This is a genomic window from Halomonas ventosae (assembly GCF_004363555.1).
In the GTDB taxonomy this organism is placed as follows: Bacteria; Pseudomonadota; Gammaproteobacteria; order Pseudomonadales; family Halomonadaceae; genus Halomonas; species Halomonas ventosae.
The window spans coordinates 170,091-226,275 of the sequence record NZ_SNZJ01000004.1; the positions used below are offsets into that span (position 1 = coordinate 170,091).

At 68.1% G+C, this 56,185-nt stretch carries 49 protein-coding genes and 2 tRNA genes (2 of these 51 only partly in view); 22 read left to right on the plus strand and 29 right to left on the minus strand.

What is annotated here, in order from left to right; genetic code table 11:
* On the plus strand, positions 1-549 hold the 3' portion of the coding sequence (locus DFP85_RS04870; protein WP_133635180.1) for a TIGR01620 family protein. Its footprint begins 522 nt before the window's first position; 549 of the gene's 1,071 nt are visible here — the last part of the coding sequence; its start codon lies beyond the left edge, outside the window; it ends in the stop codon at positions 547-549.
* 80 nt (positions 550-629) lie between these two features.
* On the plus strand, positions 630-1,070 hold the full coding sequence (locus tag DFP85_RS04875) for a universal stress protein (RefSeq protein ID WP_133635181.1): 441 nt from the start codon (positions 630-632) through the stop codon (positions 1,068-1,070).
* 49 nt (positions 1,071-1,119) lie between these two features.
* Here DFP85_RS04875 and DFP85_RS04880 read toward each other — a convergent pair whose 3' ends face one another.
* Positions 1,120-1,920 (minus strand): Cof-type HAD-IIB family hydrolase, encoded by an 801-nt coding sequence (locus DFP85_RS04880; protein ID WP_133635182.1) that lies wholly within the window; start codon positions 1,918-1,920, stop codon positions 1,120-1,122.
* Between the two features lie 231 nt (positions 1,921-2,151).
* On the opposite strand from DFP85_RS04880, the gene DFP85_RS04885 reads away from it, so the two are divergent.
* The 3 genes from DFP85_RS04885 (at position 2,152) to gpgF (ending at position 6,351) form a co-directional block, all read left to right on the plus strand.
* The gene (locus DFP85_RS04885; protein WP_133635183.1) at positions 2,152-4,092 is read left to right on the plus strand and encodes an exoribonuclease II; all 1,941 of its coding nucleotides are present in this window, start codon (positions 2,152-2,154) and stop codon (positions 4,090-4,092) included.
* 125 nt (positions 4,093-4,217) lie between these two features.
* Positions 4,218-5,336 (plus strand): N-acetylglucosaminyl phosphatidylglycerol synthase, encoded by a 1,119-nt coding sequence (gene gpgS / locus DFP85_RS04890; protein WP_133635184.1) that lies wholly within the window; start codon positions 4,218-4,220, stop codon positions 5,334-5,336.
* Positions 5,314-6,351 carry a glucosaminyl phosphatidylglycerol flippase gene (gene gpgF / locus DFP85_RS04895; RefSeq protein WP_133635185.1) on the plus strand — a complete coding sequence of 346 codons (1,038 nt, stop codon included), beginning with the start codon at positions 5,314-5,316 and terminating at the stop codon, positions 6,349-6,351. The genes gpgS and gpgF overlap by 23 nt, the downstream gene beginning before the upstream one ends.
* A 103-nt stretch (positions 6,352-6,454) precedes the next feature.
* Here the strand turns inward: gpgF and DFP85_RS04900 are convergent, their stop codons facing one another.
* Positions 6,455-7,777, minus strand: coding sequence for an HlyD family type I secretion periplasmic adaptor subunit (locus DFP85_RS04900; RefSeq protein WP_133635186.1), 1,323 nt, complete (start codon positions 7,775-7,777; stop codon positions 6,455-6,457).
* Entirely contained in the window at positions 7,774-9,477 is a 1,704-nt protein-coding gene (locus DFP85_RS04905; RefSeq protein WP_133635187.1) for a type I secretion system permease/ATPase, read from the minus strand. Before DFP85_RS04905 ends, DFP85_RS04900 begins: the two co-directional genes overlap by 4 nt.
* A 230-nt stretch (positions 9,478-9,707) precedes the next feature.
* Between DFP85_RS04905 and DFP85_RS19190 the strand changes: the two genes are divergently transcribed.
* Positions 9,708-11,576, plus strand: coding sequence for a cellulose binding domain-containing protein (locus tag DFP85_RS19190; RefSeq protein WP_133635188.1), 1,869 nt, complete (start codon positions 9,708-9,710; stop codon positions 11,574-11,576).
* 82 nt (positions 11,577-11,658) lie between these two features.
* On the opposite strand, the gene sucD is transcribed toward DFP85_RS19190, so the two are convergent.
* The 9 genes from sucD to sdhC all read right to left on the minus strand — a co-directional run bounded on the left by sucD (position 11,659) and on the right by sdhC (position 23,186).
* On the minus strand, positions 11,659-12,531 hold the full coding sequence (gene sucD, locus DFP85_RS04915) for a succinate--CoA ligase subunit alpha (protein ID WP_133635189.1): 873 nt from the start codon (positions 12,529-12,531) through the stop codon (positions 11,659-11,661).
* A complete protein-coding gene (gene sucC, locus DFP85_RS04920; protein WP_106230157.1) occupies positions 12,531-13,697 on the minus strand; it encodes an ADP-forming succinate--CoA ligase subunit beta in 1,167 nt (388 codons plus the stop codon). The genes sucD and sucC overlap by 1 nt, the downstream gene beginning before the upstream one ends.
* A 139-nt stretch (positions 13,698-13,836) precedes the next feature.
* The gene (gene lpdA / locus DFP85_RS04925) at positions 13,837-15,276 is read right to left on the minus strand and encodes a dihydrolipoyl dehydrogenase (RefSeq protein ID WP_133635190.1); all 1,440 of its coding nucleotides are present in this window, start codon (positions 15,274-15,276) and stop codon (positions 13,837-13,839) included.
* Positions 15,277-15,325: 49 nt separating this feature from the next.
* Positions 15,326-16,876 carry a 2-oxoglutarate dehydrogenase complex dihydrolipoyllysine-residue succinyltransferase gene (gene odhB / locus DFP85_RS04930; RefSeq protein WP_133635191.1) on the minus strand — a complete coding sequence of 517 codons (1,551 nt, stop codon included), beginning with the start codon at positions 16,874-16,876 and terminating at the stop codon, positions 15,326-15,328.
* Between the two features lie 41 nt (positions 16,877-16,917).
* On the minus strand, positions 16,918-19,746 hold the full coding sequence (locus DFP85_RS04935; protein ID WP_133635192.1) for a 2-oxoglutarate dehydrogenase E1 component: 2,829 nt from the start codon (positions 19,744-19,746) through the stop codon (positions 16,918-16,920).
* A 222-nt stretch (positions 19,747-19,968) separates the two neighbouring features.
* Positions 19,969-20,679 (minus strand): succinate dehydrogenase iron-sulfur subunit, encoded by a 711-nt coding sequence (locus tag DFP85_RS04940; RefSeq protein WP_106230153.1) that lies wholly within the window; start codon positions 20,677-20,679, stop codon positions 19,969-19,971.
* A 12-nt stretch (positions 20,680-20,691) separates the two neighbouring features.
* Positions 20,692-22,464 carry a succinate dehydrogenase flavoprotein subunit gene (gene sdhA / locus DFP85_RS04945; protein ID WP_133635193.1) on the minus strand — a complete coding sequence of 591 codons (1,773 nt, stop codon included), beginning with the start codon at positions 22,462-22,464 and terminating at the stop codon, positions 20,692-20,694.
* Positions 22,465-22,467: 3 nt separating this feature from the next.
* Positions 22,468-22,815, minus strand: coding sequence for a succinate dehydrogenase, hydrophobic membrane anchor protein (sdhD, locus tag DFP85_RS04950; RefSeq protein ID WP_106230151.1), 348 nt, complete (start codon positions 22,813-22,815; stop codon positions 22,468-22,470).
* Entirely contained in the window at positions 22,809-23,186 is a 378-nt protein-coding gene (gene sdhC / locus DFP85_RS04955) for a succinate dehydrogenase, cytochrome b556 subunit (protein ID WP_208108449.1), read from the minus strand. The genes sdhD and sdhC overlap by 7 nt, the downstream gene beginning before the upstream one ends.
* 445 nt (positions 23,187-23,631) lie before the next feature.
* Between sdhC and gltA the strand changes: the two genes are divergently transcribed.
* Positions 23,632-24,918: a citrate synthase gene (gene gltA / locus DFP85_RS04960; protein ID WP_133635194.1), complete on the plus strand. Its 1,287-nt coding sequence runs from the start codon at positions 23,632-23,634 to the stop codon at positions 24,916-24,918.
* Positions 24,919-25,456: 538 nt separating this feature from the next.
* Here the strand turns inward: gltA and DFP85_RS04965 are convergent.
* From DFP85_RS04965 to gltX, 3 genes are all read right to left on the minus strand, one after another.
* Positions 25,457-25,532: transfer RNA gene (locus tag DFP85_RS04965), tRNA-Glu, on the minus strand.
* Between the two features lie 23 nt (positions 25,533-25,555).
* Positions 25,556-25,631: transfer RNA gene (locus DFP85_RS04970), tRNA-Ala, on the minus strand.
* A 58-nt stretch (positions 25,632-25,689) separates the two neighbouring features.
* Positions 25,690-27,171: a glutamate--tRNA ligase gene (gene gltX / locus DFP85_RS04975; protein WP_133635195.1), complete on the minus strand. Its 1,482-nt coding sequence runs from the start codon at positions 27,169-27,171 to the stop codon at positions 25,690-25,692.
* 159 nt (positions 27,172-27,330) lie between these two features.
* Here gltX and DFP85_RS04980 point away from each other — a divergent pair, with 159 nt between their 5' ends.
* Positions 27,331-28,071 (plus strand): SDR family NAD(P)-dependent oxidoreductase, encoded by a 741-nt coding sequence (locus tag DFP85_RS04980; protein WP_133635196.1) that lies wholly within the window; start codon positions 27,331-27,333, stop codon positions 28,069-28,071.
* Between the two features lie 121 nt (positions 28,072-28,192).
* Positions 28,193-28,780: a helix-turn-helix domain-containing protein gene (locus DFP85_RS04985; RefSeq protein WP_133635197.1), complete on the plus strand. Its 588-nt coding sequence runs from the start codon at positions 28,193-28,195 to the stop codon at positions 28,778-28,780.
* A 4-nt stretch (positions 28,781-28,784) separates the two neighbouring features.
* Here the strand turns inward: DFP85_RS04985 and DFP85_RS04990 are convergent, their stop codons facing one another.
* The 3 genes from DFP85_RS04990 to DFP85_RS05000 all read right to left on the minus strand — a co-directional run bounded on the left by DFP85_RS04990 (position 28,785) and on the right by DFP85_RS05000 (position 30,173).
* A complete protein-coding gene (locus DFP85_RS04990) occupies positions 28,785-29,378 on the minus strand; it encodes a hypothetical protein (protein ID WP_166644601.1) in 594 nt (197 codons plus the stop codon).
* Positions 29,379-29,442: 64 nt separating this feature from the next.
* Positions 29,443-29,766 (minus strand): TraR/DksA C4-type zinc finger protein, encoded by a 324-nt coding sequence (locus DFP85_RS04995; RefSeq protein WP_133635198.1) that lies wholly within the window; start codon positions 29,764-29,766, stop codon positions 29,443-29,445.
* Positions 29,767-29,933: 167 nt separating this feature from the next.
* Positions 29,934-30,173: a hypothetical protein gene (locus DFP85_RS05000; RefSeq protein ID WP_133635199.1), complete on the minus strand. Its 240-nt coding sequence runs from the start codon at positions 30,171-30,173 to the stop codon at positions 29,934-29,936.
* Between the two features lie 281 nt (positions 30,174-30,454).
* Between DFP85_RS05000 and DFP85_RS05005 the strand changes: the two genes are divergently transcribed.
* Together DFP85_RS05005 and dusA are read left to right on the plus strand one after the other, a co-directional pair.
* Positions 30,455-30,658 carry a cold-shock protein gene (locus tag DFP85_RS05005; protein ID WP_089714596.1) on the plus strand — a complete coding sequence of 68 codons (204 nt, stop codon included), beginning with the start codon at positions 30,455-30,457 and terminating at the stop codon, positions 30,656-30,658.
* Between the two features lie 205 nt (positions 30,659-30,863).
* A complete protein-coding gene (dusA, locus tag DFP85_RS05010; protein ID WP_133635200.1) occupies positions 30,864-31,859 on the plus strand; it encodes a tRNA dihydrouridine(20/20a) synthase DusA in 996 nt (331 codons plus the stop codon).
* A gap of 65 nt (positions 31,860-31,924) precedes the next feature.
* Here the strand turns inward: dusA and DFP85_RS05020 are convergent, their stop codons facing one another.
* Positions 31,925-32,956, minus strand: coding sequence for a succinylglutamate desuccinylase/aspartoacylase family protein (locus tag DFP85_RS05020; RefSeq protein WP_133635201.1), 1,032 nt, complete (start codon positions 32,954-32,956; stop codon positions 31,925-31,927).
* A 180-nt stretch (positions 32,957-33,136) separates the two neighbouring features.
* On the opposite strand from DFP85_RS05020, the gene DFP85_RS05025 reads away from it, so the two are divergent.
* Positions 33,137-33,760 (plus strand): TetR family transcriptional regulator, encoded by a 624-nt coding sequence (locus DFP85_RS05025; protein WP_133635202.1) that lies wholly within the window; start codon positions 33,137-33,139, stop codon positions 33,758-33,760.
* On the opposite strand, the gene DFP85_RS05030 is transcribed toward DFP85_RS05025, so the two are convergent.
* The 4 genes from DFP85_RS05030 to DFP85_RS05045 all read right to left on the minus strand — a co-directional run bounded on the left by DFP85_RS05030 (position 33,752) and on the right by DFP85_RS05045 (position 40,629).
* Entirely contained in the window at positions 33,752-34,429 is a 678-nt protein-coding gene (locus DFP85_RS05030; RefSeq protein WP_133635203.1) for a hypothetical protein, read from the minus strand. The two genes, DFP85_RS05025 and DFP85_RS05030, sit on opposite strands and share 9 nt — an antisense overlap.
* A 228-nt stretch (positions 34,430-34,657) precedes the next feature.
* Positions 34,658-37,840: an efflux RND transporter permease subunit gene (locus DFP85_RS05035; RefSeq protein WP_133635204.1), complete on the minus strand. Its 3,183-nt coding sequence runs from the start codon at positions 37,838-37,840 to the stop codon at positions 34,658-34,660.
* Positions 37,837-39,117 (minus strand): efflux RND transporter periplasmic adaptor subunit, encoded by a 1,281-nt coding sequence (locus DFP85_RS05040; protein ID WP_133635205.1) that lies wholly within the window; start codon positions 39,115-39,117, stop codon positions 37,837-37,839. The genes DFP85_RS05035 and DFP85_RS05040 overlap by 4 nt, the downstream gene beginning before the upstream one ends.
* A gap of 87 nt (positions 39,118-39,204) precedes the next feature.
* Entirely contained in the window at positions 39,205-40,629 is a 1,425-nt protein-coding gene (locus tag DFP85_RS05045) for a TolC family outer membrane protein (RefSeq protein WP_133635206.1), read from the minus strand.
* 161 nt (positions 40,630-40,790) lie between these two features.
* Between DFP85_RS05045 and DFP85_RS05050 the strand changes: the two genes are divergently transcribed.
* The 5 genes from DFP85_RS05050 (at position 40,791) to DFP85_RS05070 (ending at position 45,274) form a co-directional block, all read left to right on the plus strand.
* On the plus strand, positions 40,791-41,714 hold the full coding sequence (locus DFP85_RS05050; protein WP_133635207.1) for an alpha/beta fold hydrolase: 924 nt from the start codon (positions 40,791-40,793) through the stop codon (positions 41,712-41,714).
* 65 nt (positions 41,715-41,779) lie between these two features.
* Positions 41,780-42,904, plus strand: coding sequence for an ABC transporter permease (locus tag DFP85_RS05055; RefSeq protein ID WP_243737205.1), 1,125 nt, complete (start codon positions 41,780-41,782; stop codon positions 42,902-42,904).
* A complete protein-coding gene (locus DFP85_RS05060; RefSeq protein WP_424955078.1) occupies positions 42,898-43,707 on the plus strand; it encodes an ABC transporter ATP-binding protein in 810 nt (269 codons plus the stop codon). Before DFP85_RS05055 ends, DFP85_RS05060 begins: the two co-directional genes overlap by 7 nt.
* Before the next feature lie 2 nt (positions 43,708-43,709).
* A complete protein-coding gene (locus tag DFP85_RS05065; protein WP_133635209.1) occupies positions 43,710-44,648 on the plus strand; it encodes an MlaD family protein in 939 nt (312 codons plus the stop codon).
* On the plus strand, positions 44,645-45,274 hold the full coding sequence (locus tag DFP85_RS05070; protein WP_133635210.1) for an ABC-type transport auxiliary lipoprotein family protein: 630 nt from the start codon (positions 44,645-44,647) through the stop codon (positions 45,272-45,274). The genes DFP85_RS05065 and DFP85_RS05070 overlap by 4 nt, the downstream gene beginning before the upstream one ends.
* Before the next feature lie 13 nt (positions 45,275-45,287).
* Here DFP85_RS05070 and DFP85_RS05075 read toward each other — a convergent pair whose 3' ends face one another.
* Positions 45,288-47,210 (minus strand): sigma 54-interacting transcriptional regulator, encoded by a 1,923-nt coding sequence (locus DFP85_RS05075; RefSeq protein WP_133635211.1) that lies wholly within the window; start codon positions 47,208-47,210, stop codon positions 45,288-45,290.
* A 286-nt stretch (positions 47,211-47,496) separates the two neighbouring features.
* On the opposite strand from DFP85_RS05075, the gene DFP85_RS05080 reads away from it, so the two are divergent.
* Genes DFP85_RS05080 through cynS form a run of 4 tightly spaced genes read left to right on the plus strand, consistent with a single transcriptional unit; the run spans position 47,497 to position 51,185 of the window.
* Positions 47,497-48,936 (plus strand): CmpA/NrtA family ABC transporter substrate-binding protein, encoded by a 1,440-nt coding sequence (locus DFP85_RS05080; protein ID WP_133635212.1) that lies wholly within the window; start codon positions 47,497-47,499, stop codon positions 48,934-48,936.
* A 1-nt stretch (position 48,937) separates the two neighbouring features.
* Entirely contained in the window at positions 48,938-49,795 is an 858-nt protein-coding gene (gene ntrB / locus DFP85_RS05085; protein ID WP_133635213.1) for a nitrate ABC transporter permease, read from the plus strand.
* A gap of 18 nt (positions 49,796-49,813) precedes the next feature.
* On the plus strand, positions 49,814-50,752 hold the full coding sequence (locus DFP85_RS05090) for an ABC transporter ATP-binding protein (RefSeq protein ID WP_133635214.1): 939 nt from the start codon (positions 49,814-49,816) through the stop codon (positions 50,750-50,752).
* Positions 50,745-51,185: a cyanase gene (gene cynS, locus DFP85_RS05095; protein ID WP_133635215.1), complete on the plus strand. Its 441-nt coding sequence runs from the start codon at positions 50,745-50,747 to the stop codon at positions 51,183-51,185. The genes DFP85_RS05090 and cynS overlap by 8 nt, the downstream gene beginning before the upstream one ends.
* A gap of 1 nt (position 51,186) precedes the next feature.
* Here the strand turns inward: cynS and DFP85_RS05100 are convergent, their stop codons facing one another.
* Both DFP85_RS05100 and DFP85_RS05105 read right to left on the minus strand, forming a co-directional pair.
* Complete coding sequence (locus tag DFP85_RS05100) at positions 51,187-52,029, minus strand: fructosamine kinase family protein (RefSeq protein WP_133635266.1); 843 nt, start codon at positions 52,027-52,029, stop codon at positions 51,187-51,189.
* A gap of 154 nt (positions 52,030-52,183) precedes the next feature.
* Complete coding sequence (locus tag DFP85_RS05105; protein ID WP_133635216.1) at positions 52,184-52,690, minus strand: fasciclin domain-containing protein; 507 nt, start codon at positions 52,688-52,690, stop codon at positions 52,184-52,186.
* Between the two features lie 263 nt (positions 52,691-52,953).
* On the opposite strand from DFP85_RS05105, the gene DFP85_RS05110 reads away from it, so the two are divergent.
* Entirely contained in the window at positions 52,954-53,265 is a 312-nt protein-coding gene (locus tag DFP85_RS05110) for a YqfO family protein (protein WP_133635217.1), read from the plus strand.
* Here the strand turns inward: DFP85_RS05110 and DFP85_RS05115 are convergent.
* The 3 genes from DFP85_RS05115 to xylB all read right to left on the minus strand — a co-directional run.
* The gene (locus tag DFP85_RS05115; RefSeq protein ID WP_133635218.1) at positions 53,220-54,737 is read right to left on the minus strand and encodes a mannitol dehydrogenase family protein; all 1,518 of its coding nucleotides are present in this window, start codon (positions 54,735-54,737) and stop codon (positions 53,220-53,222) included. The two genes, DFP85_RS05110 and DFP85_RS05115, sit on opposite strands and share 46 nt — an antisense overlap.
* Before the next feature lie 105 nt (positions 54,738-54,842).
* The gene (gene tal, locus DFP85_RS05120) at positions 54,843-55,793 is read right to left on the minus strand and encodes a transaldolase (protein ID WP_133635219.1); all 951 of its coding nucleotides are present in this window, start codon (positions 55,791-55,793) and stop codon (positions 54,843-54,845) included.
* A gap of 42 nt (positions 55,794-55,835) precedes the next feature.
* On the minus strand, positions 55,836-56,185 hold the 3' portion of the coding sequence (xylB, locus tag DFP85_RS05125; protein WP_133635220.1) for a xylulokinase. Its footprint extends 1,141 nt past the window's final position; the window shows 350 of its 1,491 coding nt (coding positions 1,142-1,491); the start codon falls outside the window, past its right edge — the gene reads right to left on this strand; it ends in the stop codon at positions 55,836-55,838.

Here is a 56,185-nt window from a genome sequence, read left to right on the forward strand (position 1 = left end):
TTCCTGGCCGCCCGCGAGCCCCACCATGACGGGCGCGACACCCGGGCGCTGCTCACCCATCACCTGCTCGCCCCCCGCGACCGGGAGGCCCGCCGGCTGATCTCGCGGATGTCCGGCGAGACGGCGGTGATGGTGGCGGTGAGCCCCTTGACCCTGGTCGACATGGCGCTGGTCGCCTGGCGCCACCTGGCGATGGTCGACCGCCTGTGCCGCCTCTACGGGCTGGAACTGGGCTATGCGGCACGCCTGCGGCTGCTGCGCAGCGTGCTCTACCAGATGGCCTTCGCCGGGGCCAGCGAGATCGCCAGCGAGGCGAGCATGCAGATGCTGTCGATGGACCTGGCCGGCAAGCTCTCGACGCGTGCCGCCCAGGGCCTCGGCGTCGGGCTGCTGGGGGCGCGGCTGGGACTGCGCACCCAGCGCCTGGCCCGGCCGCTGGACTTCGCCGCGGAGGAGGCCCCCCGCATGGCCGACCTGCGCCGCGACCTCTGGCAGCAGTTGCGCCGCCTGGAGGCCGGCGAGGAGAGGGCGAAGGCGCGCCATCCTTGACCCGGATCATGACACCGCGCCGACGGGTGACTAGGCTCCTCGGTAGGTACTCCCGCCATCACCCCTGAAGGATGACCCTCATGTTCAACTCCATCCTGGTGCCCGTCGACGGCTCCGAGCACGCCAAGAAGGCCCTCTCCGTGGCCTGCCAGCTGGCCCGACAGGAGAACGCCACCCTGCACCTGCTGCACATCCCCGAGGAACTCGCCCACGAGACCACCCTGGTGTGGGGCATCGGCGCCATCGCCGTCGAGGCCTCGCGAGAGGAGCGCGAGGCGGCCGGCAAGCAGGTCGTGGACCGCGCCGCCGAGGCGGCAAGTGAACTCGGCGTCACCAACCTCGAGACGGTCATCGGCCAGGGCGACCCGGCCCGCACCATCATCAGCGAGGCCCGCCGCCGCGGCGTCGACGCCATCGTCATGGGCAGTCGCGGCCTGAGCGACCTCAAGGGGCTGGTGGTCGGCAGCGTCTCCCACAAGGTCAGCCACGCGGCCGACTGCACCGTGATCACCGTGCGCTGAAAGGCGACGAACCCGCCCATCGACGGCAACCGCGGGCGCCGTCATGCATTCATGACAGGCCGAAGCGCTCGCGCAGCCGCGCGGCCACGGCCTGCTCATCGTGATGGCCGATGCGCTCGGCCGCGGGAAGCCGGACACCCAGGTCGGGATGGGCATTGGCCATGAGGTGGGCCTCGCCGGCCAGGGCGAGCATCTCGACGTCGTTGAGGTTGTCGCCGAAGGCCAGGCACGCCTCGGGGCCGAGCCCCAGGCGTTCGAGCAGCGCGGCGAGGGCGGTGCCCTTGTTCACGCCCCCGGCCATGATCTCCAGCGACGTGGCCATCGACCAGGTCAGGTGCAGCCGCTCGCCATGGCGGGCGCGGATCGTCGCCGCCAGCCGCTCGACCTCGCCCGGGTCGCCGATATAGAGCACCTTGCCGACCCCCTCGCCGTCGAGTTCGCCGGGGTCGGCGACCCGGTAGCCGAAGCCGGTGTGGGCATGCAGTGCCAGCAGGCCGGGCGCCTCGGCATCGATCAGCCACTCGTGCTCCCGGTAGAGGTTGAGCCGCACCGCGGCGGGGCGCGGCAAGGCGATCAGCTCCCGGGCCAGCGAGGCCTCCAGGTGGCGGGCGCTGACCAGGCGGTCCTCGGTATCGTGGAGATAGGCGCCGTTGGTGCTGATCACGTGCACCGGCACGCCCAGGCGCTCGCGGAAGCGCTGCATGTCCCGGAAATGGCGCCCCGAGGCGAAGGCCAGGTGGTGGCCCTGTCCCGCCAGGGCACGCAGGGTGTCGACGGTCTCCGGGGGCAGGTCATGGTCGGCCCCGAGCAGGGTGCCGTCGAGGTCGGAGACGATCAGTCGTGGGGTCATGGGGCCTTCTTCCGCTGCCGTGAACCCGGAAAGGCTACCGAAGGCGACCCCGGCTGTCTTCCCTGACGAGTACCGACGGCCGTTATCGAGGCGTTCAACGGGCAGCCACACCCGCCCTGTGACCGAGGCGCCTTCGCAACCAACTGATTCCTCGTGGTGCCCGGCACGGCGTTTGGCGCCGGGGTCGCGAATCCGTATAGTGAGCCCCCTACCCGCCAACCGATCGTGACCATGCTGCAGAACAACTCGGCGCTTGCCCAGCTCAAGCAACAGATCCGCTCCAACACCCCTCGCGTCGAGGGCGTGATCAAGGCCACCGACAGGGGCTTCGGTTTCCTCGAGACCGACGACGGCAACTCCTACTTCGTGCCGCCCCCCGCCATGAAGCTGGTGCTGCATGGTGACCGCGTCGAGGCCATCCTCCACGAGGAGGGTGACAAGACCTCGGTCGAGCCCGACACCCTGATCGAGACCGGCATGCAGCGCTTCATCGCCCGGGTGCAGAAGCGCGACGGTCGCCTGGCGGTGATTCCCGATCATCCCTCGATCAAGACCGCCCTCAAGGCGCGCATCAAGCGCAGCCTCGATGAGGCGAGCATCGCCGACGGCGACTGGGTGGTGGCCCGCCTGGTGCGCCATCCCCTCAAGCCCGATGACCGCGCCTTCTTCACCCAGATCGACGAGCTGGTGGCCAAGACCGACGACCCGGCCGTGCCGTGGCGCGTGACCCTGGCTCGCCATGCCCTGGAGCAGGAGTGCCCGGACGCCGGCGACGACTGGCCACTGCGCGACGAGGGCCTCGAACGCGAGGACCTGACCGCCGAGCCCTTCTTCACCATCGACGGCGAGAAGACCCGCGACATGGATGACGCCCTGCGCATCCGTCCCCACGAGGATGGCGGCTGGTCGCTGACCGTGGCCATCGCCGACCCCACCGCCTACGTGGAAGAGGGGCATGCCGCCGACCTGGAGGCCCGCACCCGCGCCTTCACCGTCTACCTGCCGGGCCAGAACGTCACCATGCTCCCCGAGCAGCTGGCCGACGACCTCTGCTCGCTGTGGGAGGACAAGGATCGCCCGGTGCTGGCCTGCACCCTGGAGGTCGGCGCCGATGGCAGCCTCGGCGACTACCGTTTCTTCGCCGCTACCGCGCGCTCCCATGCCAAGCTCGCCTATGACCGGGTCTCCGACTGGCTCGAGGGTCAGGGCGACTGGGCGCCGGCCGAGGCGATCGGCGAACAGCTCAAGGCACTCGAAGCCATGACCGAGGCCCGCAGCGCCTGGCGGGCGGCCCATGCCCTGATGTTCAAGGACCGGCCCGACTTCGTCTTCGACCTGGACGAGGCCGGCAACGTGCTGGACATCCGCACCGAGCATCGGCGCATCGCCAACCGCATGATCGAGGAGTCGATGATCGCCGCCAACGCCTGCTGCGCGCACCTGCTTGCCGAGCACGTCGGCCACGGCATCTTCAATGTCCACCGCGCCTTCGAGCCGGAGAAGGCCGAGGCCGCCCAGGAGTTCCTGGCCAGCCAGGACATCCAGGTGGAGCAGGAGCAGCTCACCGAGCTGCCCCGCTACACCGAGCTCAAGCGCGAGCTCGAGGGCCGCGACGACGCCTGGCTGGATGCCCGCCTGCGCCGCTTCCAGGGCTTCACCAGCATGTCCGCCCAGCCCGGCCCGCACTTCGGCCTGGGCCTTTCCGCCTATGCCACCTGGACCTCGCCGATCCGCAAGTACGGCGACATGGTCAACCACCGCCTGATCAAGCGCGTCCTCAAGGGCGAGCAGGCCCCGGCCGAGGCCAGCCAGCAGCTCACCGAGCAGCTCACCGAGCGCCGCCGCCTGAACCGCATGGCCGAACGCGACGTCAAGGACTGGCTCTACGTGCGCTACCTGACCCCGGCCGCCGAGGCCCAGGAGACCTTCGAGGCCGAGGTCATCGCCGTCAACCGCGGCGGCATGCGGGTACGCCTGACCGCCAACGGCGCCACCGCCTTCATCCCCGCCCCGCTGATGCACAGCGACCGCACCAAGGTGGCGATCGACGACAAGGAGGGGCGCGTCCAGGTCGAGGGCGAGGAGCGCTTCAAGCTCGGCGACGTGATCCGCGTGGCGCTGACCGAGGCCCGCGAGGAGACCCGCTCGCTGGTGGGTCGCCCCGCGGACTGACCGCTCGGTAACCACAGGCAGCACAGGACGGCGACCCTCGGGTCGCCGTCTTGCGTTGCGGCTGTCGCAAGACTGTCGCATGGCCGCCCTAGGCTGGCAGGGTACATCCACGCCAGGAGGGCGCCTTGCATATCGTCGACGTCACCATGTTCCACGCGCCTGCCAGCGGCGGGGTGCGCACCTACCTCGAGGCCAAGCATCGCGTGCTGGCCGCCCGGCCGGGACTGCGTACCAGCCTGCTAGTGCCCGGCGCCGAGCGCGCCTCGCTCGGCGGGGTGCATACCCTCCCCGCTCCGCGGATTCCGCTTGGCCAGGGCTACCGCTTCCCGCTGCGCCGCGCCCCCTGGCGCGATGCCCTGATGGCGATGGCCCCCGACCTGGTCGAGGCCGGCGACCCCTATGTCACCGCCTGGGCCGCCGCGGAGGCCGGCCAGGCCCTGGGGGTGCCCACGGTGGGCTTCTTCCACTCCGACCTGCCGAGGCTGATGGGTGACCGGTTCGGCGCCGGCGTCCGCCAGCGCCTGCAGCGCTACGTGGGCGACCTCTATGGCCACTTCGACAGCGTGCTGGCGCCCTGCACCGCCATGGCCGAGCGGCTGGCCGACTGGGGTGTGGAGAAGGTGCGCGTCCAGCCGCTGGGGGTCGATCTGGCGGCCTTCCACCCACGGCATCGTGACCCTGGCCTGCGTCGACGCCTGGGACTGGGCGACCACCAGCGCCTGCTGGTCTTCGCAGGCCGCCACTCCCCGGAGAAGCACGTCGACGTGCTGCTGGCGACCATGGCCCGCCTGGGCCCCGCGTATCACCTGCTGCTGATGGGCCCCGGCATGCCTACCCGGGTCGCCGACAATGTCAGCGTGGTGCCCCGCTACTGCCCGCCCGCCGAGGTCGCCACCGCCCTGGCCAGCGCCGATGCCATGTTGCATGCCGGCACCCGTGAGACCTTCGGCCTGGTGGCCCAGGAGGCCATGGCCTGCGGGCTGCCGGTGGTCGCGGCCCGGGCGGGCGCCCTGAAGGAGTATGTGCCGCTGGGGGCCGGCGTGCTCTGTCGACCCCGGGACCCCGACGACATGGCCCGCGCCGTGCGCGAGCTCTTCCTCAATGACCCGGATGCCATGGGCCGCCACGCCCGCCGGCACGTCGAACGCCACTTCGACTGGGAGCGGGTCATCGATGACCTGCTGGGGCACTACCGGCAACTGCGTCAGGGTAGCGAGCACCATGCCATCACCCGGAACGGCTGACCGTCGCGGGCCACTGCCGCGGTGGCGGCCACTGCACGGCCTGCTGGTCGTGATGGCGCTCGCGGCACCTCTCCTGGTCACGGCCTGGCTGGGCGGCCCGGGTGCCCTGGCAGCGGTCACGCGCTTCCCGCCAGGGGTATTGGCCCTGATGCTGCTGATGGCATTCGCCTGCTGGAACCTCAACGCCGCCCGGCTGCGCTTGATGCTGGATGGCCGGGCCGGCCGGCTTGGGCAGCGTGGAGCGCTGGGCATCGAACTGGCGTCCAAGTTCGCCCTCTGTGCCACGCCCGGGGGCACTGGTGGGCCGGCCACGCTGCTGGTCCTGCTGGCGCAGCGCGGCCTGCCGGCCTCCAGGGGGGCCGCCGTCTTCCTGGTCGACCAGGGCTGCGACCTGCTGTTCTTCCTCGGCATGCTCTCGGGGCTGGTGGCCTACTCCCTGCTGGGCGAGACCCAGTGGCCCCACCAGGGGCTGATCCAGGCCGCCCTGTCAGCGCTGGCCCTGATGGCCGTGGGCGTTACCCTGGCGATAGGCTACCTGCCTGGGCTGCTGCGCTATACCGCGTCGCCGGGCGCACGCTGGCTGAGCGGCTATCGGCGCCGCTGGCTCGTCCGCCGCCTGCTGACGTGTCGGCAGGCATTGCAGGCCACCCTGCGGCTCCCCATCGCGACCCTGCTGGCGATGCTGGGACTTACCACGGCGCATTGGCTGCTGCGTTACAGCCTGCTCTACCTGGCGGTGCTGGGCGCCGGGGGAAACGTCGACTGGATATGGACCTTCCTGACCCAGATGCTGGCCATGGCCGCGAGCCAGTTCAGCTTTTTGCCCGGCGGCGCGGGGGCGGCCGAACTGGGCGTCGGCGGGCTGCTGCTGCCGCTGATGGAGCGCGAGCAGGCCGCCGCCGCGGTGCTGGTCTGGCGACTGGTCTCCTACCACCTTTACCTGGCCGCCGGTGCCCCGCTGTTTCTGCTCGCGGCCTGCCGGCTGGTGCGACCTCCGCCCCCCGGGGGCACCTGAGGGCCTTCCCGGCTGTCGAGGCGACGCCGCTACTCAACGGCCCAGTCCAGGGCCGCGTGCCCGCACCGGACAGGCGCATGCCCCGGTAGCACCCAGCGCCCGCCTAGTTGGCGCGCAAGGCACGCGAGAGCATGTCCTCCAGCGGCCTGAGCAGGTAGCCGGCCAGGGTGCGCTCGCCGGCCTGCAGCCTCACCTCCACCGGCATCCCGGCCCTCAGCGGCATGGCCTCGAGGCCCGCCCCGGCCGCTTGCGACACGAGCCGGACCCGTGCCCGGTAGAAACGACGCCCCGAGGCCTCATCCCGCTCGCTGTCCGCGGCGACCCGCACGACCCGCCCCTCGATGCTCCGGGTACGACGCCGGTTGTAGGCCGTGAAACGTATCTCGGCGGGCTGCCCCACGGCCACCCGGTCGATGTCGTGGTCGGCCACCCGCGCCTCGACCACCAGGGGGTCCGACTCGGGCACCAGTTCCAGCACCCTGGCCCCCGGCTCGATGACCGCGCCCGGCGCATGCACCGCGAGGCCGACCACGCTCCCCGAGACCGGGGCCGTGATCACCGCCCGCCGCCGTTGCTCCTGGAGGCGGGCCAGGCGCTCCTCGGCATCGGCGACCCGCCGGCGCGCCCCATGGAGGGCCTCGCCGACCTCTTCCCGGAAGGCCTCGCGACGCCGCCCCGTCTGCCGGGCATTCTCCGTGATGCGTGAGGCGAGGCGAATCCGCTCGAGACGGTAACCCTCGACGCGCCCCTGCTCCTCCAGCAGCTCCCGCTCCAGCTCGTTGAGCCGCTGCCGGTCACTCAGCCCGTCCCGGTACAGCGAGCCCAGGGCCTCGACCTCCTCGCGCAGGTTATCGAGCCGGCGTGCAGCGAACTCCGCCTGTGTGGCGAGCCCCGCGATACGCTCCCGCAGCCGGTCGTTCTGCTGCGTCAGGGCCTCCCGCTCCTTCACCTGGGAGAGGCGTCGAACATGGAAGAGCCCGAGCTGCACCGCCATGATCCGGCTGGCCTCCGGGTCCCCGGCATCGACCAGTGCCGAGGGAAAGCTCGGCCGCGCCTCGCCGCCCTGCTCGGCCGCCAGCCGCGCCTGGGCGGCCAGGGCCAGGCGATGGCGGGTGCGGGCGACCTCCAGCCGCCGCTCGAGCAGGGCAGTCTCCAGCACCACCAGCGGCTCGCCCTGCGCCACGCGGTCGCCCTCCGCCACGACGATGCGGTCCACGACACCGCCGGAGGGATGCTTCACGGCCTTGTTGGAGGAGGCGGCCACCAGCTGGCCGGGCGCGATGACCGCCACCGCCAGGTCGGCCGTTACCGCCCAGCCGCCGACGCCCCCGAGGCAGAGCAGCAGCACGAGCAGGCCAAAGCGGCGCGTCCAGCGGTCATCGACCGGCGGCGACGGCGCGCCGGCGACGTCGTGATCCCGACTCATGGGGCGTCCCCCCCCGGCGCTTGCTGGCGCGACGCGGCGAGACGCGCCAGTACCCGATCCCTGGGACCGTTGAGGGCGACGCGACCGTCTTCCATTACCAGCAGCGTATCCACCTGGCGTAATACGCCCGTGCGGTGACTGACCACCACCAGGCTGACGCCCTCCTCCCGGAGTCGCTGCAGGCTCCGGGACAGGGCTCGCTCGCCCTCCAGGTCCAGGTTGGCATTGGGCTCGTCGAGCACCACCAGCACCGGGTCGCCATGCAGTGCCCGGGCCAGGCCGAGGCGCTGGCGCTGGCCGGTGGAGAGTTCGCTCCCCGCGGCCGAGAGCCGGGTATCGTAGCCATCGGACAGGCGCAGGACCGTCTCGTGAAGGCCGGCGCGCCGGGCCGCCGCAATCACCCGCTCGGACCTGACCTCTCCGAACCGGGCGATGTTCTCGGCGATGGTGCCGTCGAAGAGCTCGATGTCCTGGGGCAGGTAGCCGATGTGGGGACCGAGCGCCTCCCGGTCCCAACGGGCGATGTCGGCGCCATCCAGGCGTACGGTCCCCACCTGGGCGGGCCAGATGCCGAGCAGGACGCGTACCAGGGTCGACTTGCCCGACGCGCTGGGCCCGATCACCCCGAGCTGCTCGCCCGGGGCGATGGCGAGGCTCACGCCTCGCACGACCGGTTCCCGACTGCCCGGTGGACCAGCCGTGACGGCCTCGGCCACCAGGCGGCCGGCCGGTCTTGGCAAGGCCATCCGCTCCCCTTCCGGCTCGCCGTCGGCCAGCAGCCTCTGGAGGCGATGGTAGGCCGACCGAGCATTCACCAGGTCGCGCCAGTGGGAGGCCATCTGGTCCACCGGGGCCAGGGCACGCCCCATCAGGATGGAGGCCGCAATCATCATGCCGGGCGTGATCTGCTCATCGAGCACCAGCAGGGCCCCAAGGCCCAGGATCAGGGACTGGAAGAGCAGCCGCAGCACGCGGGTCAGCCCGGAGAGGAGCCCGGCCCGGTCGCTGGCACGCGACTGGGCCGCCTGGCAGCGCCGCTGGTCGCCCCGCCAGCGCCGGCCGAGGGCGGGGCCCATCCCCATGCCCTGCAGTACCTCGGCATGGCGCAGGTGGGTCTCCACCCTGCCTCTCGCCGTGGCCTGCTCGTTGCCGGCCGCCTGGAGCAGCCCGCGGGTGAGTCGCTCGGCGAGCAGCAGCAGGAGCAGCAACACGCATCCCGAGAGCAGGGCGAAGGTACCGAGCCAGGGGTGGAACAGGAACAGCAACGCCAGGTAGAGCGGCACCCAGAGGGTATCGAACAGCGCGACGAGACCACCGCCGGCCAGCGCCTGACGCAGGGCAGCGAGGTCATCGAGCGGCCAGGCGGAGGGCGTGGCCTGCCGCAGGGCGCGCGCCACCATGCTCTGGTGGAGCCCCTCGTCCAGTCGGGTCTCGAGACGGTTGCCCACCCGGACCAGTACCCGAGCCCGCACCCCCTCCAGCAGGCCCATCACGATGAAGAGGAAGAGCACCGCCAGGGTCAGCAGCAGCAGCGTCTCGCGGCTCCCCGTGGTGATGACACGATCGTAGACCTGCAGCATGTAGAGCGCCGGAGTCAGCATCAGCAGGTTGATCACCAGGCTGAATCCTCCTACCCACAGCAGCGAAGAGCGACAGGCACGCAACACCCATGGCAGGGACGATCGCGTCACTCCCTTCATGGTTTTCGGCGCATGAGTTGACGATGCATCATTGGCTTTTGACACCATCATTTCTACATTAACAGGTGACAATACCTCAACGTCATCATGTCTTGAAGCGTCTATTTCCTTTCATGAAATGTCCCTAAATGGAGACACAACAGGCTGATTGAAAAGGGGATGATCCTGCAGGTGACTGAAGCATTCGGGACATAAGCCGTCTCTTAATCGCGACAACCAGGAGCATTAACATGGCCTCCATCCACGATATCGATACCGGAACCTCGGCCGAGGAGATCAATGACCTGATCCGTGACGCCGAGCCGGGGTCGACCCTGAAATTCGCCGCCGGCAACCACCTCCTCGACGATGCGCTGCGGGTCGAGCGCTCGGACATCGCCCTGGTGGGCGCCGGCTCCGGCGACACCACCCTGACCTTCAGCGACCGCGCCCTGGAGCGAAACGATGACCACGCCATCCACCTGGACGGTTTCCGCACTCGCTTCCAGGGCCGGCTCGAGGCCGGTCTCGACGAGGGGGACCGGCGCCTCTCGCTGGATCGCGACCATGGACTGGCCCCGGGTGACACCGTGAGGCTCTGGCAGGACAACGACGACGCCTTCTTCGACGCCATCGGCGACACGTCCTGGCGGCGGGTGGAGTACGCCGAGCTGCGCACCAGCATGGCCCGGGTCGAGTCCGTTGAGGGCAACGACGTCGTGCTGGATCGCGGGGCGCACTTCGCCTTCGAAGCAGGCGAGACCCGGCTGGCCCGCCTGGATAGCGTCGACGATGTCAGGCTGGAAGGCTTCAGCGTCGCCTTCGAACTGGGCGAGCCCGATGCAGGGCTCTTCACCAACACCCGGGAGGCGCTGAGCGGCTATGATGCCGTGCTGCTGGAGGGCACCGTGGGCACGCAGCTGGCGGACCTCGAGGTCCGCGACGGACCCTCCACCGCCTTTCGCTTCTCCAAGACCCTGGACCCGGAAGCCGAGGGGATCACCGCCCATGGCGCCTTCAACAAGGGCAGCGGTGGCAACGGCTATGCCTACGAACTCCACGAGAGCTATGACGGCACCTTCACCGGTCTCGAAGATTCCGGCATGCGTCACGGCCTGACCTTCGCCTCCTGGCGCTCCTCGGTGGGCAACGATATCGAGGTGGCCTTCACCGATCGTGATATCAACTTCCACGGCGGCCAGGATCACGACAACCGCGTGCGGGTCGAGCAATCCATCCGCGACCCCGAGACGGACGACCTCTCCCCCTCGCTGTGGATCAACCAGGGCGGCGAGAGCTTCGGCGCCATCACCGACGCCGAGGCCAACGAGGTGATCTTCGACTACCTGATCGGCTCCCGCCGCTCGGATAAGATCGAGGGGTCCGACGACGGCGTCTACCTGAATGGCGGCTCGGGCCACGACAGCCTCACCGGCGGTGCCGGCAATGACATCCTTCAGGGCGGCCCCGGCAACGACTGGTACGACGGCACCGACCTCCTCGATGGCGGCGCGGGCGTGGATACTGCCCGCTATGCTGACGACTACGACGACCACCAGGTGCTCAAGGGCGAGGAGGAGAGCGTCATCCTCGGCCAGGGCAGCCAGGACACCCTGGTCGACATGGAGTTCGCGGTGTTCGGGGACGGCACCACCCTGCACCTGGCCTCGGGCAACGCCTTCCACGGCGAGCCGCTAGAGCGCCCCGAGCCGGATGCCGTGCTGGAGGGCGATGGCCTGCTGCCGGGGGTGGTCGACGAGGGCACCGAACTGCTGGTCACGGGCAACACCACCAGCAGCTGGTCCTCGGGCTATGTGGCGGAGCTCTTCGTCCAGAACCTCTCCGACGAGGAGATCGTCGACCCTCGGGTACGCTTTGACCTGCCCGCCGAGATCGACACGCTGTGGAACGGTCGCGTCGAGAGCTCCGACGACGGCTATAGTGTGCGTGACGATGATCCCGGCACCCTGGAACCTGGCGAGGCCTGGCGCTTCGCCTTCAAGGCCTACGGCGACGACCCGTCCCTGCCGGATACCCTGCAGGCCGAAGCCAATGGCAATGGCCTTCAGGTCCAGCTGCTGGGGATCGGCGAAAGCCCGGTGGAGGAGGTGGTCGGCTGAGCCGCGATGGTGAGGGGCCACACACGCGAAGAGGGCACCCGAAGGTGCCCTCTCGCGTTGTCGCCTGCTGCAGGTGAACGGCTTACCAGCCGGTCGCTTCCTTCAGCGCATCGCCGATCTCGGCCAGCGAACGCACGGTCTTCACGCCCGCGGCTTCCAGGGCGGCGAACTTCTCGTCCGCGGTGCCCTTGCCGCCGGCGATGATGGCACCGGCGTGGCCCATGCGCTTGCCGGGAGGCGCGGTGACGCCGGCGATGTAGGAGACCACCGGCTTGGAGACGTTGGCCTTGATGTAGGCCGCCGCCTCTTCCTCGGCGGTGCCGCCGATCTCGCCGATCATCACGATCGCCTCGGTGGCCGGATCCTTCTCGAACTGCTCGAGGATATCAATGAAGTTGGAGCCCGGGATCGGGTCGCCGCCGATGCCCACGCAGGTGGACTGGCCGAAGCCGTGGTCGGTCGTCTGCTTGACGGCTTCATAGGTCAGGGTGCCGGAGCGCGACACGATGCCGACCTTGCCCGGCTTGTGGATATGGCCCGGCATGATGCCGATCTTGCACTCGCCCGGGGTGATCACGCCGGGGCAGTTCGGGCCGATCAGGCGCACGCCCAGCTCGTCGCACTTCACCTTGACGTCGAGCATGTCCAGGGTCGGGATGCCCTCGGTGATGCAGACGATCAGCTTGATGCCGGCGTTGGCGGCCTCGAGGATGGAGTCCTTGCAGAACGGGGCCGGCACGTAGATCACGCTGGCCTCGGCGCCGGTCTCGGCCACGGCTTCCTTGACGGTGTTGAACACCGGCAGGCCCAGGTGCTCCTGGCCGCCCTTGCCCGGGGTCACGCCGCCGACCATCTGGGTGCCGTAGGCGATCGCCTGCTCGGAGTGGAAGGTCCCCTGTCCGCCGGTGAAGCCCTGGCAGATGACCTTGGTGTTCTTGTCGATCAGGATGCTCATTACTTGCCCTCCGCTGCCTTGACGACCTGCTGAGCCGCATCGGTCAGGCTGGTAGCAGCGATGATGTTCAGACCGCTGGACGCCAGCTTCTCGGCACCCAGCTCGGCGTTGTTACCTTCCAGACGCACCACCACCGGCACGTTGACACCGACCTGCTCGACGGCACCGATGATGCCCTCGGCGATCATGTCGCAGCGCACGATGCCGCCGAAGATGTTGACCAGTACGGCCTTCACGGAATCGTCGGAGAGGATGAGCTTGAAGGCCTCGGCCACGCGCTCCTTGGTGGCACCGCCGCCCACGTCGAGGAAGTTGGCCGGCTGGCCGCCGTTGAGCTTGATGATGTCCATGGTGCCCATGGCCAGGCCGGCGCCGTTGACCATGCAGCCGATGTTGCCTTCCAGGGCCACGTAGTTGAGCTCCCAGGCGGCCGCCTCGGCCTCGCGCTCGTCTTCCTGGGACGGGTCGCGCATCGCCTGCAGGTCCGGGTGGCGATAGAGGGCGTTGCCGTCCAGGTTGATCTTGGCGTCGAGGCAGTGGAGGTTGCCCTCGTCGGTCACCACCAGCGGGTTGATCTCCAGAAGCGCCAGGTCCTTGTCGTGGAACAGCTTGGACAGGCCCAGGAAGATCTTGGTGAACTGCTTGACCTGGTTGCCGGTGAGGCCCAGGGCGAAGGCCAGCTCACGCGCCTGGTAGGGCTGGGCGCCGACCAGCGGATCGATCTCGGCCTTGAGGATCTTCTCGGGGGTCTCTTCCGCGACCTTCTCGATCTCCACGCCGCCCTCGGTGGAGGCCATGAACACCACACGACGGGTGCCACGATCGACCACCGCGCCCAGGTAGAGCTCGTTGGCGATGTCGGTGCAGGTCTCGACCAGGATCTTGGTGACCGGCTGACCGTTCTCGTCGGTCTGGAAGGTCACCAGGTTCTTGCCCAGCCAGGACTCGGCGAAGGCCTGGGCCTCCTCCGGGCTCTTGATCAGCTTGACGCCACCGGCCTTGCCGCGGCCACCGGCATGCACCTGGGCCTTGACCACCCACTTGTCGCCACCGATCTTCTTGCAGGCTTCCGCGGCTTCCTCGGGGGTGTCGACGGCAAAGCCCTTGGAGACCGGCAGGCCATAGTCGGCAAACAGCTGCTTGCTCTGATACTCGTGAAGGTTCATCGATTCATGCCATTGGTTGCATGTGACTCGAACGATGACACGGCTCGCGGCCTCTGGGCAGCGGTCGCCGTGTCACCACCGTTCGCCTCCGATACTTGGCCGGAAGCGATGCGCCACCTGCCGGTGGCGCTTGTTGTCCTTACTTCTTCTTCTTGCGGTTGGCCATGTGGATGGCATGGCCCTCCACCGCCAGGGCGGCCTCGTGCACCGCCTCCGACATGGTCGGGTGGGCGTAGCAGGTCAGCGCCAGGTCTTCGGCGCTGGAGCCGAACTCCAGGGCGATCACGCCCTGGGCGATCATCTCGCCGGCGTGCTGGCCGACGATATGCATCCCCAGCACGCGGTCGGTCTCGGCGTCGGCGATGATCTTGGCCTGCCCCTCGGTGGCGTTGTTGGCCATGGCGCGGCCGCTGGCGGCGAACGGGAAGGCGCCCGTCTTGACCTCGATGCCCTTGGCCTTGGCCTCCTGCTCGGTCAGGCCCACCCAGGCCACTTCCGGGAAGGTGTAGATGACGTTGGGGATGGCGTCGTAGTTCATCTCGGCCTTGTGGCCGGCGATGATGTCCGCGACCATGATGCCCTCTTCCGACGCCTTGTGGGCCAGCATCGGGCCGCGCACGCAGTCGCCGATGGCGTAGACGCTCGGCACGCTGGTACGGCACTGGTCGTCGACGTGGATGAAGCCACGCTCGTCGGTCTCGATGCCCACGCCGTCGGCAATCACGCCCTTGGTGTAGGGCTTGCGGCCGACGCAGACGATCAGCTTGTCGAAGGTCATCTCCTGCTCGCCCTTGGCGTCGGTGTACTTGACGACCACCTCCTCGCCCTTGACCTCGGAGCCGGTGACCCGCGCGCCCAGCTTGATGTCCAGGCCCTGCTTCTTGAGCAGCTTCTGGGTCTCCTTGGCGATGGCCCCGTCGACCATGGGCAGGAAGTCATCCATGGCCTCGAGCACGGTGACCTCGCTGCCCAGGCGGTTCCAGACGCTGCCGAGCTCCAGGCCGATGATGCCGGCACCGATCACGCCCAGGCGCTTGGGCGTCTCCTGGAATTCCAGGGCGCCGGTGGAATCGACCACCAGGCCTTCCTTCAGCGGGGTCGGCGGGATCTCCACCGGCACGGAGCCGGCCGCGACGACGATGTTGTCGGCGTCATAGGTGGTGGCCTTGCCGTCCTGGTCGGTCACCTCGACCTGCTTGGAGGAGACCACCTTGCCGGTGCCCTCGATGGCCGTGACGCCGTTGGCCTTGAAGAGCCCCGAGATGCCGCCGGTCAGGTTCTTCACGATCTTGTCCTTGCGGGCCATCATCTTCTTGACGTCCATGTTGACGTCACCCGCCTCGATGCCCATGTCGGCGAAGTCGTGCTTGGCCTCGACGAACTTGTGGGAGGCCTCGAGCAGCGCCTTGGACGGGATGCAGCCCACGTTGAGGCAGGTGCCGCCGTGGACGACCTTGCCTTCCTTGCCGATCCACTTCTCGACACAGGCGACCTTCAGCCCCATCTGGGCGGCGCGGATGGCGGAGACGTAGCCGCCGGGGCCCGCACCGATCACGATCACATCAAACTTGTCAGCCATGTTGGCTCCTTCGTTGCTTGTCGCTGAAGAACGTAGTGGGTCCCGCGGCTCAGATGTCCAGCAGCAGGCGTGCCGGATCCTCGAGCAGCTCCTTGATGGTGACCAGGAACTGCACCGCATCCTTGCCGTCGATCATGCGGTGGTCGTAGGAGACCGCCAGGTACATCATCGGGCGGATCTCGACCTTGCCGTTCACCGCCATGGGCCGCTCCTGGATCTTGTGCATGCCCAGGATCGCGGTCTGCGGCGGGTTGATGATTGGCGTGGACATCAGCGAGCCGAAGATACCGCCGTTGGTGATGGTGAAGGTGCCACCCTGCATCTCGTCGATGCCCAGCTTGCCGTCACGGGCCCGCTTGCCGAAGTCGACGATGCCCTTCTCGACGTCGGCGATCTTCATGCTGTCGGTGTCGCGCAGCACCGGCACCACCAGGCCACGGTCGGTGGAGACGGCGACGCCGATGTCCTGGTAGCCGTGGTAGACGATGTCGGTGCCGTCGATGGAGGCGTTGACGTCCGGGAAGCGCTTGAGGGCCTCGCTGGCCGCCTTGACGAAGAAGCCCATGAAGCCGAGCTTGACGTCGTGGGCCTTGAGGAAGGTGTCCTTGTACTGGGCGCGCAGGTCCATCACCGCGCCCATGTCCACCTCGTTGTAGGTGGTGAGCATGGCGGCGGTCTGCTGGGCCTGGACCAGGCGCTTGGCGATGGTCTGGCGCAGGCGGCTCATCGGCACGCGCTTCTCGGGGCGCTCGCCCTCCACGGCCGGGGCCGCGGCGGCGGCCGCCTGGCCACCACCCGCCGGCTTGGCAGATTTCTTGGCAGAACCTTCCTTCACCGCACGCTGCACGTCCTCCTTGAGGATGCGCCCGCCCTTGCCGGTGCCTTCGATGGCATTGACGTCGAGGTCATGCTCGGCGACCAGCTTGCGCGCGGCCGGGGCGAGGATCTTGTCGCCCACCTGCTCGTCGCTCGCGCCGTCGTCGGCGGAGGCCGGGGCCTTCTCCTCGCTGGGCGCGGCAGCAGCGCCGCCGGCGCCTTCGCTGAAGGTCGCCAGCACCTGCTCGGAGGTGACCTGGCTACCCTCCTCGGCCTTGATCTCAGTGAGTGCCCCATCGGCCGGGGCGACGACCTCCAGCACCACCTTGTCGGTCTCGATCTCGGCCAGCACCTCGTCGCGCTTGACCGCCTCACCGACCTGCTTGTTCCAGCTGGCCACGGTGCCTTCCTGGATCGACTCGGGGAAGGTCGGCGCCTTGACCTCGTGGGTCTTGCCGCTGGCCGCCGGCTTGGCCTCGGCGTCGTCCTTCTTCTCGGCCTTGGCATCGGCCTTCTCGGCCGCCGGCTTGTCGCCGCCCTCGGCCTTGCCCTCGCCGATCCTGCCCAGCACCTGCTCGGACTCCACGGTGTCGCCCTCTTCCACCAGCACCTCGCTGAGGGTGCCGGCCTCGGGGGCCACGACCTCGAGCACCACCTTGTCGGTCTCGATCTCGACGATCAGCTCGTCACGCTCGACGCTGTCGCCGGGCTTCTTGTGCCAGGCCGCCACGCTGCCTTCGGCGACGGATTCCGGAAAGGTGGGTGCCTTGATATCGGTAGCCATGTCGTATCCCTTGTCTGTTCTCTCTCGTCCCGGTGGGCGCCTCAGAGGTTGAAGGCGTCTTCCACCAGCTGGCGCTGCTGTTCGGTATGCACGGACATGTAGCCCGCCGCGGGTGCCGCGGACGCCGGGCGACCGGCGAACTTGAGCTTGCCGCCCAGGCCGTCACGCAGCATGTCGGCCACGGCCCGCATGTGGTGCTGGCTCGAATACCAGGCGCCCTGGTTGAGCGGCTCCTCCTGGCACCACACCACGTCGGTGACGTTGGTGTAGTCCTTGATGGCCTCCAGCAGCTCCTCCTTGGGAAAGGGGTAGAGCTGCTCGATGCGCAGGATCGCCACGTCATCGCGGGCGTTCTCCTCGCGCCAGTTGGCCAGGTCATAGTAGACCTTGCCGGCGCAGAGGATGATGCGCTCGACCTTGCCGGCCTCGAGGTTGCCCTGGTCGGGGAGCACCATCTGGAAGCCGCCATGGGCCAGCTCCTCGAGGCTCGAGGTCGCCGACTTGTGGCGCAGCAGGCTCTTGGGCGTCATCACCACCAAGGGCTTTCTCAGCGGGCGGATCACCTGGCGGCGCAGCAGGTGGAAGATCTGCGCCGGGGTGGTAGGCACGCAGACCTGCATGTTGTGCTCGGCACACAGCTGCAGGAAGCGCTCGAGACGCGCGGAGGAGTGCTCCGGGCCCTGCCCCTCATAGCCATGGGGCAGCAGCATGGTCAGGCCACACAGCCGCTCCCACTTGGTCTCGCCGGAGGAGATGAACTGGTCGACCACCACCTGGGCGCCGTTGAAGAAGTCGCCGAACTGGGCTTCCCAGACGATCAGCGCATTGGGCATGGTCGTGGCGTAGCCGTACTCGAAGGCCAGCACCGCCTCTTCCGAGAGGAAGGAGTCATGGATGGTGAAGCGCGGCTGGCCGTCGGCCATGTGCTGCAGCGGCACGTAGGCGCTGCCGTCCTTCTGGTTGTGCACCACCGCATGGCGGTGGGAGAAGGTGCCGCGCCCCACGTCCTGGCCGGTGATGCGCACCGGGTGGCCCTGGTCGAGCAGGGTGGCGTAGGCCAGGGTCTCGGCGAAGCCCCAGTTGACCGCCAGGCCACCGGCCTGCATCTTGCGCCGGTCGTCGTAGATCTTGGCCACCTGGCGCTGCACCTCGATCCCGTCGGGAATCTCGCACATCCTGCCGGCGAGACGCTGCAGGCGCTTCATCTCCACGGTGGTATCGGCATGGCCGGTCCACTCGTGACCCAGATAGGGAGTCCAGTCGACGAACAGCGACTTGTTGGGCTTCTGCACCAGGGCGTTGGCCACGTGGTTGCCGGCCATCAGGTCGTCGCGGTACTTCTCCATCATCGCCTTGGCGTCGTCGTCGCTGAGCAGCCCCTCGCCGACCAGGCGCTCGATATAGCGAGCCCGCGATGACGGATGGTCCTTGATCTTGCTGTACATCATCGGCTGGGTGCCGGAGGGCTCGTCGGCCTCGTTGTGGCCGCGGCGGCGATAGCACACCAGGTCGATGACCACGTCGCGATTGAACTGCTGGCGATAGTCCAGCGCCACCTGGGTGGCATGCAGCACGGCATCGGGGTCGTCGCCGTTGACGTGGAAGATGGGCGCCTGGACCATCTTGGCGATGTCGGTGCAGTACTCGGTGGAGCGCGAGTCCAGGGGATGCGAGGTGGTGAAGCCCACCTGGTTGTTGATGACGATGTGCACCGTGCCGCCGGTCTTGTAGGCACGGGTCTGGGACATCTGGAAGGTCTCCATGACCACGCCCTGGCCGGCGAAGGCCGCATCGCCGTGGACGTTGATCGGCAGCACCTTGTTGCCGACCGGGTCGTCGCGACGGTCCTGGCGGGCCCGCACCGAGCCCTCGACCACCGGGGCCACGATCTCCAGGTGGGAGGGGTTGAAGGACAGCGCCAGGTGCACCTCGCCGCCCGGCGTCATGACGTTGGAGCTGAAGCCCTGGTGGTACTTGACGTCGCCCGAGCCGCGCTCGATGACCTTCTTGCCGTCGAACTCGTCGATCAGGTCCGAGGGGTTCTTGCCGAGGATGTTGACCAGCAGGTTGAGGCGGCCGCGGTGGGCCATGCCGATCACCACTTCCTTGGTGCCATAGCCGCCGGCGCGCTGGATCAGCTCGTCCATCATCGGGATGAAGGCTTCGCCGCCCTCGAGGCCGAAGCGCTTGGTGCCCGGGTACTTGGAGGCCAGGTAGCTCTCCAGGCCCTCGGCGGCCGTCAGCCGCTCCAGCACGTGATTGCGCACCTCGGGGCTGAACCTGGGCGCCGAGCGCACCGACTCGAAGCGCTGCTGCAGCCAGCGCTTCTCCTCGGTGTCGACGATATGCATGATCTCGCAGCCAATGGAGCGGCAGTAGGTCTGCTCCAGGGCGCTGACGATCTCTTTCAGCGGTGCCTTGTCCATGCCCAGGAAGAAGGAGCCGGTCTGGAACTCGGTGTCCAGGTCGGCCTTCGAGAGCTGATGGAAGGAGAGGTCGAGGTCGGGGACGGGAGTGGGGCTGCGCAGGCCAAGCGGGTCGATGTCGGCCTTCTGGTGCCCGCGGAAGCGGTAGGCGTTGATCAGCTGGAGAACCTTGACCTGCTTCTTGTTCTCGCCACTGTCGGCAACGGCCTGGGCAGTACGCCGGTGCTGGCCCAGCTGGTAGAACTGCTCGCGGATCGGCGAGAGCGGGACATCGTGACTGGCCCCGCCCTCGGGTCGCGGCAACTGGTCGAAGTACTGGCGCCATTCGTCGGGAACGGCGGAGGGATCATCGAGGTACTGTTCGTAGAGCGCTTCCACATAGTGGGCATTGCCGCCACTCACGTGGGAGGAGCGCCACATCAACTCCATTATGCCTTGTTGCATCTCTTGGTCACCCTGCACTGATGGGGTGGTATCGGCGCCGACACGACTCGACCGCATCGACATCGGTGGTGCCCTGCCGGAGGAAGGGCATCCTGAATTCCATGGTCAAGAGCCGGTGCCCAGGGCACCGGCTCTATGCATCATGCTCCGCACCGGACTCGGCTGCGACCTCTCGCCGCAGCCCGAGAGCGGTGGACATGATAACAAGCTGGACGCCACGATTTAAGTGGCATTGGCCAGCAGCATCTCGCGGATCTTGCCGATCGCCCGCGTCGGGTTGAGCCCCTTGGGGCAGACCGCCACGCAGTTCATGATCCCGCGGCAGCGGAACACCGAGAACGGGTCCTCGAGCTCGGCCAGGCGGTCCCGGGTGGCCGTGTCACGGGAGTCGGCGAGGAACCGGTAGGACTGCAGCAGGCCGGCCGGGCCGACGAACTTGTCCGGGTTCCACCAGAACGACGGGCAGGAGGTCGAGCAGCAGGCACACAGGATACACTCGTAGAGGCCGTCGAGCTTGTCGCGCTCCTCCGGCGACTGCAGGCGCTCGATGGCCGGCGCCGGCTCGTCGTTCTGCAGATAGGGCTGGATGCGCTCGTACTGCTGGTAGAACAGCCCCATGTCGACCACCAGGTCACGGATCACCGGCAGGCCCGGCAGCGGGCGCAGGGTCAGCTTGTTGCCCTTGACCACCTCGGAGAGCGGGGTGATGCAGGCCAGGCCGTTCTTGCCGTTCATGTTCATGCCATCGGACCCGCACACGCCCTCGCGGCAGCTGCGGCGATAGGCCAGGCCGTTGTCCTGCTCCTTGGCCAGGTGCAGGACGTCGAGCACCATCAGGTCGCGGCCCTGGGTGTCGACCTGGAACTCCTGCATGTAGGGTGCGGAGTCGGTTTCCGGATTGTAGCGGTACAGGGATACCTGAAGCTTGGACATCGTGACTCCCCCTTAGTAGGTGCGGACTTTCGGCTCGAACATGTCGACGGTCTTGGGTGCGAAGTTCACATCGCGCTTGCCCAGTCGCTTCTCGGCCGGGAAGTAGAGCGAGTGCTTCAGCCAGTTGACGTCGTCGCGGTCCGGGTAGTCGTAGCGGGAGTGGGCGCCGCGGCTCTCCTTGCGCTCCAGGGCCGCGATGGCGGTGGCCTCGGCCACTTCCATCAGGTTGTCCAGCTCCAGCGCCTCGACGCGCGCGGTGTTGAAGGTGTTGGACTTGTCCGGCAGGTAGGCGTTGGCGATCCGCTCGCGCAGTTCCTCGAGGCGCTTGACGCCCTCGACCATGTTCTTCTCCTCGCGGAACACGCCGAAGGAGGTCTGCATGATGTCCTGCAGCTCGCGCTTGAGCTCGGGCACGGTCTCGCCGCCCTCGGACTCGTTCCAGCGCGTGATGCGCTTCATGGCGGATTCGACGTCGGACGCGGAGGCGTCGAGGTACTCGATGCCCTCGTTGAGCGCACCCTCGATGAACATGCCGGCCGCACGGCCGAACACCACCAGGTCGAGCAGCGAGTTGCCGCCCAGGCGGTTGGCGCCGTGGACCGACACGCAGGCCGCTTCACCGCAGGCGAACAGGCCGTTGACGATCTGGTCGTTGCCGTCGGCGTCCTGCATGATCGCCTGGCCGTGCACGTTGGTCGGAATCCCGCCCATCATGTAGTGGCAGGTCGGGACGACCGGGATCGGCTCCTTGGCCGGATCCACGTGGGCGAAGGTCTTGGAGAGCTCGACGATGCCGGGCAGGCGCTTGCCGAGAACTTCCTCGCCCAGGTGATCCAGCTTGAGGAACACATGGTCGCCCTTCTCGCCGCAGCCGCGGCCCTCGAGGATCTCCATGACCATGGAGCGCGCGACCACGTCGCGGCCGGCCAGGTCCTTGGCATTGGGGGCATAGCGCTCCATGAAGCGCTCGCCGTCCTTGTTGATCAGGTAGCCACCCTCGCCGCGGCAGCCCTCGGTCACCAGGGTGCCCGCGCCGTAGATGCCGGTGGGGTGGAACTGCCACATCTCCATGTCCTGCATCGGGAAGCCGGCGCGCAGCGCCATGCCGATGCCGTCACCGGTGTTGATCAGGGCATTGGTGGTGGAGGCGAAGATGCGGCCCGCGCCGCCGGTGGCCATGACCGTGGCCTTGGACTTCACGTGCACCACTTCGCCGGTCTCGATGTCCATGGCGATGCAGCCCACCACGTCGCCGTTGGCGTTCTTGACCAGGTCGACGGCATACCACTCGTTGAGGAAGGTGGTGTTGTTCTTCAGGTTGTTCTGATAGAGCGTGTGCAGCAGGGCGTGGCCGGTACGGTCGGCGGCGGCACAGGTCCGCGCCGCCTGGCCGCCCTTGCCGAAGTCCTTGGACTGACCGCCGAACGGGCGCTGGTAGATGCGGCCGTTGTCGAAGCGGGAGAACGGCAGGCCCATGTGCTCGAGCTCGAACACCGCCTTGGGGCCCTCGGAGCACATGTACTCGGAGGCGTCCTGGTCGGCGATGTAGTCGCCGCCCTTGACGGTGTCGTACATGTGCCAGCGCCAGTCGTCGTTGGGGTCCGCGGAGGCGATGGCGCAGGTGATGCCGCCCTGGGCGGAGACGGTGTGCGAACGGGTCGGGAAGACCTTGGACAGCACGGCGGTCTTCTTGCCGGACTTGGCCAGTTCCAGGGCGGCCCGCAGGCCGGCACCGCCACCGCCGATGATGATGGCGTCAAAAGACAGGCTACGCATGGTGGACATGAATCAGGCTCCCCACAGAACGGTGATGCCCCAGACCAGGAACACGAAGATGGCCAGGATGATGATGAGCTGGACGGCGACGCGAACGCCGGTCGACTTGAGGTAGTCGGTGGTCACGGTCCACAGGCCGACCCAGGCGTGGGCCGCCAGGGAGATGAAGGCCAGCAGCGAGAAGATGCGCATCCAGGTCGCGGAGAAGAGGCCGCTCCAGGCCGCGTAGTCCAGGCCGGGGCTGAGCAGCAGGAAGCCGACGATGAAGAGAGTGTAGAGCGCCAGGATGACGGCGGAAACGCGCTGGAGCAGCCAGTCGGAGAGACCGCTGCGCCCGAGATTCGTGATGTTGGTTACCATACCCAGACTCCAGCCAGAATGATCAGGACCACGCTCACCACCACGGTGATCTGCGCCTTCTTGACGCCCCCCTCGAGGGTCACGCCGATATCCATGTCCATCAGCAGGTGCTTGATGCCGGCCACGAAATGGAAGGCCAGGGCCGACAGCAGCCCCCAGGCGATCAGCTTGGCCAGAAAGTTGTGGGCCAGGGCGTCACTCACGGCGGCGAAACCGGCCGGCGAGGAGAGCGACGTGTCGAGCGCCCAGAAGGCGAAGATCAGGCCGATGAAGAGGATGACGCCGGTGATGCGGTGAGCGATCGACGTCAGGGCGGGAAGGGGGAACTGTATCGTGGACAGATCCAGATTTACGGGTCGTTTGCTATTCACGGCTCTACACACTCTCTTGGCCCGCTGTTCGGTCGTCGGACAAGGCCCGAGCGGGCGGTGGTTTCGGGAAGGGACACGATCGTGGCCGAGTTGGACACGACCACCGGTTCCTGCCAGTCGCGCGCTGAGATTATAGGGACATCGCCCTGTCATGACAAATGGACACAGAGCGTACTCGACCATGGTGGAAGGCCGATTTCTCGGCGCTGGCGGCGTCTACCCGGGCCTTCGGAGGCCTTGACCGGGCCCGTGGCGCACCGCCATGGTGCGGGGCACCATTTCCTTTACAATAACTATCCATTTAACAGGCTAATGTACAATACTGAGAGCGCAATGGTGGAATTGACAATCGCTGGGACGCTTCTATAGTGGGCGAACCTTTTCGCCGGCACCATCAGCGGAATAACGACTTATCGTCCCACCATGAACTCGAGAGGAGGCCAGCATGGCTGACAGGAAAGCGACATTGACGGTAGACGGTCTGGAAAAGCCGATCGACCTGCCGATCTACTCCGGCACCCTGGGCCCCGACGTCATCGACGTCCGCGGCCTCGGCGCCGAAGGCCTCTTCACCTACGACCCCGGCTTCATGGCGACCTCCTCCTGCCAGTCGGCAATCACCTATATCGACGGCGGCAAGGGGGTGCTGCTGCACCGCGGCTACCCGATCGACCAGCTGGCGAAGGAGTCCAACTTCGTCGAGCTCTGCTACCTGCTGATGTTCGGCGAGCTGCCCGACGACGCTCAGTACGCCGACTTCGAGTCGCGGATCAGCAACCACACCATGGTCCACGACCAGATCAACAACTTCTTCAAGGGCTTCCGCCGCGACGCCCACCCGATGTCCATCCTGTGCGGCGTGGTCGGTGGCCTGGCCGCCTTCTATCACGATCACCTGGACATCACCGTGCAGGAGGACCGCGAGATCAGCGCCATCCGCCTGATCGCCAAGATGCCGACCATCGCCGCGATGTCCTACAAGTACAACATCGGCCAGCCGTTCAACTACCCGCGCAATGACCTGAACTATGCAGAGAACTTCCTCTACATGATGTTCAGCAATCCCTGCGAGGAGTACCGGATCAACCCGGTCTACGCCAAGGCCATGGACCGCATCTTCATGCTGCACGCGGACCATGAGCAGAACGCCTCCACCTCCACGGTGCGCCTGGCGGGCTCCACCGGCGCCAACCCCTTCGCCTGCATCAGCGCCGGCATTGCGGCCCTGTGGGGCCCGGCCCACGGCGGCGCCAACGAGGCGGTGCTGAACATGCTCGACGAGATCGGCGACGACTCCGAGGAGAACATCCAGCGCTTCGTCGACAAGGCCAAGGACAAGGATGACCCGTTCAAGCTGATGGGCTTCGGCCATCGCGTCTACCGCAACTTCGACCCGCGTGCCAAGGTGATGAAGGAGACCTGCGACGAGGTGCTGGCCGAACTGGGCCTCGCCGACGACCCGCAGCTGAAGATCGCCAAGCGCCTGGAGCAGATCGCCCTGGAGGACGAGTACTTCATCGAGCGCAAGCTCTACCCGAACGTCGACTTCTACTCCGGCATCATCCTCAAGGCCATGGGCATCCCCAAGAACATGTTCACGGTGATCTTCGCCGTCTCCCGCACCATCGGCTGGATCTCCCACTGGCACGAGATGCTCAGCGACAGCTACAAGATCGGTCGTCCGCGCCAGCTCTACACCGGTCACGCTCAGCGCGACTACCCGGCCAAGTAAGCTGTCACGGCGGCGCACCCCGCCGGCACCACCAGGAAGGCCGCCCACGGGCGGCCTTCCGCGTTGGGGGCCACGGAGGCCGCCCGGCGGCCCCTTGGCGGCCCATCAGTGAATTAGTACCGAAGCACTAGAATCGCCCTCTATTCAGGTTGACTTTATTACGGAAACGCCCTCCCGTCCGGCGCCAACCGTTTTCCACACATTCTGTGGATAAACCTGTTCAAAACCTCTCGAAAAGGTCGCAGAATCGCCATGAGAAGCGGGGCCGGCTCAGATTGGTCAATTTTTGACCTATATTAAGTTACTGAAATTAAAGGAATAAATTGGGAGGCCAGCAACCATGCGGGTTCGGGGCGAGACTGTGCACAGGTCGACCCGAGAGGTGGGGGAAAGTGGACAAGTCAAGGGGATTGTCAAGCCGATATCGCCCCGGATACCAGGGTCGCAGTAGCGGGCCATGCGGACGATACGAAGCGCCAGGCAAGCGAACTGGCCGGCTGATAATGAAAAAGCATGAGGAAGGTAGAGCGGTAGAAGGTGGCGTCCCATAGGGGGTTCGAACCCCTGTTACCGCCGTGAAAGGGCGGTGTCCTGGACCACTAGACGAATGGGACGCAGCATCCTCGAGGCGAGATGGTGGTGGAGCCTAGCGGGATCGAACCGCTGACCTCGACACTGCCAGTGTCGCGCTCTCCCAGCTGAGCTAAGGCCCCGTATCTCTTGAGGACGGGGCGTATGTTACTGATAAGCCCCGCCTTCGTCAACAGGAAATCACGCGAGCTCGCGGAATTCCTTCTCGAAGCGCTTGGCCTGCTTCTTGGAGACGCCGCCCAGCACCTCGATGGCGTGGCGCAGGCGCGCCCGGGTCATGTCGGAACCCAGGATCGCCATGGCATCCATCACCGAGGTGCTCGAGCTGGAGCCGGTGATGGCGATGAACACCGGGGCCAGGAAGGCCTTCATCTTCAGCTCGAAGTGGCCGGCCAGCGTCTTGACCTCCTCGAGCAGCGCCGCCTTGTGCCAGGCCGGTACGCCCTCGAAGCGCCACACCAGGAACTGCAGCAGCTTGAGCAGCTCCTCGCGGGAGAGCTTGACCTCGTCGAAGCTCTCCTCCTCGATGGCCGGCAGACCCGAGAAGAAGTGGCCCGCCAGGGGCACCACCTGGGAGAGCGTCTCCACCCGCGGGCGCACCTGAGGCAGGATCTGGCTGACATACTCCTCGTTGAAGGCCCACTCCATCAGCGCCTTGAGGAAGGCCCTGTCGTCGAGCTCCTCGCGGATGTAAACGCCGTTGAGCCAGGTCAGTTTCTCCAGGTCGAACACCGGCCCGCCCAGCGACACGCGCTGGACATCGAAGTGGCTCATCATCTCGTCGAGGCTGAACTTCTCGCGCTCGTCGGGCATCGACCAGCCCATGCGCCCCAGGTAGTTGATCACCGCCTGGGGCAGGAAGCCCATGCGCCGGTAGTAGTTGATGGAGGTCGGGTTCTTGCGCTTGGAGAGCTTGGACTTGTCAGGATTGCGCAGCAGCGGCATGTGGCAGAGCTGCGGCATCTCCCAGCCCAGGTACTCGTAGAGCAGCTGGTGCTTGGGCGCCGAGTTGATCCACTCCTCGCCGCGCAGCACATGGGTGATGCCCATCAGGTGGTCGTCCACCACGTTGGCCAGGTGGTAGGTCGGCATGCCGTCCGACTTGAGCAGGATCTGGGCATCCACCTGGGCCCAGTCGACCTCGATCACGCCGCGCAGCATGTCGTCGATCACGCAGCGGCCGGTGGCGGGCACCTTCATGCGCACCACGTAAGGCCAGCCCTCCTTCTCGCGACGCGCCTGCTCCTCGTCGGGCAGGGCGAGGTCGGAAGGCTTGAGGGCCAGGTGCATGCCGGCTGCCTTGCGCGCCTCGCGCAGCTCGTCGAGCTCCTCGCTGGTGCGGTAACACCTGAAGGCATGTCCGGCCTCGACCAGCTGGCGGGCGTACTCCCCGTAGATGTCACCGCGCTCGCTCTGGCGATAGGGGCCATGGGGGCCACCCACATCGGGGCCCTCGTCCCACTCCAGCCCCAGCCAGCGCAGCGAATCGAGGATCATCTGCTCGGACTCGGGGGTCGAGCGCACCCGGTCGGTGTCCTCGATGCGCAGGATGAACTGGCCGCCGTGCTGGCGGGCGAAGCAGAGGTTGAACAGGGCGATATAGGCGGTGCCCACATGGGGGTCGCCGGTGGGTGACGGCGCGATACGAGTACGTACGGTCATGTCGTCCTTGGTCCTGTCGATGGTGTGGGGCTTGCCCTGCCGGGCGGGCGAATGCCCCGCATTATACGCACCTGGCCGGCGCCGGGCAGCCGTGGCCGGGAATCATTCCCCCGCCGCGCGGTCCATGCTTGAGCCCGAAATCCCGACGCAAGGATCCCCATGCTCTCGCGACTCCCCGACGGCTTCACGGCCCTGGTCACCGGCGCCTCCGGCGGCATCGGCCGCGCCCTGGTCGATATCCTGCTGGAAAGCGACCGCCCCGGCAGGGTGGTCGGCGTCAGCCGCGCCGGTCGCTCGCACCCCGACCCGCGCTTCGAATCCCTCGCCCTGGACGTCAGCGAGCCGGAGGGCCTCGCGGCCCTGACGCAGGCCCTGGACGCCACCCCGCTGCACCTGGTGTTCAATGCCATCGGCATGCTGCACGACGAGCGGCTCGGCATCGGCCCCGAGAAGAAGCTCGACGACCTGGACGCCGAGGCCATGAGCCGGCTCTACCATGTCAATGCGGTCACCCCGGCACTGCTGCTCAAGGCCCTGCAGCCCGGCCTCAAGGGACGCCATCCGGCGCTGGTCGCGAGCCTCTCGGCCCGGGTCGGCTCCATCGGCGACAACCGGCTGGGCGGCTGGTACGCCTACCGGGCCAGCAAGGCCGCCCACAACATGCTGATGAAGACCGCGGCGGTGGAGCTGCGCCGCCTCAACCCCCGGATCTGCGTCGCCTGCCTGCACCCCGGCACCACCGATACCGCGCTGTCGAAACCCTTCCAGGCGCGGGTCCCGGCGGACAAGCTGTTCACGGCAGGGTTCGTGGCCGAGCGGCTGCTGGCGGTACTGGACGATTGCGGCCCCGAGCAGAGCGGGGCCTTCCTCGACTGGGCCGGCGATCCCGTGGCGTGGTGACCCTGCATGACGCAGGCCGGCCCGGCCGGGATTAGGGCAGAATTAACGTTGATGCGTGTTCTTGCACGCCAGGAATCGATCGCAGAAGATCGCCCAACCTCTTTTCCCACAGGACGCTGCAATGGATACACTCGGCCCTCGGATCAAGGAACTTCGGCTGGAGGCCAAGCTCAACAAGGCGGCCCTGGCACGCCGGGTCGGGGTGTCCGATGTGACCATCTCCTACTGGGAATCCGGTGCCATCCGGCAGATCGGCCACGAGCGGCTGGTGGCCCTGGCCCAGGCCCTGAACTGCCCGCTGTCGCGGCTGCTCGAGGAAACGGGCACCCAGGCCGCACCGCTCTACCTGCGCAGCCGCCCGCCCCTGCCCTGGCAGGACGGCCGCCAGAAGGGCATCGACCTGCCGATCGAGATGGTGCCCGGCCAGCGCTGGGACGGCGACTGCCACCTGGTCACCCCCGCCCCGGGGGAACGCTTCGACTTCCTCGCCGCCGGGGACCTGGTCGCCATCGCCCCCAGTGACATCTTCCGTCAGCCCGGGCTTTACCTCATCGACGACGACGGCACCCTGGCCATCCGCCGGGTCGAGCAGGGCCCCACCGGGGAGTTGCTGTTCCATCGCGAGAGCAGCGACGAGGCCATGCCCTGGACCCCGGCCTGCCGCCTGATCGGCAAGCTGGTGGCCCACTGGCGCGTCCAGCCGCTCTGAGGGATCATTCCACTTCCTGTACCTCGACGTGATCGAGGGTACGGCGCGTCTCGCTGCCCACCAGGAAGCGCTGGCTATAGCTGGCTACCTGTCCCAGGCCATGGCGTGACTGCTGGACCAGGGGACCGCTGAGATGCTCGTTCTCCTCGCCGAGGCGGTCACGCACCGCGCGCGGCTGCACGCTGCCCTCCTGAACGTCGACGGTGACGCGATAGCCGCCATCGGGTAGCCCGCTGCCGGGACCGAAGGGGCCGGCCACGAAGCCGCCCTCCTCCACCGACACGCGCTCGCGCCAGCGCACCCCGCTGAGTTCGCGCTCCACGATGACCTGCAGACGGGTCGCCTCGGGCAGGTTGGTCTTACCCTCCACCGTCAGGCGCCGGTCGCTGCCCAGGCGGGAGGAGAGGTCGATCAGCACCGGCTGGTCGAAGGGTGGCACCTCGGGGGCCTCGGGCGTCGCCTCCGGCGGGGATTCGCGGGTCTCGGCGGCAGTGGTCGTCTCCTCGGGCTCGGACGCCGCCTCCTCCTCGCCACCGCTGCAGCCGGCCAGCCACACCAGCAGCAGGCTGGCCCCCATTGCTCGATACCACGCCGTCATGCACGCCTCCCACCACGTCGATGAGAGGCCAGACTACCATCATTTCCAGCCACGGCGCCTGCGCTCAGCGCAGCTCGGCACAGTCGCGGCAGAGCGTGGTGTAGGGCAAGGCCGCCAGCCGGCGGGCGTCGATGTGCTCGCCACACTCCTCGCAACGCTCGCCCTCGCCGTCGCCGATACGCTTGAGCGCATGCATCACCTGGCGAAGCTCGTCCTCGGCCTCCTGCTGCAGGGCCTCGATCACGTCATCGTTCTGCAGCTCGATGGACTGGTCCTCCATGTCCTTGTCCAGCGGACCGCCCCGCTGCTCCTTGTGGGCCTTGTAGCGGTCGAACCGGTCGACCAGCTCGTCGCGCAACGCTTCCAGTTCCTGCTTCCGATCCGCCATGACGTCGCCTCCTGTGATGGCCGGCAGTGACGAATGGACACCACCCTGCTTCCTTCTAGATAGCACATCGCTCCCTGCCCCACGGTGATGGAGATCACGCCGTCGCTCCCATGCCGCAGCGAGCCCGCGATGCGCGCCGGGGCATTCCCGTGGCGCTGGACCAGCGCTCAGGCCATGCCCAGGGCGTCATAGCCCTCCGGGGTCAGGCTGATGCGCTCGGGCTCGTCGCGGCCCCGCGTGCGGTCGACGTTGAGCAGCCCCCTGGCCTCCAGGGTGTCGATGTCCTCCAGCACCTCCTCCAGCAGGCTGTCCTCGCCCGGGTGGCCAAAGGGCGAGGACAGCGCCCCGCCGTGCTGGAGCACGCGGGCCAGCAGCTCCATCTGGTGTTCGGTGAGATCGCCGCTCATGGTCTGCTTCTCCTGTTGGGGATGGATGTCGGTCAGTATGGACGAGGAACGCCAGGCGGCCTTCCCCTCCTGCCATGTCGGGATGAGGGCGATGCCATACAAGGCATTGACGCCGGCCGCCAACCGTGACACTGTGTGCGCAGTTGGTAAGCAAGATGCATATTGTCAGTAGTAGTCGAATCCTTTCGGTTGTCTGGTTATATCCCCTTGTTTGACCCACTAGCACTCGGGGCAATACCCGGTAATTCGTAAAGAGCGCATAGCGCGAAAGGAGACACAACATGTCTACTGGCACAGTCAAGTGGTTCAACGACGCAAAAGGCTTCGGCTTCATCACCCCGACCGACGGTGGCGATGACCTCTTCGCCCACTTCTCCGAAATCAAGGCAGACGGCTTCAAGTCCCTCCAGGACGGCCAGCAGGTCTCCTTCGATGTGGTTCAGGGCAAGAAAGGCCTGCAGGCTTCGAACATCGAAGTCATCTGATCGCCGATCAGACAGACCTATCGCGTCGTAAGACGCCGAGCACCAAGGCCCGCCGATGCGGGCCTTGGTGTTTCCGCGTGTCCGGTTTTCCCGCATCAGCCAGGGACGGCAAGGCTCGCGGGCCTATCACCCTGCCAGCATTGGCCAGAAATTGACCGGCACTGGTAGAATAGCCGCCTTCCCGACCGACACCCCCGTGATGCCGATGCCCCAGCTCGACCGTACCTTCTCCGTGGCCCCCATGATGGACTGGACGACCCGCGACTACCGCGCGTTCGCCCGGACCCTGACCCGGCGCGCCCTGCTCTATACCGAGATGGTGACCACCGGCGCCATCCTGCACGGCAGCCCGCGCAGCCGGTTCCTGGGCCATGACGACGTCGAGCATCCGCTCGCCCTGCAGCTGGGCGGCAGCGACGCCGGTGAACTCGCCGAGTGCGCGGCCATCGCCGAGGCGTGGGGCTATGACGAGGTCAACCTCAACGTCGGCTGCCCCAGCGACCGGGTGCAGAACAACCTCATCGGCGCCTGCCTGATGGGCCACCCGGAGAAGGTGGCCGCCGCCGTGCGCGCCATGCGCGAGGCGGTGTCCATCCCGGTGACGGTGAAGTGCCGCATCGGCATCGACGACCAGGACGAGGACGCCGACCTCGAGCGCTTCATCGCCACGGTGGCGCAGGCCGGCTGCGACACCTTCATCGTGCACGCGCGCAAGGCGTGGCTCGAGGGGCTCTCCCCCAAGGAGAACCGCGATATCCCGCCGCTCAACTACGGTCGCGTCCATCGGCTCAAGGCGAGCCATCCCGAGCTGCATATCGGCATCAACGGCGGCCTGAAGACCCTCGATGCCTGCCGGGAACAGCTCGATCTCGTGGACAGCGTGATGGTCGGCCGCGAGGCCTACCAGAACCCCTGGCTGCTGGCCGGCGTCGACGCGGGCCTCTACGGCGTGGCGGGCCCGGCCGAGAGCCGCCACGCGGCGGCCCGCGCGCTGCGCCCCTATATTGCCCGCCGCCTCGAGGAAGGCGCCAAGCTCAATCACGTCACCCGCCACCTGCTGGGGCTCTTCCAGGGCCAGCCGGGGGGGCGCAAGTTCCGCCGCCACCTCTCCGAGCACGCCCACCGCGAGGGCGCGGGCCTGACGGTCTTCGATGACGCCCTGCGCCTGGTCCCCGAACGCGAGGCCGCCGCCGTGGCCTGAGGCCGAAGGATATCAAAACGCACACGGCGCCGATTTCTCGGCGCCGTGTGCGTTTCGGGCGCGGCTCAGTAGAGCGCGTCGGGGGGCGGCTCCAGGCTGGAGTGAAAGTCCTCGATGGCGCTCTCGGCCTCCTCGATGGCGTCGAAGCGGGCGATATGGAAGAGCGCCTCGCCCTCGTTGGCCAGCGGCAGCCGGCTCATGCCGATCACGATGCCATCGGCCACCGAGCGTACCTCGCCCTCGGCGTTGCCGAAGGGGTCAGCCACGCGCCCCAGCAGCTCGCCCCGGGCCACCCGGGCCCCGAGCCGCACCTGGGGGCGCAGGATGCCGTCGATGGGCGCCCGCGCCCAGCCCGAACCATTGGCCACCTCCGCGGCCGGCACCGGGCGGCGGCGATGCTCCCCGGCCAGCATCCCCAGCCGGCGCATCACCCGCAGCACGCCCCGCACCCCGGGGGTGATCGCCCACTGGTCGAAGCGCAGCGCCTCCCCGGCCTCATAGGTCAGCACCGGGATGCCGCGGTTCTGCGCGTAGTGGCGCAGGCTGCCCTCTCGCAGCTCGGCGTTGAGGATCACCGGCGCCCCGAAGGCGTTGGCCATGCGCTCGGTCTCGCCCCCGGGCGTCAGCTGGGCGCGGATCTGCGGCAGGTTGGTGCGATGGATGGCGCCGGTGTGCAGGTCGATGATGTGGGTGGCGTGGTCGACGATCTGCTCGCGGAACAGCGCCGCCACTCGCCCGCCCAGCGAGCCCGACTCGCTGCCCGGGAAGCAACGGTTGAGGTCGCGGCGGTCCGGCAGGTAGCGGCTGTGCTGCACGAAGCCGAAGACGTTGACGATGGGCACGGCGATCAGGGTGCCGCGAAGCCCCTGGAGCTGCTTCGAGCGCAGCAGGCGGCGCACGATCTCCACACCGTTGATCTCGTCACCGTGGATCCCGCCGCAGACCAGCAGCACCGGCCCGGACTGGCGACCATGCACCACCTCCACGGGAATGTAGAGCGGGGCATGGGTATAGAGGCGCGCCACCGGCACGTCGATCTGGGTCCGTGAGCCCGCCGCCACGCGGGTACCGGCGAGTTCGAAGGGGGCACGGGCCATGGGCGCTCCTTGCGTCATGAAACGGTGTTTTTCATGGCTTCCTTATACGCCTCTGCCGCATCGATGACGAGCCCGACCGGCGTGATGGGCATGCCGCTATCCATACAATGGTGTATGTAAATGGCGAGGCGACTCGGGTAGAATAAGCCCATCACCAGAACGCTGGAGAGCCCGCTTAACATGGCCAGACGCACCAAGGCCGAGGCCGCCGCTACCCGGGAAGCCCTGCTGGACGCCGCCGAGGAGGTCTTCCTCGAGAAGGGCGTGGCACGCACCTCCCTGGAACAGATCGCCCGTCATGCCGACATGACCCGCGGCGCCATCTACTGGCACTTCCGCAACAAGGCCGACCTCTTCCAGGCCATGCTGCAGCGCGTGCGCATGCCCTTCCAGGAACTGGTGGAGGAGATCGGCGACCCCAGCGTCACCGAGCGTCCCCTCGAGGCGATCCGCCTGGCCTGCCTCAAGGGCTTCGAGCGCCTCGAGCAGCCCCGCTACCGGCGCGTGCATGCCATCCTCATCCATCACTGCGAGGTCTTCGGCGACATCGACCCGCTGGCCATGCAGAACGAGATGGCCGAGGAGGCCTGCGGGGCGCTGATCGACTATTGCGGCTGCGCGGCGCGCCTGGGCCACCTGCGCCCGGGGCTCGACCCCGGGGTGGCCGGCGAGCTGCTGCAGGCGATGCTCGGCGGGCTCTTCCACGACTGGCTGCGCAACCACGAGCGGTTCTCGATCCTCGAGCGCGGCACCCTGCTGCTGGACACCCAGCTGGAGCTGATGCGCGCCCCGGCGTCAGGATGAGGCCTCGGCGCCGCCCCGTCGCTGGTGCAAGCGCAGCCGGCTGAGGTGGGACCGTGCCTCGCGATACTCGACCTCCGGCACGCTGCGGTAGGCGTCTTCCCCGGCGACGTACTTGACCAGCACCCGACGCTCGCCGACCCGCGGCAGGTTGCCGGGCTTGCCGTGCAGACGCACCTGCCAGGCCGGGTCGTCGACCAGCACCGCCGCGGCCCAGCCATCGGCATCCGCCTCGCCCCTCACCTCCACCTTCTCGCCAAGCAGGCAGCGCCGCTGCTGCGGGGCATGGCGATGAAACCAACGATGCAGGCCATGGCACAGTCCTGCGGCCAGCGGCGAGGCGAGCGCGAAGGCCCCCCACAGCAGCGCCACCCCGACCGGGATGCGGAACAGCCCCAGCGGCAGCCAGCGCAACACGGCGAGTTCTACCCCCAGGGTGATGGCCCCCGCCAGCACCAGCAGCACCGTCAACGCGAAGGAGGCCGGCACCCCGGCGAAGCCCAGCGCCACCAGGGTGCTGGCCAGGTGGTCGCCCTTGAGGCTGTCGTGCTCGAAGCACTCCACCGGCGCCAGGCGCAAGGCCACCAGCAGCCAGTAGAGGGCGGCGAGGGCCAGCAGCGCGCTGAACACCACCACCGGGAAGCTCAGGGCAATCTGGCGTACGGTTTCCATAGGGCACCTCCCGGCATTACTTAGCCAACGAATGAGTCTCTTGCCTCAGCGTAGACCATCGGGGCAAGGGATTGGACAACATATCCCTGATGTGGGTCATGGACCGCCCGCAAGCGTCACGGCCGGCCCTTGATAAGGAAAGGGGCGCCCCGGTGGGGGCGCCCCTTCTGTGGCGTGCCGGCTGTGTTGAGCCGGTCGTGGGCCAGCGCCAGGTGCTGGCCCCGGGTCTCACGGCTGGTCGGCGCCTGCCGTCCGGCGATGCTCTGCGCCACCCCCCAGCACCCTGCGCCGCAGCCAGTCGGAGACCGCCGCGATCATGGCGTAGAAGCTCGGCACGAAGAAGCTGCCCAGCACCGCCACCGTGGCCATGCCCACCGCCACCGTGGTGCCGATATGGTGGCTGCTGGTGTCGCTCGCCCCGGTGGCAAGCGCCAGCGGCAGGGTGCCGAAGATGAACGCCAGCGAGGTCATCACGATGGGCCGGAAGCGCAGCTGGGCCGCGGTGATGGCCGCCTCGCGGATCGTCTTGCCCTGCTCCTTGCGCTGCAGCTCGGCGAACTCGACGATCAGGATGGCGTTCTTGGCCGCCAGCCCCACCACCACCAGCATGCCGATCTCCACGTAGACGCTGGTATCCAGCCCGCGCAGCACGATGCCGCCGATGCCGCCGAGGAAGGCGAACGGGGTCGCGGTGAGCACCGCCAGCGGCAGCGACCAGCTCTCGTACTGGGCCGCCAGGATCAGGAACACCATCAGCAGGCCGAAGACGATGGCCAGGGTGGCGGTGCTGCCCATCTGGGTCTCCTGGTAGGCGGTGCCGGTCCAGCCCATGCCCCAGTCATCGCCCAGGGTCTCCTGGACGATCTCCTCCATGGCGGCGACCGCCTGGCCGGAGCTGTAGCCCGGTGCCGGGCCGCCCTGGAACTGGGCGCCCAGGTAGACCCCGAAGCGCGACACCACCGCCGGCTTGGCCTGGCGCTCGAGGGTCACGAACTCCGAGAGCGGGATCCGCTCGCCGTTGCCGCCGCGCACGTAGACGCTGCTGATGTCGTCCGGGGTCCGGCGGAACTCGTCCTCGTTCTGCAGGTAGACCTGGAAGTTGCGGTTCTGGTAGCTGAAGTAGTTGACGAAGCCGTTGCCGAAGGTGTTCGACAGGGTGGCGTTGAGGTCCTGGAGCGCCACGCCGTAGCTGAGCGCCTTCTGCTGGTCGATCTCGGCCCGGTAGCCCGGCACGTTGACGTTGAAGGTGGTGAATACCCGCTGCAGGGCCGGATGCTCGCCCGCCGCCTGCATCACCTGCACCGAGGCCTGGAAGAGCTCCTGGGGGGAGGCACCCTCGAAGGACTGCAGGTAGCCGGTGAAGCCGCCGGTGGTGGAGAGCCCCATGATCGGCGGCATGTTGAAGGCCATGGCCGAGCCGCCGGGGATCTGGGCGCCCAGTTGCATCACCTGCCCCACCAGCCCCTCGGCGGTGAGCTCGCGCTCCGCCCAGGGCGCCATGTTGATGAACATCACACCCCGCGCGGTGTTCACCGCGCTGGAGAGGATGTCGTAACCGGCGACCGCCGCCACGTAGCTGACCCCCGGGATCTCCTCGATGCGTGAGCTCAGCTCGCCCATGTAGTCCTGGGTGCGCGCCAGGGAGGCGGAATCCGGCAGCTGCACGCTGGCCAGCACGATGCCCTGGTCGGTCTCCGGCACCAGGGTCGAGGGCGTGGTCTGGTAGAGCCACCAGGAGCCGCCGATCACCAGGCCGGTGAGCAGCAGCGCCAGCCCCCAGAAGCGCACCAGCACCTTGACCACCCACATGTAGACGGCGGTGATGGCGGCGAAGAGGCGATCGAAGAGGCGCAGCGGGGTGTGGATCGCCCGCATCAGCTTCGACTCGCCCATCGGCGCCTTGTGCTTGATGAAGATCGCCGACAGGGCCGGGGTGAAGGTCAGCGCCATCAGCGCCGAGAAGGCTACAGAGATCGCCACGGTCAGCGCGAACTGCTGGTAGATCTGGCCGGTGAAGCCGCCCAGGAAGGCCACCGGCACGAAGACCGCGGCCATGATCAGCGAGGTGGCGATGACCGGGCCGCCCACCTCCTTCATGGCGCGGATGGTGGCCTGGGTGACGGTGATCTCCTCGTCCTCGCTGAGCACCCGCTCGACGTTCTCCACCACCAGGATGGCGTCGTCCACCACGATGCCGATGGAGAGCACCAGGGCGAACAGCGTCAACAGGTTGATGGAGAAGCCGAACATGTAGAAGCCGGCGAAGGTGGCCAGCACCGAGACCGGCACCACCGACATGGCGATCACCGTGAAGCGCCAGTTCTGCAGGAAGATGAACAGGATCACGCCGACGATCAGGAAGGCCTCGATGAACACCTTGGTCACGGTGTTGACGGAGGCATCGATGAACAGGGTGGTGTCGTAGGGCACCACCTGCTCGAGGCCGGGCGGGAAGCGCCCCTCCAGCTCGGCCATGGTGGCCTTGACCGCCTCGGCCGTCTCCAGGGCGTTGGCCCCGGGCTGCTGGTTGATGATGATCGGCGACATGGCGGCGCCGTTCAGACGGGCATCCACGCCGTAGAAGGAGGCACCCAGCTCGATGCGCGCCACGTCCTGCAGGCGCAGCGAGGAGCCATCCGGGTTGGTGCGCAGGAAGATCTCGCGGAAGTCGTCGACGTCGCTGAGCCGTCCGCCCGCGGTGATGGTGTAGCTGAAGGCCCGCGGCTCGCTCTGCGGCGTGGCTGCCAGGTTGCCCGCCGGCACCTCGGTGTTCTGGGCGCGGATGGCCGCGGCCACCTCGGTGGGAGTCAGGTCATACTGCGCCAGCTTGTCCGGGTCCATCCAGATGCGCATGGCGAACTCGCCGCCGCCCAGCACCTCGGCATTGCCGACGCCGGGGACCTGGCGCAGCTCGTCGAGGATATTGAGGGTGGCGTAGTTCTGCATGTAGGTGCGGTTGTAGTCACCCTCCGGCGAGATCAGCGCCACCAGCATCAGGATCGAGCTGGAACGCAGTTCCACCTGCACGCCCTGGGCCTGCACCGCCTCGGGCAGCTGCGACAGCGCCCCCTGCACGCGGTTGTTGACGTTGATGGTGTTGATGTCGCCGTCGGTGCCGATGTTGAAGGCCACGTTGAGGCTCATGGTGCCGTTGTCGGCGCTGGTCGAGGTCATGTAGAGCATGTCCTCGACGCCATTGATCGCCTCGGCCAGGGGGGCGGCCACCGTCTGCGCCACCGTCTCGGCATCGGCGCCGGGGAACTGGGCCTGCACCGAGACGGTGGGCGGCACCACGCTGGGATACTGCTCGACCGGCAGCACCCGCATGCTCATCACCCCGATCAGCGTCAGGATGATCGCCAGCACCGTGGCGAAGATCGGCCGCTTGATGAAGAAGTTGGAGAAGCTCATGAGGCGTCGTCCTCGTCCGCCTCGCCGTCCTGCTCACCGGCAGGCGGTGAACCGGCTTCCTGCTGCATCTCCTCGACGGCTTCCTGCTCGGCCTCGGACTCGGCCTGCTCGACCTCCTCGACGATCTCGCCGGCTTCGCCATCGAAGGGCTGGGGGTCGATGGCCGTGCCCGGCTCGATGCCGGAGGGGTCGCCGACCACCACCTGCTCGCCGACCTCCAGGCCGCCGCGGATGATCTGCCAGGGACCGGCCACCTCGCCCAGTTCCACGGTGCGGGCCCGAGCCACGCTCTCCTCGTCGAGCACGAACACCTGGGGGCCCATCAGCCCCTGGCCGATGGCGATCTCGGGCACCGCCAGCACGTCATAGCGCTTGAGCCCCTCCAGGCTGACCCGCACGAACTGGCCGGGCAGCACGCGGCCCTCCGGGTTGGCGAAGGTGGCGCTGGCCTGGACGGTACTGGTGGCCTCCTCCACCCGGGAGCCCAGGAAGTCGAGGCGCCCCTCCAGGGTCGGGCCCTCGGCCCCGTCCGTGCCGGGCACGCGCAGCACGGCGGTGATCGCCTCGACGGACTGCTCGCCCACCTGGCGGCGCAGCTCGAAGGCGTCGCGCTGGGGCAGCTGGAAGCGCACCTCCAGGGGATCCAGCGGGGTGATGGTGGCGAGCTCGGTGCCGCTGCTCACCAGGTTGCCGACGTTGACCCGGCTCAAGCTGATCATCCCGGAGACGGGCGCGGTGACCTCGGCATAGCCCAGGTCGATTCGCGCGCTGGCGAGTGCCGCCTCGGCCTGGGCGACGCCGGCCTGGGCGACGCCCAGCTCGGCCCGCGCCTGGTCATACTGCTGGCGGCTCACCGAGTTCTGGCTCAGCAGCCGCTCGAAGCGGTCGGCATCGCGCTGGGCCCGGGCGAGCTCGGCACGGGCGCTCTGCAGGTCCGCCTCGCGCTGGTTGACCGCGGCCTGGTAGAGGTCCGGCTCGATGGTGTAGAGCTTCTGCCCCTGCTCCACCAGCTGGCCGGGCTCGAAGTGGCGCTGCTCGAGGAAGCCGGTGACGCGGGCCACCAGGGTGACCTCGTTGTCGCTGCGAAGCAGCGACGGGTAGGACTTCTCCAGGGGAATGTCCTGACGGGCGATCGCCGTCACTTCCACCGGGTGCGGCGGCCGCTCCTGGTTGCCGGCGGCCTGCTGGGGGGCGTCGTCCTGGCCACAGGCGGCCAGCAACAGGCCCGCGGCCAGGACGAGCAGGGTCGTCCGGCCGTGTCGGAAGAGCTTTTTCATGGTGTCGGTCGTTCCCGTTGGCGTCGTCAGAGATGAACGAATCTTACATCCATGCATGTATGGATGTAAATATTAGGCCGCTAAACATCATTCGCGGGGACGCGGCGGCTCGCCGATCTCCATGGCCCCGTCGTAACTCTCGCTCTCTTCCGGCAGGGTGAAGGAGACGCTGCCGCCGTCCAGCCAGGCGTTGACCTCCTCCACGGCCGGCACGTCCAGGGTCCCCGACTGCTGGCGCAGGCTGAGCAGGTTGATCACGTAGTCGTAGCGGGCGCTGGCATGGTCGGCGACGGCGTTGTAGAGGTTCTGTTCGGCGTTGAGCACGTCGACGATGTTGCGGGTGCCCACCTCGTAGCCGGCGCGGGTGGCGTCCAGGGCGCTCTGGTTGGAGACGATGGCCTGGGCGCGGGCCTCCACGGTGGAAACGTCGTTGCTGACCTGGGTGAAGCGTGACCGGACCTGCTGGACGGTATCGCGGCGCTGGGCCTCGAAGTCGTACTGGCTGGCCTCCAGCCGGTAGGTGTTCTGGCGGATGCTCGCCTGGGTACGGCCACCGGTATAGAGCGGCAGGGTGGCGCGCAGGCCGACCTGGCTGCCTGAGGTGTACCCCTCCAGGTCTTCGCGGTCGTCAGTGGAATAGTTGTAGAGGGCGAAGGCGTTGAGCGTCGGCAGGCGCTCACCACGGGCGATCTCGACACTGCTGCGCGAGACCTCGACGCCGGCCTCGCTGGCCAGCACCAGGGGGTTGTTCTCCATGGCCAGCTGCACCCAGTGGCTGCGATCGTCCGGGCTGGGCGGCTGGATGGGCACCTCTTCCTCCAGGGCATCGATGCTGGAGTAGCGCTGTCCGGTCAAGCGCTCCAGGACCTCGAAGCGCACCTGCAGGTCGCTTTCGGCGGCGATGCGGACCGCCCGGGCCTGGTCGAAGGCCGCCTTGGCCTCCTCCACCTCGGTGATTGCGATCAGCCCCACCTCGAACTGCTCCCGGGCCTGCTCCAGCTGGCGGCCGATGGCCCGCTCCTGGGCGCGCCGCGCCTCCAGCACCTCATAGGCGCGCAGGATCTCGAAGTAGGCCGAGGAGACGTCGATCAGCACCTGCTGCTCGGTGGCGGCCAGCTGGTAGGTCTGCTGGTCGATCTGGCGCTCGGCCTGCTCGACCTCGCGCGAGTTGACGGCATCGAACAGCGCCTGGGTGGCATCCAGCGTCAGGGCGGCACTGTTGTAGTTCTCCCCTCCCGCCCTTCTTGGCGTAAAGCCGCCTGTCTGGGACTCATACTGGCGGTTATGCGATACGTTGCCCGATGCACTGACCTGAGGCAGCAGGTCGCCGCGCTCCACGTCCCGCCCCGCCTCGACGCTGCCGGTCTGTGACCGGGCCGAGGCCAGCTCGGCATTGTTCTCCAGCGCGTCCCGGGTGATGGTCAACAGGTCGGCCGCCTGCAGGGGCGCGGCGAAGGCCGACGCGATCAGTGCCGGCAGCAGGGCACGACGAAGGGTGCGGTGACGGGTCATCGGGTCATCCTCGGTTTCTTTACAAATAGCTTTACATACATTTTCGCATGTTTCGTTGCCGAATCCACTGCCGTGCCGGCGGGAAATGTGGATCCTTGCCGAAACTCCCGGGAAATTCGGCTATGCTGCCATGCAGCATAGCCCACTGAGGGAGAACGCCCATGGACGCTCTGGAACTCGTCAGGGTGAGGGAGCTGGAGGTCGCCGTGCGCATCTGGCACCCCGAGGCACCGCGCACCGTCATCGCCTGGCACGGCCTGGCCCGCCACGGCGGGGACTTCGAGGACTTCGCCCGCGTGCTGGGCCCCGGCTGGCGGGTCCTGGCCCCGGACACGCCAGGACGCGGCCTGTCGAGCTGGTCGCTCTACCCCGCCCACGACTACCTCTACGCCCACTACATGAAGGTAGCAGTGGCGGTGCTCGACCACTTCGAGCTCGCGCAGGTGCCCTGGGTGGGCACCTCCATGGGCGGGCTGATCGGCATGCTGATGGCCGCCGAGCCCGAGACGGCATCGCGCATCGAGCGGCTGGTGCTCAACGACGTGGGCCCGGAACTCGACCCCGAGGGCCTGGCGAGCCTGGCCAGCTACTTCGGGGCGCCCCACCGCTTCTGCCGCTTCGGCGAGCTCGAGGCCGAGCTCAGGCGTCACTACACGGGCTTCGGCATCGAGGGCGACGATGCCTGGCGACGCCTCGCCCTGGGCAGCGCCCGGCGCCTGCCGGACGGCAGCTGGACCTACCACTACGATCCACGCATCGGCGAGCAATTCGTCCACGACACCCCCCGCGACACCTGGGCCGACTGGGCGGCGATCCGCTGCCCGCTGATGGTCGTGCGTGGCGCGGATTCGCCGCTGCTCAAGGCCGAGAGCGTGACCCGCATGGCCGAGGCGCAACCCGGCCTGGTCAGCCTCGAGGCGCCCGGCTGCGGGCACGCCCCGATGCTCGACCGGAGAAGCCAGGTCCGCCCCATCGCCGACTTCCTCGACCGGCCCCGCCGCCGCGTGCTGCCGGGCGCCGTCGGCGGCGCCCTGGCCTGGTGGCAGCGGGGGCTGCGCTGGCTGAAGGGGGCCGGCGCAGGTTGAGCTAATGTAAAGGCACGCGGGCTGATACCATCGGCCACCATGACGCACCCGAGATGCCATTGCCCATGACCGAGCCGGGCCACATCGACCAGCAGGACGGCCGCCTGGCCATCGCCGGGGACTGGACCCTGGTGCACTACGCGGCCCTGAAGCGTCAGGTCGAGCGCCTGGCGAAGGCCCGCGAGCCCTCCCCCGAAGGGGTCGACCTCGATGGGCTCGCCGCCCTGGATACCGCCGGCGCCGTGCTGCTGATGGAGCTGGTCGGCGCCGGGCCCCTCGCCGCCATCGACGACTGGGCCCCTGACCTGCCGGAGAGCCGCCGTGCCCTGCTGCGCACCCTGGGCGAGGCCATGGCCGACAACCGGCCGCCCGAAGTGCGCCCCGTCCGGCCGCTGCGGGATACCCTGGCGCGGACCGGCCAGCTCGTCGAGGGGCTCTGGCAGCAGCAGCGCCAGCTGCTCGGCTTCATCGGCCAGGTGCTCGCAACCCTCGCCGTCACCGCCTGGCGGCCGAGCCGCTGGCGCCTCACCTCGGTGGTCGCCCAGTTGCACCAGACGGGCCTCAACGCGCTGCCCATCGTCGCCCTGCTGACCTTCCTGGTAGGCGCCGTGGTGGCTTTCCTCGGCGCCACGGTGCTGCGCGACTTCGGCGCCACCATCTATACGGTCAACCTGGTCGCCTTCGCCTTCCTGCGCGAGTTCGGCGTGCTGCTCGCCGCCATCCTGCTCGCCGGCCGCACCGCCAGCGCCTTCACTGCGCAGCTCGGCGCCATGAAGGCCAACGAGGAGCTCGATGCCGTGCGCACCCTCGGCCTCGACCCCATCGAGCTGCTGGTGCTGCCGCGGGTGCTGGCAATGATGCTGACGCTGCCGATCCTCACCTTCGTGGGCATGCTCAGCGGCATGCTCGGCGGCGCCCTGGTCTGCCTGCTGGCGCTGGACATCTCGCTCTTCCAGTTCGTCGCCATCCTGCAGCGCGACATCCCGCTCGAGCACTTCCTGGTGGGCCTCTCCAAGGCGCCAATTTTCGCCTTCCTGGTCGCGGTGATCGGCTGCCTGGAGGGCTTCAAGGTCAGCGGCAGCGCCCAGTCGGTGGGCGAGCACACCACCTCGAGCGTGGTGCAGTCGATCTTCGTGGTGATCCTGCTGGATGCGGTGGCGGCGCTGTTCTTCATGGAGATGGGCTGGTGAGCGCGACACGGGCCTCGAGGGACGACACGCCGCTGATCCGGGTCCGCGGGCTGGCCAACCGCTTCGGAGCGCACAGCGTCCACCAGGAGCTGGACCTCGACCTCTACCCGGGGGAGATCCTCGGCGTGGTCGGCGGCTCGGGCACCGGCAAGTCGGTCCTGCTGCGCAGCATCGTCGGTCTGCTGCGGCCCAGCGCCGGGCAGATCGAGGTGTTCGGCGAGGACCTGCTCGGCCTCTCGGCCGGGGACCGCTCCCGCGTGGAGCGTCGCTTTGGGGTGCTCTTCCAGCGCGGAGCACTCTTCACCTCGCTGACCCTGCAGGAGAACGTCGCCCTGCCGCTGATCGAACACATCGGCCTCTCCCGTACCGACGCAGAGGCCCTGGCCCGGGTCAAGCTGGCGCTCGCCGGCCTGCCCGGGGAGGCCGCGATCAAGTATCCCGCCGAGCTCTCCGGTGGCATGATCAAGCGGGCAGCCCTGGCGCGCGCCCTGGCGCTCGACCCGGAGGTGCTGTTCCTCGACGAGCCGACGGCAGGCCTGGACCCGATCGGCGCGGCGGCCTTCGATCGACTGATCCTGACCCTGCGCGACGCCCTGGGGCTGAGCGTCTTCCTGGTCACCCACGACCTGGACACCCTCTATACCGCCTGCGACCGGGTGGCCGTGCTGTCGCGTGGCAGGGTGCTGGTCGCCGACCGCCTCGACGTCGTCGCGGCCACTGACGACGACTGGATTCACGACTATTTCCATGGCCCCCGAGGCCGCGCCGCCCATGAGGCGGCCCACCCGGTGGAGGAGCCCTGACAATGGAACCCCGCGCCCACCATGTGCTGATCGGGCTGTTCACGGTGATCACCCTGGGCAGCGCGCTGCTGTTCGCCCTGTGGCTCGGCAAGTCCAGCGTCGACCGCGACTACGACTGGTACGAGGTCGGCTTCAACCGGGCGGTCAGCGGGCTCTCCGAGGGCAATGCGGTCCAGTACAGCGGCATCGAGGTCGGGGACGTGGTCAGGCTGCGCCTCGACCCCCGGGACCCGCGCCAGGTCCGGGCGCTGATCCGCGTCTACAGCGATGTCCCGATCAAGCAGGACACCCGCGCCAGCCTTGCGCTGGCCAACATCACCGGGACCATGAACATCCAGCTCTCCGGCGGCACGCCCCGGAGCCCGCGCCTGCAGGGCAACCGCGCGGATCCCCCGCTGATCCAGGCCGAGCCCTCGCCGCTGAGCTCGCTGCTCTCCAACAGCGAGGAGCTCTTCGCCCAGGTGGACCGGTTGCTGACCAACGCCAACCGGCTGCTCTCCGAGGAGAACGCCGAGAGCCTGACGCGCACCCTGGGCAACCTGGAGGTCGTCTCTCGGTCGCTGGTCGACCAGCGCGATGCCCTCGGCGAAGCCATGGCGCGCTTCGGGCAGGTCGGCGAGCAGCTCGAGGCCTCTCTCGAGAGCGTCAGCACCCTGGGCGAGACAGCCAACGGGCTGCTCGACGAGGAAGGGCGCGCAACCCTGCAGAGTGCCCGGCGCGCCATGCAGTCGCTGGAGGCCACTACCGCACGGCTGGACGGCCTGACCGCCCGCCACGAGGGTTCCCTGGCGCGGGGCCTGCAGGGTGTTGGCGAGCTCGACCCGGCCATGCGCGAACTGCACGCCGCGCTGCGCGCCCTGAACCGGCTGGTGCGCCGCATCGAGGAAAACCCGGCCGATGCCCTGCTGGGGCGCGACGCGATCCAGGAGTTCACCCCATGACCCTGCGTTTCCCGCCACGCCTTGCCAGGGCCCTGCCGACCCTGCTGATGGCCATGCTGCTCGCGGGCTGCAGCCTGCTTCCCGACCAGGAGCCGGTGCGCCTCTTCACACTGCCCGAACCATCGCTGTCAGCGTCTCATGAGGCCAGCCGCGACCTGACCCTGCGGGTCGACACCCCCAGCGCCGTGGCGCCGCTGGATGGCCGACGCCTGCTGGTCATGCCCTCCCCCGGGGAGTTCCAGGCCTATGCCGGGGCACGCTGGAGCGACGATGCCCCGCGGCTGTTGCGCGACCACCTGATCGCGGCCTTGCGTCGCGACGGCCGCCTGGCCGCGGTGGTAGACGACGCCAGCCGGGCACGCAGCGATGCCACCCTGACGAGCCACCTGGGCGGCTTCCACAGCCGCTACCGCGAGGGCGCGCCCGAGGTGGTGCTGCGCCTAGAGGTCCAGCTGCTCGACGAGGCCAGCCGCGAGGTACTGGCCAGCCGCCGCCTCGAGGTCGTGGTGGCAAGCGACGGCGACAGCCTCGACGCCGTGGTCGCGGCCTTCGCTCGCGCCGCCGACCGACTCGCCGTCGAGCTGGTCGAGTGGACACTGTCGCGGATGGCCAGCGGCACGCCCTGAGAGGCCATGGGCCTCAGGATGCCCGGTAGTCGCGGGGATCGATCCGCCACGCCTTGAGGCGCGAACGCAGGGTCGTCGGCCTGAGCTCCAGGAGCTCGGCGGCCCCGCCCTGACCCGACACCTTGCCCGCGCAGGCGCGCAGGGCCGCCACCGCACTCGCGCGCTGACGGCGGAGCAGCTCAGGCTCGGTAAGCAACGTTGCCTCGTGCTCCTCCGCCAGGGGTCCCGACACGCTGGCCCCCTCCCCCTCTGGCGTGGCCGGCACCGCCGCGTCGGGTGCCAGCAGGTCGTCGAAGGCCAGCCGCTGCCCCTGGGCAACGATGACCTGTCGCTCGATCACGTTCTCCAGCTCGCGAATGTTGCCCGGCCAGGGATAGCGCTTGAGCACCTCCAGCTGGGCGGGCGGAAGACGCACCCCCGGCTTGTTGAACTTCTGGCAGGCGCGCACCAGAAAGTGCCGCGCCAGCAGGGGCACGTCCTCGATCCTGTCCCGCAGCGGCACCGAGACGATGGGAAAGACATTGAGTCGGAAGTAGAGGTCCTCACGAAACGCCCCCACCGCGACCATCTCGCGCAGCTCGCGGTTGGTGGCCGCGATCACCCGCACATCGACCTCGCGGGTGCGGTTCTCGCCCACGCGCTCGAACTGCTGGTCCTGCAGCACTCGCAGCAGCTTGCTCTGCAGTTCCAGCGGGATCTCGCCCACCTCGTCGAGAAACAGCGTGCCGCCATCGGCCAGTTCGAAGCGCCCGGGGCGGTCGCTGGTCGCCCCGGTGAAGGCTCCCTTCACGTGACCGAAGAACTCGCTCTCGAACAGGTCGCGGGGAATCGCCGCACAGTTGACGCGAATCAGCGGACGATCGCTGCGCGTGCCGCCGGCATGGATGGCGCGGGCGATCAGCTCCTTGCCGGTGCCCGATTCGCCGCTGATCAGCACGTTGGCATCGGTGGACGCCACCAGCGCGATCTGCTGGGTCAGCTGGGCCACGGCGGCACTCTCGCCGACGATCTCCCGGTGGTTGAGCTCCGACTTGATCTCCTCCTGCAGGTACTGGTTCTCGAGCTCGAGCCGCCGCTTGAGCGACCCCACCTCGGCCAGCGCATCACGCAGCTGCTGTTCGGCCCGCTTGCGTTCGCGGATATCGCGAAACAGCACCACCGCGCCCACCAGGCGCCCCATCTCGAAGATCGGGGTGCTGGTGTACTCCACCGGGATCGCCTCGCCGTTCTTGTGCCAGAACACCTCGTCATCGACGCGGTGCACCTGGCCATCGCTGAACGAGGCATGAATCGGGCACTGCTGCACCGGAAAGTGGCTGCCGTCGGCCTGGGTGTGGTGAAACAGCTGGTGGGCACCGTGGCCGACCATGTCCTCGCTGCTCCAGCCGAGGATGCGCTCGGCCGCGGGGTTGACGAAGGTGGTGCGCCCTTCGGCGTCCAGGCCGTAGATGCCCTCACCCGCCGCCCCGAGGATCAGCTGGTTCTGGCGCTCGATACGCTCGAAGACCTGCTCGACACGCTCCCATCCCACCTGGCCGCGGCGGTGCTGGCGGCGCAGCTCGGCCCGGGCGCGCCGCTGCTCCGCCTTCTGGCGGTCGACCAGGGTCAGCAGCAGCCCCGCATCGAGCACCTGGGCCTGCACCTCCACATGGCGAGGCTGACGCTTGAGGTCGAGGATCACCAGGTCATCCGACCAGGCCGTCGAGCGGGTCAGTGCCTCGTCGGTGAAGCAGACCCACAGCGGCAGGGAGGCCCCCAGGAAATGGCTGAAGGGGCACGCGACCAGGGCTGGGGCCTCGCCGCCCAGCAGGCGACAGGCGGCCTCGTTGGCCGAGACCAGCCGGTCGGCCAGGGGGTCGACCACCACCAGCGCCTGGGGTGCCCGGGCAAACACCTGTTGGGACAACGGCAGTGTGGCGACAACGGTAGTGGGCATGCGGCGCTCCTCGGCAGGCGATGTCTCCTCAACATACAAACGCCGGGCCAATGGCGAAAAATCGTCATTCTTTCAACGAGATCTCGTGATTGGCGAGATCTCGTCACGAGCGGCCCGGATGAGCATGCCCCACTTAGAATCCTACAACTCACTGTTCTATAAAGCATTTTCCTATAAAGCGGCGTAATGGCACGCGCTTCGCAATCCTCCGAGAGACCACACGCGCTGCGCCGAGCATGCACCCCGCTGGCGCAAGAGCCCCCTTCCACAGCACGAGCGACGTGACATGACCATGAACAACGATCACAACAGTCTGGGTAATCCCTTCGACCACCGCCAATCGCTGATCCATGGACGGCACTGCGACTGCCAGGCGTGCACCGATGACGCGCGGCCAACCTCCAACTCCCGGCCTTCCCCCGCCTCGCCAGAGGCGGCATCGGCCGCCCCCGGGGCAACGCCACAGGACCAGGAGGCGATGCTGGACCGCATGGTGGAGAGCACACTGGTGCGCGGCATCTTCGGCCACAGCGACATGCATCGTCGCCAGTTCATGAAGCTGGTCGGCGGCGGCACCGCGGCCGCGGCCCTGGCGAGCTTCCTGCCCATGGAGGCGATCAAGGCGGCGGTCAAGGAGGACATGGGGCCCCTGGAGAAGACCAGGCTCAACGTCGGCTTCGTGCCGATCACCTGTGCGACCCCGATCATCATGGCGCATCCCATGGGCTTCTATGAGCGCTATGGCCTGGATGTCTCGGTGATCAAGACCGCCGGCTGGGCCGTGGCCCGCGACAAGTCATTGAACCGCGAGTATGACGCGGCCCACATGCTGACCCCGATGCCCCTGGCCATGACCCTGGGCGCCGGCTCTACCCCCGAGCCCTACATCATGCCGGCCGTCGAGAACATCAACGGCCAGGCGATCGTGCTGCACAACGACCACAAGGAGAAGCGCGATCCCAAGCAGTGGAAGGGCTTCATCTTCGGCGTGCCGTTCGAGTACTCGATGCACAACTTCCTGCTGCGCTACTACGTGGCCGAGCACGGCCTCGATCCCGACCAGGACATCCAGATCCGGGTGATCCCGCCCCCCGAGATGGTCGCCAACCTGCGCGCCGGCAACATCGACGGCTTCCTGTCGCCAGACCCCTTCAACCAGCGCGCCGTATACGAGCGCATCGGCTTCATCCACCTGCTCACCAAGGAGATCTGGGAGGGCCACCCGTGCTGCGCCTTCGCCACCAGCCAGGCGTTCGCCACCGAGAATCCCAACACCTACGGGGCCCTGCTGCGCTCCATCATCGATGCAACCCAGTACTCGTCGAAGCAGGAGAACCGCAAGGAGATCGCCGCCGCGATCGCCCCGACCAACTACCTGAACCAGCCGGTGACGGTGATCGAGCAGGTGCTGACCGGGACCTACGCCGATGGCCTGGGCGGGGTCCAGAGGGTCCCGGATCGCATCGACTTCGACCCCTTCCCCTGGCACTCGATGGCGGTGTGGATCCTTACCCAGATGAAGCGCTGGGGCTACATCGAGGGCGACGTCAACTACCAGCAGATCGCCGAGCAGGTCTACCTGGCGAGCGATGCCGGGAAGGTCATGAGGGAGCTGGGCTACGACGCCCCGGACGAGGCCAGCCGCAACTACGAGATCATGGGCAAGACCTTCGACTACACCCAGCCCGAAGCCTACGTGAAGAGCTTCGCGATCGGGAGGGGGTGACATGGACCGCACAACCACCGAGTGGAATCTCAGTCTCAACATGCGGGCCACCCTGGTGGCCCTGGTGCTGCTGGTCGTCGGGCTGGGGCTCTGGGAGGGACTCAACCAGGTCCCCAGCGGTGGCAACACCGCCGAGATGACCGAGTACGAGAAACTGATGGGCGGCGTCGAGGACACCGCCCGGGTGCCGCCGCCCTCGGACGTCATCGAGCGCGCCTGGCAGGAGCTCTCCAATCCCTTCTACGACGCCGGTCCCAACGACAAGGGCATCGGCATCCAGCTGGGGTACTCCCTCTACCGGGTGCTCACCGGCTACCTGCTGGCGGCTGCCGTCGCCATCCCGGTGGGCTTCCTGATCGGCATGTCGCCGCTGATGTATCGGGCGCTGAACCCCTTCATCCAGGTGCTGAAACCGATCTCGCCCCTGGCCTGGATGCCCCTGGCGCTGTTCATCATCCGCGACTCCGAGGCGTCGGCGATCTTCGTGATCTTCATCTGCTCGATCTGGCCGATGCTGATCAACACCGCCTTCGGCGTGGCCGGCGTGCGCGAGGACTGGGTCAACGTGGCCCGCACCCATGAGCTCTCGCCGCTGAAGACCGCCTTCAAGGTCATCCTGCCCGCCGCGGCCCCGACCATCCTCACCGGCATGCGCATCTCGATCGGCATCGCCTGGCTGGTGATCGTCGCCGCCGAGATGCTCGTCGGCGGCACCGGCATCGGCTACTACGTCTGGAACGAGTGGAACAACCTGGACCTGACCAGCGTGATCTTCTCGATCCTGATGATCGGGGTGGTCGGCATGCTGCTCGACATGTGCCTGGCCACGGTCTCGCGCCTGGTGACCTATGAGGAGTAACCCCGGAGGAATTGCCCCATGAGCCAACATTTCGTACAAGTCCAGCAGGCCAGCAAGCGCTTCCCCCAGGGGCGTGGCCAGGACGACCTGACCGTCTTCGAGAACGTCAACTTCAACCTCGAGAAGGGCGAGTTCGTGTGCATCATCGGCCACTCGGGGTGCGGCAAGTCGACCATCCTCAATGCCCTGGCCGGCCTCGACCAGTTCACCGATGGCGGGCTGATCATGGAGGGCCATGAGGTCACCGGTCCCGGACTCGAGCGCGGGGTGGTCTTCCAGAACTACAGCCTGCTGCCCTGGCTCACCGCCCTGGAGAACGTCAAGTTCGGCGTGCGCGCGCGCTGGAAGGAGTGGCCCCCTGCCCAGGTGGACGAGCACAGCCGGGACTACCTGAGCATGGTCGGCCTCGACGACGTCATCGACCGCAAGCCCTCGCAGCTCTCGGGCGGCATGCGCCAGCGCGTCAGCATCGCGCGGACCTTCGCCACCAAGCCCAAGCTGCTGCTGCTCGACGAGCCCTTCGGGGCGCTGGACGCCCTGACCCGCGGGGTGATCCAGGACGAGCTGATCAAGATCTGGGGCCGCGATCGCCAGACGGTGTTCATGATCACCCATGACGTCGACGAGGCCATCCTGCTGGCCGACCGCATCCTGCTGATGACCAACGGGCCCGAGGCCCGCATCGCCGAGGCAGTGGAGATCGACCTGCCCCGCCCGCGCAGCCGGGCCGAGGTCGTCAAGCATCCCCACTACTACAGGATCCGCAACTACCTGATCGACTTCCTGGTGAATCGGTCAAGCACGCTGCGTACCGCCGACATCGACGGGCGTGGGCTGTCCTATCCCCAGTCCATCAACCCCGCCAGGGCGGACGCCGACTCCCCGACGCCCGACGAGGGCGACCCTGCCAACCACAAACTGGTGAACTTCACTCCCAAGGAGACCCATCATGGATAAGCTCGAGATGCGCCACACCCTGCTCGCCGCCAAGGCCCGCAAGCAACTGACCTGGGAAGAGATCGGCAAGAGCATCGGCATGTCGCCGGTGTGGGTGGCGTCGGCCTGCTACGGCATGAACAGCGCCACCCCGGAGGCCGCCCAGAAGATCTGCCAGGTGCTGGACGCCGAGCCGGACGTCGCCGCCGCCCTGGAGGCCTTCCCCACCAAGGCCTGGGACGAGGCCATCCCCCAGGACCCGCTGATCTACCGCCTCTACGAGGTGGTGGGCGTCTACGGCGAGACCCTCAAGGACGTGATCCAGGAGAAGTTCGGCGACGGCATCATGAGCGCCATCGACTTCACCATGGAGGTCGACAAGGTCGAGGACCCCAAGGGCGATCGCGTCCTGCTGACCCTCAACGGCAAGTTCCTGCCCTACAAGGCCTGGTGAGTCAGCCGGCTTCCGCCTCGAGCCTTCCCAGCGTGCGCTCCACGGCCCCCCGGTAGCCGCCGCCGAACATCAGCAGGTGGTTCAGCAGCGGATACAGCTGGAACAGGGCTTCCCGCCTCGGCCAATCGCCGGGGCGGTGTCCGTTCCAGTAGGCCTCGAAGAACGCCTCGCCCGGCGAGCCGAACAGCGTCAGCATGGCCAGGTCCACCTCCGGGAAGTGGCGATAGACCGCCGGGTCGATGATCGCCGGCCCCCGGGTCGTGAAGAGCACATTGCCCGACCACAGGTCACCATGCACCAGGCTCGCCGGGACGTCCGGCAGCCAGGCCTCCAGGCCATGGGCGATGGCCTCCACACGAGCGCGCAACCGAGCATCCATCAGGCCTCGCGCCTGGCAGGCATCCACCAGGGGCAGCAGGCGGCGCTCGCGCTGGAAGGCGCGGCCGTCGGGCAGCGGCGCGTTGGGCTGGGGCGTGCGCCCGCAGGCATTGTCGCGCGGCCAGCCGTGGGCGTCCCCGGTCACCGCATGGAGCCGGCGCAGCCCCTCCCCCAGGCTCGCCTCGTCGCGGCGTGAACGCCCCGTCTCCAGCGCCTCCATCACCAGCCAGCCCTCCCCCTCGGCCAGCACCTCGGGCACGACCAGCCCGCTGCCGGCCTCGCGCAACGCCCGCAGGCCGTCGGCCTCGCCGGCCAGCCGCTCGGGGGCGTCCTGCTTGACCACCACCTCGCCCTGGTCGGTCGCCAGGCGGAAGACCTCGGCGATATCGCCGCCCCCGAGGGGCTGCGGCTCGCCCCGCGGCGTCAGTCCGGCAGCCGACAGCAGCGAGGCAAGAGTCTCGTCGATCGACATGTGGCAAGGCTCCCTTGATTCGCTGCCATGAGGGTCGCCAGTCCGCTCGGCACTGTCAAAAACGGGACAAAAAAAGACCGCCCGGAGGCGGCCAGAAGGGGGCATTCAAGCAAGTGACAGGGTGGTGACCCCGGTCGGGACGCCGGGATCACTCGGGCATCAGCACGCCGTCGATCACGTGGATGACGCCATTGCTGGCCTCGATGTCGGCCTGGACCACGGTGGCATCATTGATCATCACGCTGCCGTCCATGGTGGTGATGGTGATGTCCTGGCCCTGCACGGTGGTGGCGCTGTCGGCCGCCATGGCGTCCTCGGCCATGATCTTGCCGGGCACCACGTGGTAGGTGAGGATCGCCTGGAGCTGCTCCTGGTTCTCCGGCTCGAGCAGGGACTCCACGGTGCCATCCGGGAGCGCGGCGAAGGCCTCGTCGGTCGGGGCGAAGACGGTGAAGGGACCCTCGCCCTTGAGGGTCTCGACCAGGCCAGCCGCCTCGACCGCGGCCACCAGGGTCTCGAACTGGCCCGCACCCGCTGCGGTGTCGACGATGTCCTTCTTCATGCCGTGGTTGTCGGCCTGGACGCTGCCGGCGAACATCAGGCCCAGCATGCCGGCGCCGATGAACTGGGAAACGGGAGTGGTGAAGGTCTTCATGGGGCACTCTTCCTCTTTGGCTGACCCCGGCCGCGGAGCGACCGGTGGGTTGCGAAGCTTCAGGTCTGTGGCCCTTCTCGGCCTCGACCTATACACAAGCTAGACTCTGTACAGCTATTGGACAAGTATTATTTTCCCCATCGTCTGCAGGAGCCTCCACCCGCCACATGCGCCGAGCAGGAAAGGTAGCGTCACGGGCTGACCTCGGCGTCGTGATATGGCACAACGGCAGGACGTTCATTCAGGTGAGAGGAGTCGAGACCATGTACAAGTTGGCCTTCTTCGTGCCCGTGGCAGAGGCCGAGGCCGTCAAGGAAGCGGTCTTCGCCACCGGGGCGGGACGCATCGGCGACTACGAGGCGTGCTGCTTCCAGACCCGCGGCACCGGACAGTTCCGGCCGCTGGAGGGCGCCGACCCGCACATCGGGCGGGTAGGCGACCTGGAGCAGGTGGAGGAGCTGAAGGTGGAGCTGGTCTGCGAGGATGCGCTGATCGATAAGGCGCTGGCCGCCCTGAAGAGCGCCCACCCCTATGAGGAGCCGGCCTTCGACGTCTGGCGACTGGCGGACCTGTGATCGCCCTGGTCGATATAGCGCCGGATCGCCGCCCGCGGCCCACGGGCCTCGATCACTGCCAGCCAGTCGGCGAAGGCCCTCCGCAGTCCGGGGGACTCGGCCAGGTCATGGAACACCTCCCGGATCCCCAGAAAGGCCCAGGGCACCCTGGCGGCCTCCCGTGCCCCCGCCCTCAGGCGTGACGACAGGGGGTCGGCGAGCGGCGGCATCCCCGGCGTGTCGTCGGCCACTCGGCAATAGTGGCACCACAGCGCCAGCTCGAGGACCAGGCCCGCCACGGGCAGGCCACGGCCGAGGGCGTCGCGGAGTGCCGGCAGGATGAACTTGGGCTGTCGCGCCGAGCCGTTGGCACAGAGCCGCGAGACGGTGTCGCCCATCTCGGGGTTGCACAGACGCTCGACGATCCTCGTGCGGTACGCGCGGTAGTCCAGGCCCTCGACCGGCCGGAGCACGGGGAGGATCTCGCGCTCCTGAAGCGCGCCCAGCCAGTCGCGGATGTCCGGGTCGCCCATGGCCGCGTGCACCTGCCGATAGCCCAGCAGGGCCGCCACATAGGCGATGCTGGCGTGACCGGCGTTGAGGAGGCGCAGCTTCATCGTCTCATGGCCCGAGACCTCGTCGACGAACTCGACGCCGACTCGCTCCAGCGGCGGACGACCGGCACAGAACCGATCCTCCACCACCCACTGGCGAAAGGGCTCGCACACCACCGGGGCGGCATCCTCGATGCCGAAGCGGCGGCTGACCAGCTCACGCTCGCGGGCAGTGGTGCTCGGCGTGATGCAGTCGACCATGGCGTTGGGAAAGCTCACCTCCCGCCGGATCCAGGTGGCAAGGTCGCGGTCGACCCGCTCGGCGAGGCCGACCACCACGCTGCGCGTCACCTCACCGTTGCCGGGCAGGTTGTCGCAGGAGAGCACCGTGAAGGGCCCAAGCCCCCTGGCCCGACGCTCGGCCAGCGCCTTGACCAGCATGCCGAAGAGGGTACCGGGGCGCCGCGGTTCAGAGGCGTCAGCGAGGATCCGCGGATGGGTCGCGTCGAAGCGGCCGGTGGCAGGATCGAGGAAGTAGCCCCCCTCGGTGATGGTCAGCGTGACGATGCGCACGCCGGGGTCGACCAGGGCCCTGACGATGGCCGCCGAGGCCACGGGCACGAAGTCGACCATGGCCCCCACCACCCGCGCCGAGCTCCCCTCGGGGTGGAGGTCGACCACCGTGGAGAGCCAGTCCTGTCTGTGCAGGCGTCGGCGCATCCGCACATCGGCCGGCATCACGCCGGCGCCGATGACCGCCCAGTCGAGGGCCTCGCCCCGCGTGAAGAGGCGATCCAGATAGGACGCCATGTGCGAACGGTGGAAGTTGCCCAGGCCGATATGCAGGACCCCGGGGCGCAGCCGGCGACGGTCATAGGCCGGCACCCCGACGTCCTGGCCGAGGGCGGCAAGGGTCTGCTGCGAGAGTGGCAGCGCCATGGGATCTCCTCCTGACCCTGCAGCGGGTCGGGCGACGTCGGTCGCTGTCATTATCCGCACATCCGGCCGACGGCGCACCCCTGCGCGGCGCTTGCCCTTCCGCGATTACCCGAGCCGTTCGGCGAGGCGTGCCTCCAGGGTGCGCTGGTCCTCGTCGAAGCGGCGGATGCCCTCGGCCAGCTTGTCATTGGCCATGGCGTCCTGGTTGTGGCCCCAGCGGAAGGCGGGCTCGTCGAGGGGCGAGGGGCGCTCGCCGGCGGCGGGGATCGTCACCGCCGGGGTCACCTCGCCCTCCTCCGCCGCCAGCTCCTCGAGCAGCGCCGGGGAGATGGTCAGTCGCGGGCAACCGGCCAGCGCCAGCACCTGACCGACGGTGCGGAAGCTCGCCCCCATCACCACGGTGTCATAGCCGCCGCGGCCGGCCCGCTCGCAGACGCCGCGTACGAACAGCACGCCCGGGTCCTCGTCGGGCGCATACTCCTTGCCGGTCTCCTTCTTGTACCAGTCGGTGACCCGGCCCACGAAGGGCGAGACCAGGAAGACCCCGGCGTCGAAGCAGGCCTGGGCCTGGGCCTCGCTGAACAGCAGGGTCAGGTTGCACTGGATGCCCTCGCGCTCGAGGCGCTCGGCGGCGCGGATGCCCTCCCAGGTGGAAGCCAGCTTGATCAGCACGCGATCACGGCCCACGCCGCGCCGGTTGTAACGCTCGACCAGCTCATGGGCCTTGCGCACGCTGGCCTCCTCGTCGAAGGAGAGGCGCGCGGCCACCTCGGTGGAGATCCGCCCGGGAATGTGCCGGGCGATCTCGGCCCCCTTGGCCACGGCGAGGCGATCCACCGCCTGCTCCAGGCGCGCCTCGGGGTCGGCGACCTCCGCCTTGATGGCGGCGAGCTCCTCGTCGATCAGCGCCTGGTAGCCCGGCAGGTCGAAAGCCTTGAGCAGCAGCGAGGGATTGGTGGTGGCGTCGTGGGGCCGGTAGCGCTTGATGGCGTCCAGGTCACCGGTGTCGGCGACCACCAGTGAGTGGGTCTTGAGGCTGTCGAGTCGGGTCGTCATGAGGGACTCCTCTCTTGTGGTGCAATGCATCATGCAATGCGATCAGGTAATGGAGTGACGCTCGGCCAGGCACCGGCGATAGCGGGCATGGACCTCATCGTAGGCGGCGACACTGGCCGGGTCGGGGTCGGCCCGCGAGCTCTCGTCGAGATGCACCAGGCGCGTGCAGAGCTCGGCCAGCTCGCCGTCTCCGGACCCCGCGCGATGACACCAGGCCGCCTGCAGGGCGGCGCCCAGGGCCGCGGCATCGGTGGCCTCGGGACACACCACCCGGCTGGCGGTGATGTCGGCCAGCATCTGGCGCCACACCGGGCTGCGCGAGCCGCCACCGATCAGGCGGATCTCGCTCACCCCCTCGGCCAGCTGGCCGAACTGCTCGAGGCCATAGCGCA

Bases quoted from the DNA above. Each gene is read 5' to 3' on its own strand.
- DFP85_RS04875 (WP_133635181.1), top strand. From the start codon at position 630: ATGTTCAACTCCATCCTGGTGCCCGTCGACGGCTCCGAGCACGCCAAG.
- DFP85_RS04880 (WP_133635182.1), bottom strand. From the start codon at position 1,920: ATGACCCCACGACTGATCGTCTCCGACCTCGACGGCACCCTGCTCGGG.
- DFP85_RS04885 (WP_133635183.1), top strand. From the start codon at position 2,152: ATGCTGCAGAACAACTCGGCGCTTGCCCAGCTCAAGCAACAGATCCGC.
- gpgF (WP_133635185.1), top strand. From the start codon at position 5,314: ATGCCATCACCCGGAACGGCTGACCGTCGCGGGCCACTGCCGCGGTGG.
- DFP85_RS04900 (WP_133635186.1), bottom strand. From the start codon at position 7,777: ATGAGTCGGGATCACGACGTCGCCGGCGCGCCGTCGCCGCCGGTCGAT.
- DFP85_RS04905 (WP_133635187.1), bottom strand. From the start codon at position 9,477: ATGAAGGGAGTGACGCGATCGTCCCTGCCATGGGTGTTGCGTGCCTGT.
- DFP85_RS19190 (WP_133635188.1), top strand. From the start codon at position 9,708: ATGGCCTCCATCCACGATATCGATACCGGAACCTCGGCCGAGGAGATC.
- sucD (WP_133635189.1), bottom strand. From the start codon at position 12,531: ATGAGCATCCTGATCGACAAGAACACCAAGGTCATCTGCCAGGGCTTC.
- sucC (WP_106230157.1), bottom strand. From the start codon at position 13,697: ATGAACCTTCACGAGTATCAGAGCAAGCAGCTGTTTGCCGACTATGGC.
- lpdA (WP_133635190.1), bottom strand. From the start codon at position 15,276: ATGGCTGACAAGTTTGATGTGATCGTGATCGGTGCGGGCCCCGGCGGC.
- odhB (WP_133635191.1), bottom strand. From the start codon at position 16,876: ATGGCTACCGATATCAAGGCACCCACCTTTCCGGAATCCGTCGCCGAA.
- DFP85_RS04935 (WP_133635192.1), bottom strand. From the start codon at position 19,746: ATGCAACAAGGCATAATGGAGTTGATGTGGCGCTCCTCCCACGTGAGT.
- DFP85_RS04940 (WP_106230153.1), bottom strand. From the start codon at position 20,679: ATGTCCAAGCTTCAGGTATCCCTGTACCGCTACAATCCGGAAACCGAC.
- sdhA (WP_133635193.1), bottom strand. From the start codon at position 22,464: ATGTCCACCATGCGTAGCCTGTCTTTTGACGCCATCATCATCGGCGGT.
- sdhD (WP_106230151.1), bottom strand. From the start codon at position 22,815: ATGGTAACCAACATCACGAATCTCGGGCGCAGCGGTCTCTCCGACTGG.
- gltA (WP_133635194.1), top strand. From the start codon at position 23,632: ATGGCTGACAGGAAAGCGACATTGACGGTAGACGGTCTGGAAAAGCCG.
- gltX (WP_133635195.1), bottom strand. From the start codon at position 27,171: ATGACCGTACGTACTCGTATCGCGCCGTCACCCACCGGCGACCCCCAT.
- DFP85_RS04980 (WP_133635196.1), top strand. From the start codon at position 27,331: ATGCTCTCGCGACTCCCCGACGGCTTCACGGCCCTGGTCACCGGCGCC.
- DFP85_RS04985 (WP_133635197.1), top strand. From the start codon at position 28,193: ATGGATACACTCGGCCCTCGGATCAAGGAACTTCGGCTGGAGGCCAAG.
- DFP85_RS04990 (WP_166644601.1), bottom strand. From the start codon at position 29,378: ATGACGGCGTGGTATCGAGCAATGGGGGCCAGCCTGCTGCTGGTGTGG.
- DFP85_RS04995 (WP_133635198.1), bottom strand. From the start codon at position 29,766: ATGGCGGATCGGAAGCAGGAACTGGAAGCGTTGCGCGACGAGCTGGTC.
- DFP85_RS05000 (WP_133635199.1), bottom strand. From the start codon at position 30,173: ATGAGCGGCGATCTCACCGAACACCAGATGGAGCTGCTGGCCCGCGTG.
- DFP85_RS05005 (WP_089714596.1), top strand. From the start codon at position 30,455: ATGTCTACTGGCACAGTCAAGTGGTTCAACGACGCAAAAGGCTTCGGC.
- dusA (WP_133635200.1), top strand. From the start codon at position 30,864: ATGCCCCAGCTCGACCGTACCTTCTCCGTGGCCCCCATGATGGACTGG.
- DFP85_RS05020 (WP_133635201.1), bottom strand. From the start codon at position 32,956: ATGGCCCGTGCCCCCTTCGAACTCGCCGGTACCCGCGTGGCGGCGGGC.
- DFP85_RS05025 (WP_133635202.1), top strand. From the start codon at position 33,137: ATGGCCAGACGCACCAAGGCCGAGGCCGCCGCTACCCGGGAAGCCCTG.
- DFP85_RS05030 (WP_133635203.1), bottom strand. From the start codon at position 34,429: ATGGAAACCGTACGCCAGATTGCCCTGAGCTTCCCGGTGGTGGTGTTC.
- DFP85_RS05035 (WP_133635204.1), bottom strand. From the start codon at position 37,840: ATGAGCTTCTCCAACTTCTTCATCAAGCGGCCGATCTTCGCCACGGTG.
- DFP85_RS05040 (WP_133635205.1), bottom strand. From the start codon at position 39,117: ATGAAAAAGCTCTTCCGACACGGCCGGACGACCCTGCTCGTCCTGGCC.
- DFP85_RS05045 (WP_133635206.1), bottom strand. From the start codon at position 40,629: ATGACCCGTCACCGCACCCTTCGTCGTGCCCTGCTGCCGGCACTGATC.
- DFP85_RS05050 (WP_133635207.1), top strand. From the start codon at position 40,791: ATGGACGCTCTGGAACTCGTCAGGGTGAGGGAGCTGGAGGTCGCCGTG.
- DFP85_RS05055 (WP_243737205.1), top strand. From the start codon at position 41,780: ATGACCGAGCCGGGCCACATCGACCAGCAGGACGGCCGCCTGGCCATC.
- DFP85_RS05065 (WP_133635209.1), top strand. From the start codon at position 43,710: ATGGAACCCCGCGCCCACCATGTGCTGATCGGGCTGTTCACGGTGATC.
- DFP85_RS05070 (WP_133635210.1), top strand. From the start codon at position 44,645: ATGACCCTGCGTTTCCCGCCACGCCTTGCCAGGGCCCTGCCGACCCTG.
- DFP85_RS05075 (WP_133635211.1), bottom strand. From the start codon at position 47,210: ATGCCCACTACCGTTGTCGCCACACTGCCGTTGTCCCAACAGGTGTTT.
- DFP85_RS05080 (WP_133635212.1), top strand. From the start codon at position 47,497: ATGACCATGAACAACGATCACAACAGTCTGGGTAATCCCTTCGACCAC.
- ntrB (WP_133635213.1), top strand. From the start codon at position 48,938: ATGGACCGCACAACCACCGAGTGGAATCTCAGTCTCAACATGCGGGCC.
- DFP85_RS05090 (WP_133635214.1), top strand. From the start codon at position 49,814: ATGAGCCAACATTTCGTACAAGTCCAGCAGGCCAGCAAGCGCTTCCCC.
- cynS (WP_133635215.1), top strand. From the start codon at position 50,745: ATGGATAAGCTCGAGATGCGCCACACCCTGCTCGCCGCCAAGGCCCGC.
- DFP85_RS05105 (WP_133635216.1), bottom strand. From the start codon at position 52,690: ATGAAGACCTTCACCACTCCCGTTTCCCAGTTCATCGGCGCCGGCATG.
- DFP85_RS05110 (WP_133635217.1), top strand. From the start codon at position 52,954: ATGTACAAGTTGGCCTTCTTCGTGCCCGTGGCAGAGGCCGAGGCCGTC.
- DFP85_RS05115 (WP_133635218.1), bottom strand. From the start codon at position 54,737: ATGGCGCTGCCACTCTCGCAGCAGACCCTTGCCGCCCTCGGCCAGGAC.
- tal (WP_133635219.1), bottom strand. From the start codon at position 55,793: ATGACGACCCGACTCGACAGCCTCAAGACCCACTCACTGGTGGTCGCC.